The 48,760-nt window shown below is 43.6% G+C and carries 44 protein-coding genes and 1 tRNA gene; 29 read left to right on the top strand and 16 right to left on the bottom strand.

What is annotated here, in order from left to right; genetic code table 11:
* Positions 1 to 344 precede the first annotated feature (344 nt).
* Complete coding sequence (locus MMG82_RS15130) at positions 345 to 2,543, bottom strand: S46 family peptidase (RefSeq protein ID WP_241407041.1); 2,199 nt, start codon at positions 2,541 to 2,543, stop codon at positions 345 to 347.
* Positions 2,544 to 2,665: 122 nt separating this feature from the next.
* Between MMG82_RS15130 and dnaB the strand changes: the two genes are divergently transcribed.
* Together dnaB and alr are read left to right on the top strand one after the other, a co-directional pair.
* The gene (gene dnaB, locus MMG82_RS15125) at positions 2,666 to 4,072 is read left to right on the top strand and encodes a replicative DNA helicase (protein WP_037422109.1); all 1,407 of its coding nucleotides are present in this window, start codon (positions 2,666 to 2,668) and stop codon (positions 4,070 to 4,072) included.
* 76 nt (positions 4,073 to 4,148) lie between these two features.
* On the top strand, positions 4,149 to 5,225 hold the full coding sequence (gene alr, locus MMG82_RS15120; protein WP_037422110.1) for an alanine racemase: 1,077 nt from the start codon (positions 4,149 to 4,151) through the stop codon (positions 5,223 to 5,225).
* A 169-nt stretch (positions 5,226 to 5,394) separates the two neighbouring features.
* On the opposite strand, the gene MMG82_RS15115 is transcribed toward alr, so the two are convergent.
* A complete protein-coding gene (locus MMG82_RS15115; protein WP_037422113.1) occupies positions 5,395 to 5,859 on the bottom strand; it encodes a chemotaxis protein CheX in 465 nt (154 codons plus the stop codon).
* A gap of 556 nt (positions 5,860 to 6,415) precedes the next feature.
* Between MMG82_RS15115 and MMG82_RS15110 the strand changes: the two genes are divergently transcribed.
* The 5 genes from MMG82_RS15110 to MMG82_RS15090 all read left to right on the top strand — a co-directional run bounded on the left by MMG82_RS15110 (position 6,416) and on the right by MMG82_RS15090 (position 11,437).
* Complete coding sequence (locus tag MMG82_RS15110) at positions 6,416 to 8,608, top strand: TonB-dependent siderophore receptor (RefSeq protein ID WP_172591515.1); 2,193 nt, start codon at positions 6,416 to 6,418, stop codon at positions 8,606 to 8,608.
* Positions 8,609 to 8,681: 73 nt separating this feature from the next.
* Positions 8,682 to 9,356 (top strand): Fe2+-dependent dioxygenase, encoded by a 675-nt coding sequence (locus MMG82_RS15105; RefSeq protein ID WP_047539335.1) that lies wholly within the window; start codon positions 8,682 to 8,684, stop codon positions 9,354 to 9,356.
* Between the two features lie 227 nt (positions 9,357 to 9,583).
* Complete coding sequence (gene dusA, locus MMG82_RS15100; RefSeq protein WP_047539336.1) at positions 9,584 to 10,591, top strand: tRNA dihydrouridine(20/20a) synthase DusA; 1,008 nt, start codon at positions 9,584 to 9,586, stop codon at positions 10,589 to 10,591.
* Between the two features lie 207 nt (positions 10,592 to 10,798).
* A complete protein-coding gene (locus MMG82_RS15095) occupies positions 10,799 to 11,092 on the top strand; it encodes a hypothetical protein (RefSeq protein WP_037422125.1) in 294 nt (97 codons plus the stop codon).
* Between the two features lie 144 nt (positions 11,093 to 11,236).
* Entirely contained in the window at positions 11,237 to 11,437 is a 201-nt protein-coding gene (locus MMG82_RS15090) for a PspC domain-containing protein (RefSeq protein ID WP_037422129.1), read from the top strand.
* A 139-nt stretch (positions 11,438 to 11,576) separates the two neighbouring features.
* Here MMG82_RS15090 and MMG82_RS15085 read toward each other — a convergent pair whose 3' ends face one another.
* On the bottom strand, positions 11,577 to 12,314 hold the full coding sequence (locus tag MMG82_RS15085; protein WP_037422131.1) for an enoyl-CoA hydratase-related protein: 738 nt from the start codon (positions 12,312 to 12,314) through the stop codon (positions 11,577 to 11,579).
* A gap of 34 nt (positions 12,315 to 12,348) precedes the next feature.
* Between MMG82_RS15085 and MMG82_RS15080 the strand changes: the two genes are divergently transcribed.
* Genes MMG82_RS15080 through MMG82_RS15070 form a run of 3 tightly spaced genes read left to right on the top strand, consistent with a single transcriptional unit; the run spans position 12,349 to position 14,551 of the window.
* Entirely contained in the window at positions 12,349 to 12,831 is a 483-nt protein-coding gene (locus MMG82_RS15080; protein WP_037428023.1) for a copper chaperone PCu(A)C, read from the top strand.
* Between the two features lie 11 nt (positions 12,832 to 12,842).
* Positions 12,843 to 13,811 carry a DUF2333 family protein gene (locus tag MMG82_RS15075; protein ID WP_037422138.1) on the top strand — a complete coding sequence of 323 codons (969 nt, stop codon included), beginning with the start codon at positions 12,843 to 12,845 and terminating at the stop codon, positions 13,809 to 13,811.
* Between the two features lie 2 nt (positions 13,812 to 13,813).
* On the top strand, positions 13,814 to 14,551 hold the full coding sequence (locus tag MMG82_RS15070) for a TIGR04219 family outer membrane beta-barrel protein (RefSeq protein ID WP_037428021.1): 738 nt from the start codon (positions 13,814 to 13,816) through the stop codon (positions 14,549 to 14,551).
* Between the two features lie 66 nt (positions 14,552 to 14,617).
* On the opposite strand, the gene tolC is transcribed toward MMG82_RS15070, so the two are convergent.
* Positions 14,618 to 15,925 (bottom strand): outer membrane channel protein TolC, encoded by a 1,308-nt coding sequence (gene tolC, locus MMG82_RS15065; RefSeq protein ID WP_037422145.1) that lies wholly within the window; start codon positions 15,923 to 15,925, stop codon positions 14,618 to 14,620.
* Between the two features lie 241 nt (positions 15,926 to 16,166).
* Here tolC and nudF point away from each other — a divergent pair, with 241 nt between their 5' ends.
* From nudF to parC, 7 genes are read left to right on the top strand one after another with little or no spacing between them, the layout of a single operon-like run.
* The gene (gene nudF / locus MMG82_RS15060; protein WP_037422148.1) at positions 16,167 to 16,769 is read left to right on the top strand and encodes an ADP-ribose diphosphatase; all 603 of its coding nucleotides are present in this window, start codon (positions 16,167 to 16,169) and stop codon (positions 16,767 to 16,769) included.
* A 12-nt stretch (positions 16,770 to 16,781) separates the two neighbouring features.
* Positions 16,782 to 17,222: a DUF1249 domain-containing protein gene (locus MMG82_RS15055; RefSeq protein WP_037422150.1), complete on the top strand. Its 441-nt coding sequence runs from the start codon at positions 16,782 to 16,784 to the stop codon at positions 17,220 to 17,222.
* Between the two features lie 15 nt (positions 17,223 to 17,237).
* Complete coding sequence (gene cpdA / locus MMG82_RS15050; RefSeq protein WP_037422153.1) at positions 17,238 to 18,074, top strand: 3',5'-cyclic-AMP phosphodiesterase; 837 nt, start codon at positions 17,238 to 17,240, stop codon at positions 18,072 to 18,074.
* Positions 18,075 to 18,100: 26 nt separating this feature from the next.
* Complete coding sequence (locus tag MMG82_RS15045; protein ID WP_172591514.1) at positions 18,101 to 18,676, top strand: YqiA/YcfP family alpha/beta fold hydrolase; 576 nt, start codon at positions 18,101 to 18,103, stop codon at positions 18,674 to 18,676.
* A gap of 56 nt (positions 18,677 to 18,732) precedes the next feature.
* The gene (gene parE, locus MMG82_RS15040; protein ID WP_037422159.1) at positions 18,733 to 20,619 is read left to right on the top strand and encodes a DNA topoisomerase IV subunit B; all 1,887 of its coding nucleotides are present in this window, start codon (positions 18,733 to 18,735) and stop codon (positions 20,617 to 20,619) included.
* A gap of 52 nt (positions 20,620 to 20,671) precedes the next feature.
* Entirely contained in the window at positions 20,672 to 21,847 is a 1,176-nt protein-coding gene (locus tag MMG82_RS15035) for a PQQ-dependent sugar dehydrogenase (RefSeq protein WP_172587646.1), read from the top strand.
* Positions 21,840 to 24,116: a DNA topoisomerase IV subunit A gene (parC, locus tag MMG82_RS15030; protein WP_037428012.1), complete on the top strand. Its 2,277-nt coding sequence runs from the start codon at positions 21,840 to 21,842 to the stop codon at positions 24,114 to 24,116. Before MMG82_RS15035 ends, parC begins: the two co-directional genes overlap by 8 nt.
* Positions 24,117 to 24,309: 193 nt before the next feature.
* On the opposite strand, the gene MMG82_RS15025 is transcribed toward parC, so the two are convergent.
* A complete protein-coding gene (locus MMG82_RS15025) occupies positions 24,310 to 25,380 on the bottom strand; it encodes a porin (protein WP_037428011.1) in 1,071 nt (356 codons plus the stop codon).
* A gap of 884 nt (positions 25,381 to 26,264) precedes the next feature.
* Here MMG82_RS15025 and tcdA point away from each other — a divergent pair.
* A complete protein-coding gene (gene tcdA, locus MMG82_RS15020) occupies positions 26,265 to 27,068 on the top strand; it encodes a tRNA cyclic N6-threonylcarbamoyladenosine(37) synthase TcdA (protein ID WP_172591513.1) in 804 nt (267 codons plus the stop codon).
* Positions 27,069 to 27,101: 33 nt separating this feature from the next.
* On the opposite strand, the gene MMG82_RS15015 is transcribed toward tcdA, so the two are convergent.
* A complete protein-coding gene (locus tag MMG82_RS15015) occupies positions 27,102 to 28,733 on the bottom strand; it encodes an ATP-binding protein (protein ID WP_047539347.1) in 1,632 nt (543 codons plus the stop codon).
* Positions 28,734 to 28,902: 169 nt separating this feature from the next.
* Here MMG82_RS15015 and MMG82_RS15010 point away from each other — a divergent pair, with 169 nt between their 5' ends.
* Positions 28,903 to 29,514 (top strand): superinfection exclusion B family protein, encoded by a 612-nt coding sequence (locus tag MMG82_RS15010; protein ID WP_047540754.1) that lies wholly within the window; start codon positions 28,903 to 28,905, stop codon positions 29,512 to 29,514.
* 120 nt (positions 29,515 to 29,634) lie between these two features.
* On the opposite strand, the gene MMG82_RS15005 is transcribed toward MMG82_RS15010, so the two are convergent.
* Positions 29,635 to 29,766 (bottom strand): DUF3149 domain-containing protein, encoded by a 132-nt coding sequence (locus MMG82_RS15005; protein ID WP_011715898.1) that lies wholly within the window; start codon positions 29,764 to 29,766, stop codon positions 29,635 to 29,637.
* 306 nt (positions 29,767 to 30,072) lie between these two features.
* Between MMG82_RS15005 and MMG82_RS15000 the strand changes: the two genes are divergently transcribed.
* Both MMG82_RS15000 and MMG82_RS14995 read left to right on the top strand, forming a co-directional pair.
* Positions 30,073 to 31,662 (top strand): bacteriohemerythrin, encoded by a 1,590-nt coding sequence (locus MMG82_RS15000; RefSeq protein WP_047539348.1) that lies wholly within the window; start codon positions 30,073 to 30,075, stop codon positions 31,660 to 31,662.
* A 343-nt stretch (positions 31,663 to 32,005) separates the two neighbouring features.
* Positions 32,006 to 32,092 (top strand) — tRNA-Leu (locus tag MMG82_RS14995).
* Positions 32,093 to 32,222: 130 nt separating this feature from the next.
* Here MMG82_RS14995 and MMG82_RS14990 read toward each other — a convergent pair.
* The 7 genes from MMG82_RS14990 to MMG82_RS14960 all read right to left on the bottom strand — a co-directional run bounded on the left by MMG82_RS14990 (position 32,223) and on the right by MMG82_RS14960 (position 39,826).
* On the bottom strand, positions 32,223 to 32,555 hold the full coding sequence (locus tag MMG82_RS14990; protein ID WP_011073636.1) for a YegP family protein: 333 nt from the start codon (positions 32,553 to 32,555) through the stop codon (positions 32,223 to 32,225).
* Between the two features lie 129 nt (positions 32,556 to 32,684).
* Complete coding sequence (locus MMG82_RS14985; protein WP_241407040.1) at positions 32,685 to 33,089, bottom strand: DUF2787 family protein; 405 nt, start codon at positions 33,087 to 33,089, stop codon at positions 32,685 to 32,687.
* Between the two features lie 81 nt (positions 33,090 to 33,170).
* The gene (locus MMG82_RS14980; RefSeq protein WP_241407039.1) at positions 33,171 to 33,653 is read right to left on the bottom strand and encodes a hypothetical protein; all 483 of its coding nucleotides are present in this window, start codon (positions 33,651 to 33,653) and stop codon (positions 33,171 to 33,173) included.
* A 22-nt stretch (positions 33,654 to 33,675) separates the two neighbouring features.
* Entirely contained in the window at positions 33,676 to 35,718 is a 2,043-nt protein-coding gene (locus MMG82_RS14975; protein WP_241407038.1) for an AAA family ATPase, read from the bottom strand.
* Positions 35,712 to 36,644 (bottom strand): site-specific integrase, encoded by a 933-nt coding sequence (locus tag MMG82_RS14970; protein WP_241407037.1) that lies wholly within the window; start codon positions 36,642 to 36,644, stop codon positions 35,712 to 35,714. The genes MMG82_RS14975 and MMG82_RS14970 overlap by 7 nt, the downstream gene beginning before the upstream one ends.
* Positions 36,645 to 36,780: 136 nt before the next feature.
* Complete coding sequence (locus MMG82_RS14965) at positions 36,781 to 38,064, bottom strand: hypothetical protein (protein ID WP_241407036.1); 1,284 nt, start codon at positions 38,062 to 38,064, stop codon at positions 36,781 to 36,783.
* Between the two features lie 61 nt (positions 38,065 to 38,125).
* Complete coding sequence (locus MMG82_RS14960) at positions 38,126 to 39,826, bottom strand: DUF3987 domain-containing protein (RefSeq protein WP_241407035.1); 1,701 nt, start codon at positions 39,824 to 39,826, stop codon at positions 38,126 to 38,128.
* 290 nt (positions 39,827 to 40,116) lie between these two features.
* Here MMG82_RS14960 and MMG82_RS14955 point away from each other — a divergent pair, with 290 nt between their 5' ends.
* From MMG82_RS14955 to MMG82_RS14920, 8 genes are all read left to right on the top strand, one after another.
* Positions 40,117 to 40,950, top strand: a complete 834-nt coding sequence (locus tag MMG82_RS14955; protein ID WP_172591505.1) for a hypothetical protein — start codon at positions 40,117 to 40,119, stop codon at positions 40,948 to 40,950.
* A 151-nt stretch (positions 40,951 to 41,101) separates the two neighbouring features.
* Positions 41,102 to 41,332 (top strand): hypothetical protein, encoded by a 231-nt coding sequence (locus MMG82_RS14950; protein WP_172591504.1) that lies wholly within the window; start codon positions 41,102 to 41,104, stop codon positions 41,330 to 41,332.
* Between the two features lie 61 nt (positions 41,333 to 41,393).
* Positions 41,394 to 41,813, top strand: coding sequence for a S24 family peptidase (locus MMG82_RS14945; RefSeq protein WP_172591503.1), 420 nt, complete (start codon positions 41,394 to 41,396; stop codon positions 41,811 to 41,813).
* Complete coding sequence (locus MMG82_RS14940; RefSeq protein ID WP_241407034.1) at positions 41,814 to 43,070, top strand: Y-family DNA polymerase; 1,257 nt, start codon at positions 41,814 to 41,816, stop codon at positions 43,068 to 43,070.
* Positions 43,071 to 43,485: 415 nt separating this feature from the next.
* Entirely contained in the window at positions 43,486 to 44,262 is a 777-nt protein-coding gene (locus MMG82_RS14935) for a hypothetical protein (protein ID WP_241407033.1), read from the top strand.
* Positions 44,263 to 44,344: 82 nt separating this feature from the next.
* Positions 44,345 to 45,517, top strand: a complete 1,173-nt coding sequence (locus MMG82_RS14930) for an AAA family ATPase (protein WP_241407032.1) — start codon at positions 44,345 to 44,347, stop codon at positions 45,515 to 45,517.
* The gene (locus MMG82_RS14925) at positions 45,514 to 46,257 is read left to right on the top strand and encodes an HNH endonuclease (RefSeq protein ID WP_241407031.1); all 744 of its coding nucleotides are present in this window, start codon (positions 45,514 to 45,516) and stop codon (positions 46,255 to 46,257) included. The genes MMG82_RS14930 and MMG82_RS14925 overlap by 4 nt, the downstream gene beginning before the upstream one ends.
* Positions 46,258 to 46,698: 441 nt before the next feature.
* Positions 46,699 to 47,088, top strand: coding sequence for an H-NS family nucleoid-associated regulatory protein (locus tag MMG82_RS14920; RefSeq protein ID WP_241407030.1), 390 nt, complete (start codon positions 46,699 to 46,701; stop codon positions 47,086 to 47,088).
* A 134-nt stretch (positions 47,089 to 47,222) separates the two neighbouring features.
* Here MMG82_RS14920 and MMG82_RS14915 read toward each other — a convergent pair whose 3' ends face one another.
* On the bottom strand, positions 47,223 to 47,426 hold the full coding sequence (locus MMG82_RS14915; RefSeq protein ID WP_241407029.1) for a hypothetical protein: 204 nt from the start codon (positions 47,424 to 47,426) through the stop codon (positions 47,223 to 47,225).
* A gap of 281 nt (positions 47,427 to 47,707) precedes the next feature.
* Positions 47,708 to 47,911: a hypothetical protein gene (locus MMG82_RS14910; protein ID WP_241407028.1), complete on the bottom strand. Its 204-nt coding sequence runs from the start codon at positions 47,909 to 47,911 to the stop codon at positions 47,708 to 47,710.
* Positions 47,912 to 48,760: the final 849 nt, after the last annotated feature.

Below are 48,760 nucleotides of genomic sequence, written 5' to 3'. Positions count from 1 at the left end.
GTGTTATTTTTATTTTTGTGTTTGCCTACCACTATTTGTGATGTTTTAAAGGCTTAGATTGAAATTTGTTGGTTAATGTGGCTTTTATCACTGGATTTTATTTTTAGGTTGGACAAATTGTCCATGTGTAGTCTTGCTTTAAATAATACTAATTAAGACGCTTTGATTGAGTTTTTGGTGAATTGATAATGCGGTAGATCACAAATTGATAAATTACATAAAATAAAAACCGTCCAAGGAATATTCCTGGGACGGTTTTGAAAGATGCTTAATTTATATTGATTAAATTAAACGGTTTATATTAGTTAATTCCATTATCATTAATCATGACAGATTAATGATAATTAGTTTCTTACTAAATCCAGTTCTTTAATCAGATTATCGGCATGGTCAACTTCATCCATCATCCATAGGATATAACGAATATCCACGTGCACGGCACGGGTGATGGTGGGATTGAAGAACCAATCCTTAGTAATCGCTTCGTAGGTGGAGTCGAAGTTAAGTCCTACAAGTTCCCCTTTGCCGTTAAATACGGGTGAGCCTGAGTTGCCACCTGTGGTATCTACGCTCGATAAGAAGTTAACTGGTACTGAGTTGAATTCTTCTGGCTTGTCCAAACAAGAGAACAGACGGCAAATCCAGCCACGGGGATCTTGGTAGACAGATTTCACTAAGTGATCGCCAAAACGTTGCTCGTGAATCGCATCGAGCAATTTTTTCGGGGCATTATAGGGCTCAACACCGGTGTGCTTAGCTACTATCCCATCAAGACGTGTAAATGGCTGTTTGTACAGCGCATCGCGGGATTGATAACCATCGACCATACCGTAGCTGATGCGTAGCGTACCGTTAGCATCGGGATACACTGGCCAGTTGTTGGCTTTGTAGTAGTCGATAACGGCGGCCATGTAGGCTGGGCGAGCGGTAGACAATTTACCTGCAAGGATTTTTTCTGCTTTTTCCTGGGCCATATTGGTGTCATACAGCGCGACGGCAAGGCGGATAAACGGATCGCTGCTGGTTTCGAAGGCCTTGGCATCGGCGTCCATCCAGGCCAAACGTTGCGCTTGGTCTGTCAGAGTGGTCAGCGAATACAGGCCATCAAGTTTAGCCTCTAGACTGACGTTTTTATCGTCCAAATTCAGCATATTGTCTAAGGCCGCAACACGGTTTGGCTGCGATAAATAAGCATTTAAATCTTGTAACCAGAGGGTTTTATCGACTTTAACATCAAAACTAGAGTCGATACGTTTTAAGCGCGAGCTGAACATGGCTAAGTCGCGCTCTTGGTAACCGATTTCACGCTCGGCATCACTCTTTTGCTTTTCTTTCGCTAAGCGGTAGAGGTTGTTGGCCGCGGTGAGCAGTGTGCTCGATTGGGCGTTGGTGAAGTAATAATTGGTTTGGGTTTGCAGTTGCTGCTCGGCCAGTAACACTTCTAGTTCGCTGATAAGATTTTGATTAAGGCTAGAGTTTTTCTTTAACCAAGCCAGAAAGTCATCTTCACGCTGCTGCTTAATGCCGATGATATCCGTGGCTTTAAAGCCCGCCAGCAGACCGTTGAGCTTTTTCATCCGGTTCGCCATAGACGCCATATTGCCCGCATATTTAATCGCGATGTCGGCATCTTCCTGACCCATGGCTTCGATAGTATCAATCTGTAATTGATAGCGTTTTGCCTGAGTTGGATACAACCAATCACTGGCAAATTTAAGCTCGCTAGTGAGATTGTAACGGTTGGTCGTGCCAGGATAGCCTGCCACAAACACGCCATCGCCAGCTTTCACGCCATCGGCGTTCACTTTTAAATAGCTTTTGGGCGTATAAGGAATGTTATCTTCGCTGAAAGCCGCAGGTTTTCCGTCTTTACCCACATAAGCCCGTAGGAAGGCAAAATCACCCGAGTGGCGTGGATACTCGTAGTTATCAATATCACCACCGTAACCACCAACACTTTCAGGTGGTGCATACACTAGGCGCACATCGCGGATCATCAATTGCTTGATGAGGTAATATTCCAAGCCATTGTGGAAGCTGCGAACGTTACAGCGGTAGTTATCATCGGCTTCACAGCTTTTGATTAAGGCTTTACTGTGATTCTCAATCTCTTCGTAGCGTTTGAGTGGATCTTGACTTAGGTTTTTGGTGACCTCAGCGGTGACATTGGTCACGGCTTCGGTGATGTATAAACGCTCATTGGGACCGGCCGACGGTTCTTTATCCATTGACGTGGCTAAAAAGCCTTGTTCGAGATAGTTATGCTCTTTCTTAGTGTTATATTGTATCGCCTTGTAGGCACAATGATGGTTTGTCACAACTAGCCCTTGGGGCGAGACAAAACTGGCGGTACAATAGCCCAGCCCGACAACGGCGTTCATTGGATAACTGGTGAGATCGGCCAGCTTATCTGCGGGAATATCGATTCCACGCGCGCTGAGTTTGTCTGCAATAGAAGGCATTTGATAAGGTTGCCATTGCCCTTCATCGGCTGTTGCAATGCCAGAGGTCAGTACTAAGGCTGCAACCAATGCAATACGCATGTTCTTTCCTTATTTTTAGTTTGAGTATCCGTTGGGTGAGATAACAGGCCTGTGAAACCACCTGTTTGCTTGACGGGGTTTTATATCATATTTTGTTAAGTTGTTGGAAATCGGGAGTGTTAATGTCACAACAAGGTGCTTTTAAGCCTAAGAGTAAGCCAAGGGATTTGCAGGTCGATAGCCTCAAGCTACCGCCGCATTCAATTGAGGCTGAACAATCGGTATTAGGCGGCCTCATGTTAGACGCCGACGCTTGGGATAAAGTGGCTGAAACCGTAGTGAAGGAGGATTTTTATTCTCGCTCGCACCGGATGATTTTCGCCGCCATGCACCGTTTAGTCGAAACAGGCCAACCTATCGACTTAATTACGGTTTCTGAACAGCTTGAGCTTGAAAACCAACTTGAAGAAGCGGGCGGCTTTGCCTACTTGGGCGAGATTGCCAAAAACACCCCGAGTGCGGGCAACATTGTTTCCTATGCTGAAATTGTCCGTGAGCGCGCAGTCGTACGCGAGATGATCCGCGTTGCCCATGAGATTGCCGATGCGGGTTATAACCCTGAAGGCCGCGATTCCAGCGCTCTACTCGATTTAGCTGAGAGCAAAGTCTTTAAAATTGCTGAGCAGCGCACCAATGCTAACGAAGGCCCTGAAGGCATCAAAACCATTCTGGAAAAAACCGTTGATAAGATTGAGCAGCTCTACAACAATCCACACAATGGTGTAACCGGGGTATCGAGTGGCTTTACTGATCTCGATAAAATGACAGCAGGCTTTCAATCCGGCGACTTGATCATCGTGGCGGCGCGTCCGTCGATGGGGAAAACGACCTTTGCGATGAACCTGTGCGAACAGGCGGCGATGAATGAAGACAAGCCCGTGCTTATTTTCAGCCTCGAGATGCCCTCAGAACAGATCATGATGCGTATGTTGGCCTCTTTAGGGCGCGTTGATCAAACCAAAATCCGTACCGGACAACTCGATGATGAGGATTGGGCGCGGGTATCCTCGACCATGGGCATTATGCTTGAGCAAGGTAAGATGTATATCGATGATGGTTCAGGCTTAACGCCGACCGAAGTGCGCAGCCGTGCCCGCCGTATTGCCCGCGAGCATGGCGGATTATCGATGATCATGGTCGACTACTTGCAGCTGATGCAAGTGCCGGCATTATCGGACAATCGTACCCTTGAAATTGCTGAAATCTCTCGTTCTCTTAAGGCATTAGCTAAAGAATTAGAAATCCCCGTTATCGCACTTTCCCAGCTTAACCGCTCGCTCGAACAACGTGCCGATAAACGCCCTGTGAACTCGGACTTACGTGAATCAGGTTCTATTGAGCAGGATGCGGATCTCATCATGTTTATTTACCGTGATGAGGTGTATAACAACGACTCTCCCGATAAGGGCACGGCGGAAATCATTATCGGTAAACAGCGTAACGGCCCAATTGGACGTGTGCGCTTGACCTTCCAAGGCCAGTTTTCCCGTTTTGATAACTATGCAGGTCCTCAGTTTGAAGAAGATTAATTCCCGGTGTTAGAAGATAAGCAAAGCTTATGTATTCTTTTTATTTCCAGACTTTTCCAAATAGACAAGGCAAATTTTGAAACCTTTTCCTCGAGCAGAAATTAGCAGTACTGCACTGCAAAACAACCTCGCCGTTTTACGCCAGCAGGCGAGCAGCAGCCAAGTGATGGCGGTGGTGAAAGCCAATGGTTATGGTCATGGATTATTAAATGTCGCTCATTGTTTACATACTGCCGATGGCTTCGGCTTAGCCCGTTTGGAAGAGGCATTAGAACTGCGCGAAGGTGGTATTAAGGCGCGTTTATTATTGCTGGAGGGCTTTTTTCGCAGCACCGACTTACCTTTGTTGGTGGAGCACGATATCGATACTGTGGTGCACCACGAATCGCAAATCGAGATGTTAGAACAGGCAAACTTAACGAAGCCTGTCACCGTGTGGCTAAAAGTCGATTCGGGGATGCATCGTTTAGGGGTCACGCCTGAACAATTCACTGCGGTTTATGCGCGTTTGGCCGCCTGCGAAAATGTTGCCAAACCTGTTCATTTGATGACCCACTTTGCCTGTGCCGATGAGCCGGATAATCATTACACTCAAGTACAAATGCAAACCTTTAACCAGTTAACTGCGGATTTACCTGGGTTTAGAACCTTAGCCAACTCGGCGGGTGCGCTTTATTGGCCTAAAAGCCAAGGGGATTGGATCCGCCCAGGCATTGCGCTCTATGGCGTATCTCCTGTCACAGGAGATTGCGGTGCGAACCATGGTTTGATCCCCGCGATGAACTTAGTCTCACGTTTGATTGCTGTGCGCGATCATAAAGCGGGTCAACCCGTAGGTTATGGTTGTTATTGGACAGCCAAGCAAGATACTCGCCTTGGGGTTGTCGCTATTGGCTATGGTGATGGCTATCCGCGGAATGCGCCGGAAGGTACGCCTGTATGGATAAATGGCCGCAGAGTGCCGATTGTTGGCCGGGTATCTATGGATATGTTAACCGTAGATTTAGGCCAAGATGCGGCGGATCAAGTCGGTGATGATGTGCTACTTTGGGGGCAGGCTTTACCCGTAGAGGAGGTGGCCGAACACATTGGTACCATCGCCTATGAATTAGTGACTAAACTGACTCCAAGAGTAGCTGTTTGCTTAGCATAGTTTGCTCAAATTAGAATGACAAAACGGCGCAAATGCGCCGTTTTTCTTTATCTAGCATACAGTTAATCGATTTACTGATTTGGCTATCAGGTTCGCTCTTGTGGAGCAAAGCGTACCCGTTACAGCCAACCAAACATCCAATATTTTCCTACAAACTTATGATATTTAATTAATTTTCGAAGCAAACTTCGATAAATGCAGTTCCGTAAGAACTGGTAAATGGCATGATAATTTTGGTGCCGTTGGCTTTATGGGAAATTGTATGCCCTTGACCTGAAACGACCATTGGTGTTGCCATTTCGAATTCGTAACCCTTTTGTCCTAAAAGATTTTTTGCGCCCCCCGTAACCATATTAGTGATTTCACCCACCAGATCGGTTACTTCTTCATTTATTTTGCCGGGGTTTTCGCCCAGCATATTTTGCATGATTTGCAGTACCAGTTTTTGCTCAAACGTAATTGAAAGTGAGCCTTTGGTTTGTGGCCCAACCATACCAATCAAACCTGATACATCGCCTTTGGCTAAGTTGTCAGTTTTGATTTGGGGTTTACCTGGCGTGAGCTCTAGGCTGGCCATGGTCGAAATAACATTGAGCAGCGACTGCAAAAAAGGATTAATAAAATTGACGTTCATGCTTCAGTGTGTCCTCTTATGAACTTAAGCCTTATGGTCACCACGTAATTAAGGGTAGTCGAAAAGTGGCTTGACCACAGCAATCTTAATCACACTCTATCAGCTTAGATGACACAAATGGAAATGTGAGGTTAATTTCACGATTTTCTTGTTATTTATCGTAAAAGTCTTTTTACCAAAAGCCACGCTACAAGCGGTAAAAGAGTCGCGTATTCTGCATGCCCCCTCAATGAGTCCAAAGGCACGTTTCCACCGAAAGGTTGATGATTCGAATGAGCATGCCGTTAGGCTATAGTGCGATAGCTTGAATGTATGCGAAAGATTTTTGAAGGAAATTTTCATTTCTATCATAGGCGTATCTTTAACCCTACCAATGTAGCTACAGTCGTTTTGCTGTGCCTAACAACTATAAACGGCTTAAACTGTGATTTACATTAAATTATAATGTAAATGATAATAATTATTGATCACAAAAATAATTTTACATATATTAGCGGGCGATTAACAGGTGGGGGACATCTGTTACAGGGTTTAGTCCGCAACAGGAATGCTTTAAATGAAATTTGCAAAACGTCGCAATGGTCGAGTCACGCTTGGTGCCCATGTTTTAGGTTCGTTAACCATAGGGATGGCGGTTTCTGCTATCCCTGCTATGGCCGCGGAGCAGGCACAAGTCGCAGATAAAAAAGTTGAACATATTGAGGTCAATGGTGAGTACTTGGGTTATAACACCCGCAAAGTACAATCGGGTAAATTTACCGAAGACCTGCTCAATACTGCGAAAACTGTAACAGTCATCAATCAAGATCTGATCAAAGATATGGGCGCGCAGAGTTTTACTGATGCGCTACGAGCGACGCCTGGTATTACCTTGGGTACTGGCGAAGGGGGGAACCCCTACGGTGATAGGCCGTTTATTCGTGGATACGATGCTCAATCCTCTACTTTTATCAATGGTATGCGTAATGTGGGTTCACAAAGCCGTGAAACCTTTAACATTGAACAAATTGAAGTCCTGAAAGGCCCAAGCTCTGTCTATAACGGCCGTGGCGCGGTTGGCGGTAGCATTAACATTGTGACCAAAAAAGCTCAGGCTGAAGATTTTATTAACGCTGATGTTGCCGTGGGGACTGATGCCCTCAAACGTGCCAATGTTGATATTAACCATGTGATTACCGATGAAGCTGCGGTTCGTGTCAACATGATGGCTCACGATGCTGACACTCCTGGGCGTGATGAGGTCACAGGTAATCGTTGGGGCGTTGCACCGTCAGTTACCTTTGGGTTAACGACGCCAACTAAAGTGACCCTTGAATATTATCATTTTGAAAACCATGATATTCCTGATTATGGTATTCCCTACGATCAGGCGACAGGCAAACCTGCCAATGTCGATCCCGACAATTTCTATGGCTTATTATCGCGGGATTTTCGCGATACGATGGACGATACAGCTTCGGTGTTGATCAGCCATGATTTTAACAACGACATGCAGTTCACTTCGACGTCTATCTATAGCCGTAACAGCAATTACTATATTGTGACTAACCCAGACGACACCACTGGCAACGTGGCTAATGGTTATGTTTGGCGAAACACTAAGTCGCGCCATTCGGTGACAAAGACCCTAGCGACTCAATTGCAACTCTCGGGTGAAGCAAAACTTGCAGGAATGACTAACCGTTTTGCAGTCGGGACTGAACTCAGTAACGAACGTACTAGCAATTTGAGTTACACCGTCGATACGGGCAATGGTCGCAACGCGGGTTGTAATCAGGCAATGCTGGATAACTACAACTGTACGTTGCTGGATAATCCGAATCCCCACGATCCTTGGGTTGGTACGATTACACTCGGTACCGATGCGACAGTGACTGAAACTGATACTCGCTCTATCTATGCCTTTAATACGATTGAGTTAACTGAAGCATGGATGGTTAACGCAGGTATCCGCTGGGATGACTATAACACCAGTGCTGAGAACTCAACCTCTCGATTCAGCAATGATGCTGATTTCTTCAACTACCAATTGTCGGTGCTATATAAGCCCGCAGAAAATGGCAGTATCTACGCTGCGTGGGGCACTTCCTCTAATCCACCTGGCACGTCTAACGGAGATGGGGCAGATCGTCTTGGCAGCACTAACGCCGATTTAGAACCAGAAGATACCGAAAGCTACGAGTTAGGCACTAAATGGGATCTTTGGGAGGGTCGTTTATCTCTGAATGGCTCTGTATTCCAAATCGAGAAAAACAATGCCCGCGTTGCAACCTCTGGCGATCGTAATGCGCCACAGGAAAACGTCGGCGAGCAAAAAGTCAAAGGCTTTGAAATCGGCTTTTCCGGTGACTTTACTAAAGATTGGCATGGTTTTGGTGGTTATACGTATTTGGACGCTACCCTCGAAAGCAATGGTTACAACGCTGCGCTTAATGGTAATCGCTTCCCTAATACAGCCAAAAATAGTCTTAGCTTATTCACAACTTACGATATTACCGAGCAGTTAACGGTCGGCACGGGTGCCTATTATATGGACAAAGTGTATGGCAATACGGCTAATACGCTGTCAATTCCGTCTTACTGGCGTTTTGATTTGACCTCATCCTATAAGATGAGCGAATTCTTGACCTTACGCCTGAACGTTCAAAATCTAACGGATGAGCGTTATTACGATAAAGCGTACACCGCGCACTTTGCCAATATGGCGCCTGGACGTTTGGTGATGTTAAGTGCCGATATGCACTTTTAATATCAGTGAATGACGATTTGAATGGCAGCCCTAGGGCTGCCTTTGATGTTTATGCTTTCCTTAAGGTTTGAAGATGCTTATTGAAATTCCTCATGTTTTTTCTAAACAAGAAGTCAATCAGTTACGTGAACAACTCGATGCTCGCACTTGGATTGATGGCAATCAAACCTCAGGCGTGATGGCGAGTACCCGTAAGCGCAATCAGCAGTTGGATAAAGACGATCCTGTTGCGATTGGCATCGGTGAATTGATTATGGAGCGCTTGTTAGCTCATCCTTTATTTGTCTCGGCAGCACTTCCATTACAGTTTTATCCGCCCTTGTTTAATCGTTATCAAGGTGGAGAAACCTTTGGCTATCATATCGATAATGCAATTCGCTCGACGAGTGACGGTATGGTGCGTACCGATCTGTCAGCCACCTTATTTTTAAGCGAACCAGACACTTATCAGGGTGGTGAGTTGGTCATCCAAGATACCTATGGCCAGCAAAGCATTAAGCTGGCGGCGGGATCTTTGGTGTTATACCCGTCAACGAGTTTACATCAGGTTACGCCTGTCACATCAGGTGAGCGAACCGCCGCCTTTATGTGGCTACAGAGCATGGTGCGCGATGAGGGGCAGCGCCGCTTGTTATTTCAACTCGATCAATCGATTCAATCTTTGACGTCGCAGGCCGCGCCTGAACAAGAGCTGTTTAATCTAACGGGTGTTTATCATAACTTGCTCAGGCGTTGGAGTGAGTTGTAGTGATATCGAGCTAGGCTTCTCTCCCTGCTTAATCTCCACAAAGCAGGCGGTTTAGGGTATAATCCCGCTTGCTCTGAGGGGCAATAAAACAGTAAACGTTAACTCGTTTACTGTTTTTCCATTTTTAAGCTTAAGGCTTATTGGCAATCTGCGACTCAAATTAGGACTCTTTGCTCCTCTGAGTGGCAACTTATTCGCAAATTTTAATTACTTGAGTCGATAGTCACGTGTTGAAAAATAATCTTAATGATGGTCTACAGCTCGACCGCACCTTTTCCATTGCACCGATGCTCGATTGGACGGATCGTCATTACCGTTATTTTGCGCGTTTAATGTCGGCCAATGCCTTACTGTATACCGAGATGGTGACCACCGGCGCGATTTTGCATGGCCGTGGCGATTATCTTGCCTATAACCAAGAGGAACATCCTCTGGCATTGCAGTTGGGTGGCTCGAATCCTGCTGAACTTGCTCGCTGCGCCAAACTTGCCGCCGAGCGCGGTTATGATGAAGTGAACCTCAATGTGGGCTGTCCTTCGGATCGGGTGCAAAATGGTCGCTTTGGTGCCTGTTTGATGGCTGAACCTGAGCTGGTGGCTGAATGTGTCGATGCCATGAAGCAAGTGGTTGATATTCCTGTGACGGTAAAAACGCGCATCGGGATCGATGAGCAGGATAGCTATGAGTTTTTGACTCACTTTATTGATACTGTCATGGCTAAGGGCTGTGGTGAGTTTATTATCCATGCGCGTAAGGCTTGGCTGCAAGGCTTAAGCCCGAAAGAGAATCGTGAGATCCCGCCCTTAGACTACGAACGTGTGTATCAGCTCAAACGTGATTATCCGACGCTTAATATCAGCATTAACGGTGGCATCACTAGCCTTGAACAGGCCCAAACCCACTTGCAGCACTTAGATGGTGTGATGGTTGGACGTGAGGCTTACCAGAATCCTTATATGTTGTCGCAGGTTGACCAACTGCTCTGCGGCAGCCAAAAGGCGGTGATTAGCCGTGAGGCTGTGATTGAGGCGATGGTGCCCTATATTGAGGCTCACTTGCAGGCGGGCGGACGCCTAAATCATATCACTCGCCATATGATTGGCTTATTCCAAGGTTTGCCTGGTGCCCGTGCGTGGCGTCGTTATTTAAGCGAAAACGCCCATAAAAACGGTGCGGGCATAGAGGTGGTAAAGCAGGCTTATTTGAGTATTCAAACAGAAATAATTGCTCAATAATCATTCGATTTAAAAAGTGGTGAGATTCACTAAACGTTGTAGTATTTTTCACCACTTTACCTTTCCTAAATATCTCGCTTATCTCGTTCTAGCTTAAAATAAATTTTTAAATATAATTAAATTAGTATGTTAGGGTTTGTTTGATAAGTTGGCACGCCCTTTGTAATAGTCCCTATGTCAAGTTAATCAATCGAAAGGGACGACATCATGTTTACTTCAAATGTTAAAAAATCAGTTCAAGCAAGTGTGTTATTCGGTGCATTAATGGCGAGTGTTACAGCACATGCTGAAGCGGCTCCTGTATCTGATGTTATGAGCGCCATTGAGCAAACTCTTAGCACCCAAGCGCAGGAGTTGTTAGTGAATACAAAGCGTGAATTGGTGTTATCGCTACAAACGCAACTGGCTGAAAGTATCTATGACTTTAATAGTCAACTAACACTGAGCGCGGATACCCAAACTGATTCGGCAACCACAGGTGAATTGAGCGCGAATAAGTAAGGATCTGCCTATGTGGTTTGTAGCACCTCTAATGACTTTGCTACTGCTACCAGTGATTAGCCTCGCGTTGTTTTCAGGCATTATCTGCTGGTTTCAGTGGCATAGTGTCAGCGATAAGTAACTCATAAAATTTTGGAGTTCAAAATGAAACGAGCGCAAATACGAATGAACAATTCACAACGTTTGGTCTGTGGTGTTGCATCAGGTATGGCGTGGCAATTTGGTTGGTCCTGTTTTTGGACGCGAGTGGTATGGGCGGGGGCAATTCTGTTTATGCCAGGCGTGAGTCTACTGGTGTATTTTGTGTTGGCTTTGCTTGTAGAACAATGGAAAAGACCGATTTAAGCCAAGTTTTTGTACTCTAGATTGTGGGACATTAATGGGACAGCCTATACACGTTTATGGCCACAATCGTTAGCGAGATGCTATCAACAAGAGGGCACATTGACCCTCATGCCAATAATGAGCACTTGCTAAGTGAGTATCACTTTTTAAGAAAAGCCTGGAATCTGGCTTTTGCTTCATCACTTTTAAGTCTTGCACTAAATTGTTCTAATTCTTGATGCATTTGGTGTTGCACACGGTTTTTATGTGGTCGCATCAACTGACGGGTAATTTGCAGCGCCTGCGGTGGTTGATTGGCTAGTTTTTTCGCTTGGTTAAAGGCATAAACCAATAACTCTTCTTGGGCGATCACATCGTTAATGATGTTCAGTCTGTGGGCGGTATCAGCATCAAAACTTTCTCCGAGCAGCAATAATTCAGCTGCTTTTTGATAACCCACTAATTCGGGTAGGAGTAAACTCGCGCCCGCTTCAGGGACCAAGGCTAAATTAACAAAGGGCAGTTGAAACTTAGCTGTATTGTCTGCGTAAACTAAATCGCAATGCAGTAGCACAGTGGTACCAATACCAACAGCCGCACCAGAAACGGCAGCGACCAGTGGTTTTTTGAGCTCTAATAAACAAAATAAGAAGCGTACCGCAGGATGGTTTGGCCCTAAGTCACTATTTTTCAAAAAGTCTGCAACATCATTGCCCGAGGTGAAACAATTATCTTCACCATGGAGCATAAAGGCACGAATGTCGTTGTCTGCTTCACCTTCGATCAGGTATTCTGTCAGTTGTTTATACATATTAAGATCAAGTGCATTGCGTTTATCTGGGCGATTAAAGCTGATAACACGAACGCCCTGATCATCCCGAACCTGTATATGACTCATGGGTTGTTTTCCTTTACGACGACATTGGGTAGACATGGAGTTTAAGACATTGAAACCGATATTCAAACAGATGTTTAATTGTGTTGCCTTATCCTGTGCTTCATTTTCTGTTTTCGCCAACGTAGTGATGACTGAAGGTCATGTACGTGCAATGCCTGATACCGTTCCAAATACTGCCGCTTACTTTACGCTCGAAAATCACAACGATAAAGCCGTACGCTTGATTGGCGTGACAACCGACGTAGCGAACGAAGCGCAATTGCATACCATTATTGAAGAGCAAGGTATGGTAAAAATGCGCCATGTTGAAGGCTTTGATATTCCATCCCATGGAAAATTAACCCTGATGCCATCGGGGGAGCATGTCATGCTAATTGGGCTTAAGGCTCCATTAGTGTTAGATCAGCAAGTTAAGCTGCAATTAGAGTTTAACGATGGCGAAAAAATGACGATTACATTGCCTGTCGCTAAGCAGGCCGAGAATGCTGCTGAACCCGAGCATCATCACCATCATTAAGGAGTCGCTTGATGCAAATCACATGGAAGAAGGTTACTGGAGTTAGTTTATGCGTTGTTTTAATTGGTTATGTTGTGAGTGTCTGGTGGAGTATCGAGCCTGATCCGCTGACGCCACAACAGCTTACTGCCACAGAAAAGAATGTTGTTGGTTATGCGACCACAACCTCTTTGATTATGACCGTTGAAACGCTGCTGGATAAGCAAGGTGGTTGGCTATCGAATGATGTTATGCCACCCTCAATCTTTATGGATAACATGCCCGCCTTTGAGTATGGCGCTTTAGAGCAAGCGCGTGATTTGGCGCTGATTATGCGTAAAGAGTTTAGCCGTTCACAGTCGCAATCTACCGCTGATAAAGATTTGAGTGAAGCGCAGGCTAAGTTAAACATCGACCATACCAGTTGGTTAGTGCCGAGTGCTGAAAGCGAATACCGCGATGGTATTAAGCTACTTAAGTTGTACCGGGCGCGAATGATGGACCCGAATAATCAAGATGCACAGTTTTATGCCCGCGCAGATAACCTTAATGAGTGGCTCAAAGAAGTGCAAAAACGTTTAGGCAGTATGTCGCAACGGTTATCTGCAAGTGTAGGTCAAGAACGTCTTAACACCGATTTAGCGGGGGATAATGCTGCGCGTCAATCAACCCCTAATTTAGCCAGCCATCAGGTGAAAACCAGCTGGTGGAAAATTGATGATGTGTTTTATGAGAGCCGTGGCGCCTCATGGGCATTACTGAATTTTATGCGTGCAGTTGAAGTCGATTTTGCTGACGTGCTGAAAAAGAAAAATGCTGAAGTGAGCCTAAAACAGATCATTCGTGAACTAGAGGCAACTCAGCAAACGGTTTGGAGCCCTGTTGTGCTTAATGGCAGTGGTTTCGGTCTAGTCGCTAATCATTCATTGGTTATGGCTAACTATGTATCCCGTGCAAATGCCGCGGTGATTGATTTAACGAACTTGCTATCTCAAGGTTAATTATGAAAAAAATACTCCTGGCCAGTGCAGTATTAGGCTGCATAATGGCTACATCAGCTCACGCGGCCACTGTGGTTGGTTTTAAAATAGGTGGCGATTATTGGCGCGCCGATACTAGCGGTACTTTTTCCGATAAAGGTCAGCCACAACAAGGTTTTGACTACAGCTCATCAGCGCAGGGTAGCTATTGGTTTGCCGTTGAACACCCACTGCCTTTTGTGCCAAATCTGAAAATTCGTGAAAACAGTCTTGATCAAAAAGGTAGCTTGGCGAACGCTGATTTCAGCTTTAATGGTCATGATTTTAAAGGTAATGTGACCAGTTATACCGATCTGAGCAACACCGATTTTGTGTTGTATTACGAACTGCTGGATAACGATATTTTATCTTTTGATTTGGGCGCAGCTTATAAGTTGATGAATGGCTCTCTGCGTGTCCAAGATGCAGGTCATCCAGAAGAGAAAGACGTAGATAGCGGAATTGTTATGGGGTACGCCAGTACCCATGTGAGCATGCCGGGTTTAGGCTTATTTGGCTTTGCAGATTTAATGCTTGGGGTGAATGAGTCGAATGTACATGATTATGCGGTCGGTTTAGGCTGGCAGTTTGATGGTGTTGCGGTGGATACCCGTGTGCGCGTTGGCTATCGTGAGTTTGCCTTTGATGTGAATAATTTCTCTGGCATTAGTGCTGACTCAAAGTTTGATGGCTATTTCGCTGGCGTCGAAATTGACTTCTAAGTCGTAATTCTGACAATAAAAAACCGCCAATCTTGGCGGTTTTTTTATTGGACAATATTGCTTAACTTATTCAGCTTTTAGGCCGTTGTTAATAGCAATAACATCATCTTCGTTTAATGTACCCGCTGCTTGTTTCAGTGCAACAATCGAGTTGATGTAGCTGTAACGCGCATCTGATAATTTACGTTTTGAGTCGTACAGATCGCGTGTACGGTTCAATACGTCAACAATAGTACGAGTACCAACTTCGAAGCCTGCTTGCGTAGCCTTTAATGCACTTTCAGATGAAATTACAGACTGTTCGTAAGCACGGATAGAGCTGATTGACGCCCCCACGTTGTTGTAGTTATTACGAACGTTTTTCACTACGCTACGGTAGGTTTGTTCCAACTTCTCGCTTGCCTCAACATATTGGAACTGCGCTTCTTTGACTTGTGATGAGACTTTAAAGCCTTCAAAAATCGGAATACTTAAGTTAATGCCTGCGCTCATGTTGTCAAAATCAGGTTCATTCGAATTACCTAATTTTTGCTCTAAACCTTTGCTATAACCAGCATTTAAGCTTAGTGATGGCATATGGCCTGCTTTATAGAGGCTAATGGTCTCTTGAGCGATATCTTTGCCAATACGTTGAGTCATTAGATCGACGCTATTGGTCTCGGCAATTTTTAACCAATCACTAGATGAACTCGGTGCTGGTGTGACTGCAGAGAAGCGGTTAGTGTCGAGTACGTTTAAGGCTTTGTGATCGATACCCGTGATTTCGCGCAGTGCTTCATAACTATTGGCAAGGGTATTTTCTGCCAAAATTTCAGAGGCTGAGGCTAAGTCATATTGTGCTTGAGCTTCATGAACGTCAGTAATCGCAGTTAAACCAACGGCAAAACGTTGTTTAGTTTGCTCAAGTTGACGCTCAATCGCGCGTTTTTCTGCACCTTGGAACTCGTAGTTATCTTTGGCTGTTAATACATCAAAGTAGGCTTTAGTCACGCGAGTGATCAAATTTTGCAGTGCCGATGCATAGGTTGAGTCAGCTTGAGAAGCGGCTTTCTCCGCAAGGCTTAAACCTACCCAAGCACTATGGTCATAAATGACTTGATTGAGCTTTAGGTTGCCAGTCAGGCCGCTGCTATCATCTCGAGGATCATTCCATGCCTTGTCATAGCCCACGTTTGCACTGATAGTCGGTAACAGTGGCGCACGATTTTGTTCAATCTTTTCAAACAAAGCGTTACGTTGCGCTTGCGCTTGCAACACGAGTGGGTCACTTGTCAGTGCCTGTTGATAAATTTGCAGTAAATCATCTGCTTGAACCGCAGGAGCGGAAGCGGCTAGAGTTAATGCTACGCATAGAGAACGGATCTTAAATTTCATTTGCTGTCCTTATTAGACAAAATCTCCAAAAGGAGAAATATATAACTTCGTTTAGACTAAGTAATGCCTTTACCAAGGCGGTTTGCGCTTCCCGACGCTTCCCGATACAGCTAAAACTTAATGACGTAGAGTCTAAAAACTCCCACACGTTCAAGTCAACTGCGAAGTGTAACAGATTTTATTTAAAAATGAGCCAAATTGCCTTGATAATAGGCGAAAATTTAACTGTTAAGGATAAGATATGAAGCCTCAGGTTTTTTCGCAAACAGATATTGAAATCCTCGAAAAAAAATCGCTATATCAAGGCTTTTTTGCCTTAGAGCAATTTACCTTCAAACATAAGCTATTTGCTGGAGGCTGGAGTCAGCCAGTCACCCGTGAGGTCTTTGAACGTGGCCATGCAGTCGTTGTGCTGCCCTATGATCCTAAGTGCGATAAGGTTGTGTTGATTGAGCAAGTTAGGTTTCCTGCATTAGCAACCACTAAATCTCCTTGGCTTATGGAGTTAGTCGCGGGTATGATTGCGCCCGACGAAACGCCAGAGGATGTCGCGCACCGCGAGTTGTTAGAAGAAACTGGTTTGACCGCTCGCCACATCCATTTTGTGAGCAGTTATCTTGCAAGCCCTGGTGGCAGTACTGAACGTTTCTATTTTTATTGGGCTGAGGTGGATTCATCACAAGCCCAAGGTTTGCATGGATTAGCTGACGAACACGAAGATATTCGATTGCATGTTGTAGACCGTGAGGTTGCCTATCACGGTGTCGTTAATGGCGAAATAGACAATGCATCGACCGTTATTGGATTGCAGTGGTTGCAATTAAACTATCAGCAACTGGTTTAGGTTGGAAAAGGTTTGGCGCATTCAACATCACATCAAAAACCGCGTTATCAACCCAACGTGAGCGACTTTTTAGCGCTATGCGGGCGTAACTATGGCTACATGCAAAAGTGGTTGCCACTGGATATTGCTGTGGGTCAATCTTGGCAACTTGAAGGTGAATTTGGTGTATTAGTTATCCGTATTTTAGAAAATACCAAATATACTCAATTAGTTGAAATCTCACGCCCACTACAAATAGTGGAGTTTGTTAATATTCCCAAGGTGTTAGTGAGAATTTATCATGATGCTAAATTAGCAGAAGTGTTAACTGGTCAACAGATTTACCAACTGCGCCCAGTGTATGATTATCCCAATTTACGTATGTATCATAGTGATGAGAAGTACCAGGTAAATGCATTCCTGGGAGAATTATTGAAGATTGGTGGCCAACAACGTTTGGTTTGCCAGTCTTAGAATTGGGTATTCAATGTGCTGAAAGAGGCTATCTCTTACTCTGTAGCTGATGAAAGTGTGCGCATAGTGCAAGTCACTGACCCGCACCTCTTTGCCGATCCTGAAGCTCAGCTACTTGGTGTTAATACCAGCAAAAGTTTGGCCGCGGTACTCAATACCATCCGCGCCGTTAATTACCCTGCGCATCTTATGCTTGCCACAGGTGATTTAAGTCAAGATTATTCCCCTGAGTCTTATCGCCAATTTGTGTCAGCGGTCGCCCCGCTCAATTTACCTTGCCATTATCTTCCGGGTAATCATGATGATCCGCGGATCATGTTTTTGCATATGCAGGGCGAGCGGATTTTTGGCCAGCAACGTATTTTAGTTGGTAAATGGCAAATTTTGATGCTGGATTCCACCGTGAGAGGAAAACCTGGTGGTCATATGGCCGCGAGTCAATTCGAACTCATTGAACAGGCTATAGCCGCACATCCAGACCGCCATACTTTACTGGTGATGCATCATAATCCTATTTTGGTTAATTGTGCTTGGTTAGACCAACACTGCATGGATAATGGGACGGAATTTTTAAAGCGTGTCGCTCAATACCCGCAGGTCAAAGCTTTGCTTTGGGGTCATGTGCATCAACAATTGGATAGCCTTTACGATGGTCCCCATGGTGCGTTGCAATTAATGGCGACACCTTCTACTTGTATCCAGTTTAAACCGCAATCGCCTTATTTTGCCCTCGATGGACTGCAACCCGGTTATCGTTTGCTGGAGCTCAAGGCCGATGGTAGCATCAGCACTAATGTGTATCGCGTACCGGGAAATCTGTTTTCCCCCGATAAAGATTCCAGCGGTTATTAACGCGAGTGACCGCAGCTTGAGGAACTATGCTGCTCTATATTCACGGATTCAACAGTTCTCCTTTCTCTGATAAAGCGGTGATGACGGCACAATATATGGCCGAGCATCACCCGTCCGTCACTTTTCATCAGCCACAGTTACCCAATACACCCAAAGCAGCGATGGCCTTACTACAGCGCTATGTTGAGGAGGCTTTGCAAGCGGGTGAGCCGCTTAACTATATTGGCTCGTCCTTAGGTGGTTATTTTGCCAGTTACTTGGCTGAGTATTATGGTGGCCGAGCCGTGTTGGTTAATCCGGCAGTAAAACCCTTTGAACTGTTTGATGAATTTATGGGGCCGCAATTTAACCCTTATACCGAAGAGCATTATCAGGTATTACCAGAGCATAAGCAGGAAGTGGCTGAATTTAATACGGCTGTTATCCGCAATCCCGATCGTTTTTTGGTACTATTGCAAACGGGCGATGAAGTGCTGGATTATCGCGAAGCGCTACATAAATATCATCATTGCCAATTACGGATTGAATCCGGTGGTGATCACAGTTTTGTGGGTTATGAGCGATATCTGCAAACTGTAAGCCAATTTTTACACTTACCTTGACAAATCGTCATCCACAGCCGCAACATGGCCGGATATAACAACCTATAGCGTACACTATGACTAATCAATACACCTCTGACGCCATTGAAGTTCTTAACGGACTTGACCCAGTTAAACGCCGTCCAGGTATGTATACCGATACCAGCCGACCTAACCATTTAGGCCAAGAGGTCATAGATAACAGTGTCGATGAAGCCTTAGCTGGCCATGCCACTAAAATCGAAGTTGTGCTCCACACAGATAACTCGCTGGAAGTCACTGACGATGGTCGTGGTATGCCAGTGGATATTCATCCCGAAGAAGGTATTCCAGGGGTCGAGCTGATCCTGACTAAACTGCATGCCGGCGGTAAATTTTCAAATAAAAATTATCAATTCTCTGGTGGTTTGCATGGTGTAGGGATTTCAGTGGTTAACGCCCTGTCTCGCAGAGTTGAAGTCACTGTGCGCCGAGATGGCCAAGTGTATGATATGGCTTTCGAAAATGGTTTTAAAGTCGAAGAACTACGAGTCAGTGGTACCTGCGGTCGGCGCAATACCGGTACTCGAGTACATTTTTGGCCTGATGCGAGTTATTTTGATTCGGCGAATTTCTCCAATTCCAAACTTATTTATTTACTGCGTGCCAAAGCAGTATTGTGCCCCGGTCTTAGAATTAAATTCACTAATAAGCACACTAACGAAGTGCATGAGTGGTACTACGAGAGTGGCTTAACCGATTATCTTAAGACGGCGGTAGGCGATAATATCATGCTGCCGGAAGAGCCTTTTATCGGTAGTTTTAAGGGGCAAATTGAGGCGGCAGATTGGGCTATTACCTGGTTGCCAGAGGGCGGGGAGTCGATCAACGAAAGTTATGTGAACTTAATCCCAACGCCATTGGGTGGCACCCATGTGAATGGCTTTCGCCAAGGTTTGCTAGAGTCGATGCGTGAGTTTTGTGAGTTTCGTAATCTCATCCCCCGCGGGATTAAGCTCTCTCCTGAGGATATTTGGGATCGCGCAGCCTTCATTCTGTCAGTGAAAATGCAAGACCCGCAGTTTGCGGGACAGACAAAAGAGAAGCTTTCGAGCCGTCAAAGCTCAGCCTTTGTTTCAGGTATCGTGCGTGATGCATTTTCGCTTTGGTTAAATTCGAATACCGAATTAGCCGAGTCATTGGCTGAAATGTGTATTAATAACGCGCAAAAACGCTTAAAAGCAGCCAAAAAAGTCGCCCGTAAAAAAGTCACATCAGGTCCCGCATTACCGGGTAAATTGACCGATTGTAGTGGCCAAGATCCAATGCGCGGCGAACTCTTCCTTGTGGAAGGGGATTCTGCGGGAGGCAGTGCTAAACAGGCTAGAGACCGTGAGTTTCAAGCTATTATGCCGCTACGTGGTAAAATCTTAAATACGTGGGAAGTGGATGCATCTCAGGTATTAGCGTCGCAGGAAGTACATGATATTTCGGTGGCAATTGGTTGTGATCCCGATAGCAATGATATTTCTGAGTTAAGGTATGGCAAAATCTGCATCCTCGCCGACGCCGATTCCGATGGATTGCATATTGCGACTTTACTCTGTGCACTGTTTCTGAAACATTACCGAGTGTTGGTTGAGCAGGGGCATGTTTATATCGCCATGCCGCCACTGTTCCGTATCGATATAGGTAAAGATGTTTATTACGCTTTAGATGAGGCTGAAAAAGAAGGTATTCTCGATCGTATCAGCGCTGAGAATAAAAAAGGTAAAGTTCAAGTAACACGCTTTAAAGGTCTGGGTGAAATGAATCCACTACAATTGCGTGAAACGACAATGGACCCTAATACTCGCCGTTTAGTGCAGTTAACTATTGATGATGCGGAAGAAACTGATTCTCTTATGGATATGCTGTTAGCTAAGAAGCGTTCACCCGATCGTAAAAACTGGCTCGAAGATAAGGGTGACATGGCGGTACTTTAATGTTGTGCACTATTGCCGATAACAATAACACTTAGGCATAAAGAAAATTACCATGTTGTATATTAAAACGAATAATTATAAATGTTTAAAGGTGTTCTCTGCCTATTGGACCCTACTGGTGAGTATGGCTTTGTTACCGATCCAGACGGCGATTGCAGGGTCTCAGTCGATCATGATTACCGTCTCAAAGGGATTTGGTTTATCGCTCTATGCTTCCGATCTTGGGGATGCCAAACAGATTGCGATGGGGGCAAATGGCACCTTATTTGTCGGCTCCAATAAGAGTGGCACAGTGCATGCACTTGTTGATAGTAACCAAGATGGTCGTGTAGACAAGCGTTATGTCATCGCCAAGGGGTTAGAGTCTCCCGATGCGATTGCGTTCCATAATGGTGATCTGTTTGTGGCAACTGAAAACCGAATTGTCCGCTTTATTGATATCGAGCAGCGCTTACGCCGTCCAAGTCGTCCTAAAGAGATTTATAGCGATTTACCAGAGTCAGATAAGAAAAGTGCACGAGCGATGAATTTTGGTCCTGATGGCAGGCTCTATGTCTCTATCGGTGCACCTTGTAACGTGTGTGAAGCTAGCGCGCCCTATAGCAGTATTATTGCGATTAATGTGGATACCGGCGCCAGTGAGCAAATTGCGTCAGGAATTCGCGATGTGACAGGTTTTGACTGGTCTCCTCAAGACGGCAAATTGTGGTTTGCCGATCAAGGACGTGATTGGATGGGCGATAACTTACCCCCCGATGAGATTAACCGCATCGATGTGGCGGGCAGCCATTATGGCTTTCCGTATTTACACGCATCATCCGTGGTCGAACCTGCCTATGAAAAGCCAAAAAATTTAAAAATTTCTGTACCGATATACGAACTTCCAGCACACGTTGCGCCAACGGGACTGGCATTTTACCGTGGTAAGCAATTCCCAGAAATCTATCATAACCAATTGTTTGTTGCTGAAAATGGTTCTTGGAACCGTTCAAGCAAAGTCGGTTATCAAATCGTCATGTTGAAGCTTGAGAATCAACAGGTGGTCAGCCGCGAAACCGTAGTGAGTTTTCTCGACGGTGAGTTTCCTGTCGCCCGCCCCTATGGATTATTGTCCGGTGAAGATGGGGCCATGTACATTTCGGATGATTTGAAAGGTAACCTGTATCGACTGTTCTATAGGGATGGCGATAATACTGAAGAACCACAGGAACTAGAAGAAAATGAGTGACGCAATCAAGTTAAGCTTGGATGGCGTAGAGCAGATGCCATTGCGGCGCTTTACCGAAGAAGCTTATCTGAATTATTCCATGTACGTCATTATGGACCGAGCCTTACCCCATATTGGTGATGGCCTTAAACCCGTACAACGACGGATTATTTATGCTATGAGCGAGCTTGGTTTATCGGCTCAATCAAAGCATAAAAAATCAGCTCGTACAGTGGGTGACGTATTAGGTAAGTACCATCCCCATGGCGATAGTGCCTGCTATGAGGCGATGGTGCTGATGGCGCAGCCATTTTCCTATCGTTATCCATTGGTAGATGGTCAAGGAAACTGGGGGGCACCAGACGATCCTAAGTCATTTGCAGCAATGCGTTATACCGAGGCGCGCCTGTCGAAGTTTTCTGAGCTGTTATTATCTGAGCTGGGACAAGGTACGGTTGACTGGGGGGCAAACTTCGATGGCACGTTAAAAGAGCCCAAAGTGCTGCCTGCACGTTTACCCCATATTTTGCTCAACGGGATCACTGGTATTGCGGTGGGCATGGCGACAGATATACCGCCACATAATGCCAGAGAGTTAGTGAATGCCTGCGTTGCGCTTTTGGACGATCCCAAACTCGACCTTGCGCAGTTGATGGCCTATGTGCCAGGGCCTGATTATCCTACAGAAGCTGAGATCATCACCCCGTCTGCCGATATTGCCAAAATCTATGAAACTGGGCGTGGCTCCTTAAAAGCCCGTGCGGTTTATACTGTCGAAGCCGGTGAAATAGTGATCACCGCGCTACCACATCAGGCGGGTAGTGGTAAGATTTTAGAGCAGATTGCTGCTCAAATGCAGGCGAAAAAATTGCCTATGGTTGCTGACTTGCGTGATGAGTCTGACCATGAAAATCCCGTTCGCTTAGTGATTGTACCGCGCTCAAATCGCGTCGATTGCGATCAACTGATGGCGCACTTGTTTGCGACTACCGATCTTGAGAAAAGTTTTAGGGTAAACCTTAACGTACTGGGCCTTGATGGTCGTCCAAGAGTTAAGGGCCTAAAAGACTTACTCACCGAATGGCTTGAGTTTCGTGTCGATACCGTAAGACGTCGCCTAGAATATCGTTTAGATAAAGTGTTGGCGCGTTTACATATCCTTGAAGCGTTAATGATCGCTTTTCTCAATATTGATGAAGTCATTGAGATCATTCGTTTTCATGATGAGCCCAAAGCGGAGTTGATGGCGCGTTTTAACCTGACAGACAAGCAGGCTGAGGCCATCCTCGAGTTAAAATTACGCCATTTAGCTAAGTTAGAAGAATTTAAGATCAAAGCTGAGCAGGACGAACTGGAAGCTGAACGTGAAAAGTTAGAGCAATTATTAGGTTCTGAACGCCGCTTAAAAACCTTAATAAAGAAAGAATTAATCCAAGATGGTGAGACCTATGGCGATGATCGCCGCTCTCCTATTGTAGAACGCCATGAGTCCCGCGCCTTAACAGAGCAAGAGCTTACCCCGAGTGAACCTGTGACTGTGGTGTTATCAGAGAAAGGTTGGGTGCGTTGTGCTAAGGGCCATGATATTGATGCCGAGTCTTTATCCTATAAGGCGGGCGATCAATATCTCTGTAGTGCTATCGGGCGCAGTAATCAGGTGGCAGTGTTTATTGATTCATCCGGTCGCGCCTTTGCCACCGATAGTCATAGTCTGCCATCGGCTCGTACCCAAGGTGAGCCCATTACTACGCGCTTTAATATGGCATCTGGTGAGACCATGCAGCATGTTATTTTGGGGGAAGACGAGCAATGCTTCCTCTTAGCAACCGATGCGGGTTATGGGTTTATATGTACTTTCAATGACATGGTGTCTCGTAATAAGGCGGGTAAAGCGCTATTGAGCTTACCGACGAATGCCAAGTCTTTACCACCCAAACCGATTGATCGTAATCGAGAGATGTCTATCCTTGCCATCACCAATGAAGGTCGTATGCTACTGTTTTCATTGGAAGCATTGCCGCAATTATCCAAGGGTAAAGGTAATAAGATTATCGGTATTCCAAGCGAGCGCGCTAAAAACCGTGAAGAGTTAATGACACATTTACAACTTGTGCCAGCAGATACTCCAGTTACCTTGTGGGCGGGTAAGCGCAAACTCACACTTAAACCAAGTGATTTAGAGCATTATCGCGGTGAGCGCGGACGTCGTGGGGCAAAATTACCACGTGGATTACAGCGTGTTGATAGTGTGGAATTAGGCGAAGGTGCTGAGGTCTTGCCTAGCATTTAACTGTTAATTTGAGGCTGCGTAAGAGGTAGCCAGCTCAAGTTATCAAAACCGTTAATCAAAGCCACTCAAGTTTCACTGGAGTGGCTTTTTTATTCTCAGAGTTATGCGCTACAGAGTCACTTTTCTTAAATACAAGACATAAAAAAACCTACCGCTTGCGGTAGGTTTTTATTAGCGAATATCCGTAAGGATATTAGAAGTCGTAACGTACGCCTACAGAGAATACGTTGTCGTCTTGTAGGTCTACTTTGTTACCTGCTACGACATGGTCACCACGGTACATTGCGTATTGACCGTATACCATAGTTGATTTAGAGAAACGGTAGTCAGCACCCACGTTGAAGTTTTGTACGCTGATGTCTGCGCCTTTTAACAGGTTTGTACCAGTGGTAACGTTTTTGTAGTAGTTACCAAAGCCCGTTTCATCAAAGCCGTATTCGGCTTTCAGGTTAACACCGTTTAAAGTGTAAACAACGTTAACAAAGTAAGTGTTACCATCTACTGAGCTATCAGTTACGCTTTCAGAGTTTTGGAATAAACCACCCACTTTGAAATCGCCAAATTTAACTTGTGCTACACCACGGTATGCATCAACACCCGCAATACCTTTGTTATAGGCAACTGCTAAATAGTAGTTTTGATCTTTGAACTTGCTATCACCCAGCGTTGCACTCAGAGCGTATAAGCTTTCGGTGGTTTTTGCAGTAGTGTCATTATCATCGAACAGGTAAGTGGCGTTTAAGGTCACTAAATCAGCGATTTTTGGTGAGTAGTACCATACACCATCTGCGCTACGAGTTTGTGCGCTGACTAAACGGTCGATATCGGCGTTGGTGTTACCAAATACGTCTACGTTACCTTCTGCTTGTTTGAATACAGTGTCATTACGACCCACTAATACAGTACCTGCATTAGTTTTTAAACCTAAGAAAGTGTTACGAGCTTTGAACACATCACCTGAGCCAGAAGTGTTTTCAACTTGGAATTCCATTTGATAAACAACATCATAGCCATCAGCGATTTTCTCAGTACCTTTAACACCTAACAGTGAGAAGTTGTTTTCTAAATAGGTACCAGCATTGTTTTCATCAGCATAGTTTTTAGTATCAACACCATTGGTGCCTGATTGTAGAGTTGCACCTGTTTCAGTATTAGTTAATGCAAGCTCTAAACGACCATAGAAGCTTGGGCCTTCGGCTAGCGCACCGAATGAAGCCAGCGCTAATACTGATGCAACTGATGCAGAGATGAATGTCTTTTTCATGTTTTGTGCTCCCTCGAACCTAAGTTCTTATCCATTTTTCATGGTTTTTGTGTGGTTTAACACGTTTGTTACAGAAATAAGTAACAAAGTTGCCGCCGATTTTTACAGTTTTATGCCTTGCAGGCTGTGTCATAGATCAAGTTTTTAGCTCTCCTTGTCTGTATTCGGGGTTTTTTAGGACATTTCCCTATCACTTGACCGAAAATCGGCGTGTAAGAGATAAAACTGTATTTTTGGCATACTACTAAAGAGGTATGCGAAGTGCCGTAGCATATACAGACCGGCGGGCCTAACTGTAGCATATACTAATGTTGTCGCAAGTTTGTCATATACGCGTGAGTTGGTGTTATTGGGTACCGAGTACAATAAAAAAAACAAGTAAAGTTACTTTTTAGCAACAAAATACCTGAGAAGATGTTGTTAAATGTGTTTAAAATCAAAAGTTTAATTGTTGTTGATGATCTATTATTTAGATATTGTATTAACTCAGCTAGCATAAGCATTAGTTCAATGCGATAGCCATCATCCTAGACCATAGTATTAGGGCGTATTGACGTTTTGAGTGTGAATTTTATTCGTTATGGCAAGCTCGTGCTTGCGAAACGAGGAATGATTATTGACGAGTAAAGCCGTCAATCAACGTGGATTTAGCGCTTACACTCGCATTCGCGCAAACATGTCTGCTCTGTGCCTTAGGAAAGCCGAGTGGTTTAATTTAATATCTAGCTGCATCTTTTAGCTCATGGGTTGAGTTTGATTTCGGTTTTTGGCTTAAATCGTTTAGAATCTTCGGCGCATTTTTCATGCATTATGCTGCGTTGGTAAGTGTTTCTCCTCCTTCTCGTTGCGGCCGGGTTCGCTAGATATAAATAAGGTAAGTATTGATGACTGAAGCCTATCAAAATCGCTTTGGTGGCATAGGCCGCTTGTACGGGCAAAAAGCGCTTGCGAAATTTGCAGCATCTCATGTCGTGGTAATTGGTATTGGTGGTGTGGGCACTTGGGCGGCTGAGGCATTGGCAAGGAGTGGTATTGGTCAAATTACCTTAATTGATTTAGATGATATCTGCGTGACCAATACTAACCGTCAAATTCATGCGCTTACCTCAACTATTGGCGATTCTAAGGTTGCAGTTATGGCCAAACGGATCCGCGAGATTAATCCTGATTGCCAAGTCAATGAAGTAGAAGATTTTATTACGGTCGACAATCTGGGTGACTATTTACTAGGTTCTCAGTCAGGCTGCAATATTGATTATGTTGTTGATTGTATTGATGCGGTTAAACAAAAAGCAGCGCTTATTGCTTGGTGCAAACGTCAAAAAATCAAGATAGTGACCGTAGGTGGTGCTGGTGGGCAAGTTGATCCAACACAGATCCAACTGACTGATTTGGCTAAGACCTATCAAGATCCGTTGCTTGCAAAAGTGCGTAATATTCTCCGCCGTGAATATAACTTCTCCAAAAATGTACAACGTCGTTTTGCTGTGGATGCCGTTTTTTCTAGTGAACAGCTCGTTTACCCTCAAGCTGATGGCTCGGTTTGTAGTACTAAAGCCACCGCCGATGGTAGCATGCGGATGGATTGTGCTTCGGGGTTTGGTGCTGTGACTATGGTCACTGGTACTTTTGGATTTGTAGCGGCGAGCCGTGTCCTTTCTCGATTGGCACAATTAGCTAACGAATAATCCAATTTGTATGTTTTATTGTTCTAAATATTTTCAAATAGTGAACTCGTGGTGAGTGGTTATCTTAGGCGCATCGCATTGGTTAAGAGGAATGCGAATGTTAAATTGCGCGCCGCCAAGTGAAGAGTCTGCTTGATAGCTCATTGAACCTTTTAACAAGGTGACCGCATTAAAGGCGGCGGATAAACCTAATCCTGTGCCGCCTTTACTTCTATTGGTGGTAAAGAAAGGCTCGAACATATGTTCAGCGACTTCGGGGGGGATTGCGACGCCATTATTTTGGATGCTGATATTCACAAAACCCTGCTCAATACTGGCGGAGATTTGTATCTGATTATCTTCTCGGTCTTGAAATGCATGGGTATAAGCGTTGGACAATATATTACTGACGATTTGGTTTAATAGACTCACATTAGTTTGAATATTTAAGTTGGGATCGACTTGTAGGTCGGTTTTTGCGTTGAGTTTAGGATGCATTATCAAGCTAGACGCTAAAATCTCTTTAAGCTGCCTTTGCAGATTGATGCACTGATGCTCTTCGTGGCTGCGGTCGATAGCAATAGTCTTGAATTTTTGAATTAGGCTGCTGGCTTTGGTGATATTACGAACTATAAGCTCACAGCTTTGTTGATACTCGTCCAAAATCGCATTGATTTCGTCGAGTGTCGCGTGCTCACTATGGATAAGCTCTATGAGTTCTTCTATATGGTTTAATTGCGCGCTGGCCGCCGTTAAGCAAATACCAATGGGGGTATTAATTTCGTGCGCCACACCAGACACTAACCCTCCTAAGGCGGCCATTTTTTCCTGTTCAACTAACACCTGTTGTGCGCGCTTTAGAGCGGCTAAGGATTGCTCTAACTCTTGGGTTCGCTCTTTAACTTGTCTTGCTAGTTCTTCCTTATAACTACGTTCGAGTTTCAGTAAACGCTCTCTATCTTCTAATGCTGTTTGTAACTCGGCTTTAGAACTTTTCAGTGCTTCAAATGAGCTGCGAAGTTGCCCTTGCATGCTGTTAATCGCATCAGCAACTTGTTTAAACTCATCGATTTTCTCCTTACGTTCAAATTGAAGGGGTTCGAAGTCCGCGTCTAAGTTAATCCGTTTGCAGTATTTACTGAGTTTATCGAGATGTTTAGTGATGTTGTACCAGACTAAAAATAGAATAAATCCAGCGACTAAGAAGGTTTTTATGCCATTGGAGAGTAAAATAAGGATGGCTTTATCGTAAAGGCGGTCATAAATGGCATCCATGTCTACTTGTACTTCTAAAGTACCAACGTTGATATTGTCGGTCGGTGATTTATACACCAGAGGAAAGATTTTATTTAAAGTATGAGTTGGTTTTGGGGTTCCTCCGTTCCACGACTGGCCACTATCATCTTTGATTGAAATGTAGTTAATATCAGGTAGTTGGATGAGACCATTCAGTTGGGTGTTAATCAGTCTTTCATCTATTACCCAAATACTTGCAGCTAATACATCGAGGTTAGCTTTCTCGATATTAGAAAATACCCGATCAATCCGACTAACATCGCCCCGATAATCGCTAATGAGTTGGTAGGCTGTCGTCATTAGCGTGATTAAGGAGCTGAATAGCACAATTGACAAGGTGAGGTGCCTACCAATCGGGCTTTTTATAAATTGACTGAAGAATGTCAGCATCTTAAATAATCTTTATCTGATAGCAAGTTGGATGCTTATAAGCATAGACTCAAGCTTAAAAAATTTCGCATGTTATCCCAGTGAAAAATCCCTCAATATTGAACAAAGCAATGGCATCAAACTTGCTTGGTCTTGGCTAAGTTCAATTTTTTGTCACTGGGATAACACTATGATTAAACTCAAATTCGATTCAGTGAAGTTGTTTAACCCTAAGAAGGTAATGTTTCGGGTTATGCTGTGGCTAATGGTGAGTTGTGCGGTTTTATTGGCGATGCCGTCAAATATTCTTACTTTGCTGGCACTGGATAAGTTTGTACCCGAGCACGCACATTTTGTCGGGCTTGGACTTATTATCTCGATCGCGTATTTTTTAACTCAGTTATTGAACTTGGGATTAGATGAGTCGATTCGTCATTTAAGTGATAAGCGCATCACCGAGACCATTGAAGCAAAAGTTAATTTGCTGGATCGTGCAGAGCGAGCATTATTACGAGAATTCTTTTTGCAAGGAGCCACTATTTTGACATTGCCGCAAAACGAACCCGCGGTAAAAAGTTTGCTCAGTGCGTGTATCCTCGAATGTTTAGGTAATGAACGTCATTACGCAATCCAAGGGCCCACAGCAGACTATAAAATTTCGATGAAAGCACGTATCTACTTAAATCGGGGCGTTTTACGTTTACCAGCAGGGGAACCAAGTGAAGAAGAAATGCAACATCTGATTAAAGCGCGCCCGCAGTTTCTCAATGGCTTAGTTCAAAACCGTAAACACGCAGCTTAAGTGTAGCGTTGGCTCTAACGCGAAATTACAGGCATAAAAAATGGGGGTTAATGGAACCCCCATAACAACGTGCAATTTTTACAAGCTACAATGAACAGAATAACAATTTGGAAGCAAAAACTACGATTGTTGCGCTGACTTCACGATAAACATCCAAGTGATATAAGAAATTATCCCTATAGTGCTAAAGATAACGATCATTGAAAGTAAACCAATTGGGTTACCGAACATTAAATCTAACCAAAATGCCATGATTGAAATCCTCTTTCTTGTGAAGTCATCCATACACTAGCGCTCTTACTGTCAGCAAATACTGATCCTGATCAATAAAAAATCGACGTCCTAAAACAATCTTGTAACCAAAGATTAACCCTGTGATCTACTTCAAATTTAGCGGGTGATGAAATTTTATCAAACTCAATCTTTTGGGCTTTGTTTCTTACTTCATTCGGGACTAGTCTTAAGAGTAGTAACTATTAAGTGATACCAAGAACAAGGTATTTGCTAATCCGTTTTAGCATTGATTGAAGTTAGACTGCATTTTTGAAGGAGCCAAAAATGGCTAGCACCACTGTTAAAAAGGGCACTATGGGATATGGTATTATTTTCGCTCCTATGGTCTTACTTTTATATCCCCTTTATTGTTTGCTTAGTAGCGCGCATTGGGTTGCAACCTTATGTTTAATCGCACTTGCCCTTATTCTATTTTTTAACATTAACAAACTTATCCGTAATCTGAGGCACCTCGAGCGTGCGGCTCATCACTTGGGTGACGGTGATTTGAGTTACCAGCTTGATGAGAAAGATGCGGGAGTGTTTCACACTGTCGTTCACAGCATCAATCGCATGGGCGAAGATGTGAGTCGTACTATTCTATCTCTAGTTGATACCAGCGAATGGATGAAGAAGGTCGCCACCGACATAAAGACGATTAGTGAGCAGGCAAAACAAGGCGTTTTGGAGCAAGAACGTCAAACCGAGCTTGCGGCAACGGCGATGACCCAGATGGTTTCAACCGTACAAGAAGTGTCACACAATGCGGCTAATACCGCGCAAGCCGCTGATATTGCGCAGACTTCAGCTAAACATGGTGATGAAGTCATGGGCGCTATTGTCAATAAAATCAGCGATATGACTTCGCAAATTCACCAAACAAAAGCAGTGATTGAACACCTTGCCGCCGATACGAATAGCATTAGCAGCATTATTGAGACTATCTCGCAAGTGGCCGAACAAACCAACTTATTGGCTCTTAATGCGGCGATTGAGAGTGCCCGAGCGGGTGAGCATGGCCGTGGATTTGCGGTTGTTGCCGATGAAGTCCGTAATTTGGCAAAACGTACCTCAGAGGCGACCGCCGAAATTCAACAGCAGATAACCGCATTACAAAAGGGCGCTCAACAAGGGGTTGAAGTGATGTTAAAAAACGTCACTATCGCCGATGAAACCGCCTTGATGGTAGAGAAAGCGCATCAATCTTTGGGTGAAATTGTCACTCACGTTGAAAGCATTACGGATATGTCTCATCAAATTGCCACTGCATCGGAAGAGCAGCATGCAGTTGCAGAGGAAATTAACAAAAATATCAACGCGATGACTGAATTAGCGTTGAAAAATGCACATCATACTAATCTAACCAATCTATCTAGTCTTAAGGTTTATAATATGTCTCAGGAGATTGGTTCACTGCTACATCGTTTCCATGTGGATAAGCAGCTATTTACCTCTAATCAAGCCCAAAGCCAACTATTTGTAAAATGGGGGCCAGAACTTGATATCGGTATGCCGGAGATTAACCGCCAGCATCAACGCTTAGTCTCTCTTGTTAACGAATTGCACCGTACCTTAAGCGAAGCCTATGGCCTCGAAGCGATTAAACGGATTGTTCAAGGACTTGTGGATTACACCGCGAATCATTTTTCCTATGAAGAAGAGTTGTTTGCTCGTTTTGGATACCCACAAACTATTGCCCATAAGGAGAAACATGCGCAGCTTGTTGGTCAAGTGCTTGATTTTCAAAAGCGGGTTGGTAGAGGTGAAGATGTGGCTGACGAGTTAATGGCATTCTTAAAATCTTGGTTGGTTAACCATATTCAAAAAAGTGACAAGGAATATACGCAGTTTTTACTTTCCCATGGCGCTGAGTAGATTAAGATGCTGTTTTAAGAGTCATCGAGCAATATGCAAGGTAAAATTAATAGACGCCGGATTTTTGAGCGGTTAAAACTAATTTGCCAACAAGGTCTTTAAAAGGGCTTGCCATTGTCTTTGGCAAAGGTATAATTCCCAGCACTAAAGCCAGCTAGTTGTTTTTATTAGCTCTAAGTATTGATAATGCCAGAGTGGTGAAATCGGTAGACACAGCGGATTCAAAATTCACTGTGTTACAATATCAAATTCACTAAGCTGTTGATTAAAAATGTTAATTGAAAATGATTAACACGCAAAGACGATGCAAAGATTTGCAAAGTTTTTGAAGCTCCAAAGTTGTGCCAGAGTGGTGAAATCGGTAGACACAGTGGATTCAAAATCCACCGCCCTTAAAAGCGTGACGGTTCGAGTCCGTCCTCTGGTACCATACAAATAGCCGACATTAAGTCGGTTTTTTTGTATCTAAAATTCAGCATTGTTAGATACTTACCGCTTTATGTCCAGCTTTTTGTTGGTACACACATGCCCTTCAAGATCCACCACTCCGCACATACCGATTAGGTTAGATCTTTAATCGTCGTAGTTTTCCCATTTTCCATTACCGACTTGATCCCGTTGTCCCTTGCTGCGGTACTCGAATACATTTGGCTAGTGCCAATGATCTGATGGTTCGCGGCTTTTAGGTTGAAGTACGGCTTATCGTTTTTCGCCACTTCTTTGGCATATCGGGCTTCGATAGGGGAGTTGGTTTGAACGGATTCGATACCATTCATGGCACCACTCTTACCCGTGTAGAGTTCGCTGGTGAGGATGACTTCTCCGTTACCAGCCTTAAGCACAAACTTAAATTGATCGTTACTGCTTTTGCTTAATTCATACCATCCTGACATGGGGTTGCTCCTTCTTCTTTAAGGTATTGCATAGCGCAAGCAAGGAAACCATTTCCTGCTCGTGCCTCAGTCTAGTCGACTTTATCTGGTTTGATATGTGCCGATGCCACATTTTGAGTGTTTTGAGGGTTAGTCTGTCGAAATACTGACATTAAAAGCATCCATTTCCTGCCAGTAACACAAGAAGTTTTGCTCCCAAATGGGGTAAAGCTCTGCTGCCGCTTCAATGACTAATAGTCCGCTAATGGACTGAAACACGCCGCAGCTAAAATCAAAGTCCAACTCCTTCACTAATTCCCATTGCCCCGCATAGCCGACATAGCAAAAGTCGGTGATGTAACATAACTGCCATTGGTCTGCACCTTTCTCTAGCCTGATTTCCACAGGATGAAAGCCGCCCGTTTGTGGACTGTAATCGGGGTCGCGAAAGTTAATTGTGACAGCGTTGCTATCAATATTTTTCACGAGTTCTGCCAGTGCTTTGGCAAAGACAGGTGACACGGGTAATGGTAGGTCGGTATTCATGGTTTTCATTATTTAACCCTCAAAAGTGGCAAAACAAAGGGGGCATCGTGTCCCCCTGTTGTTGGTATGGAATGTGGGTGATGTGAGTTGTCACTTACTGGCTTTCGTGCTGGCTTTATCGGTGGTGGGCTTATCGGTGCTGGCCTTCTTACCTATCTTGGGTGCGGGGGCGAGTAACTGCTCGTCTAACTCGCCTTTCTCCACGGCATCAATGACCACCTTAATCACTGCTGGCAAGTTGGCCTTTGCACCCACATCAATAGCGGGGCAGCCTTTTTCCAGTTCGATGGGTTTGTTACTAATCCGCACTTCAAAGTAGTAGTGCTCGTTGCTGTCATAGAACCAAGGTCGGACGATGTAACGGCGGCGAATTTTCTTACGCTCACCAGTCTCTGGGTCTTTAACCGAGCGCTCTTTGTAGGCTTCAAATTCACGGCCTTCAATCATGCATTCGGCTAACGACAATTGCTGGTCTAGCTTATCGAGTAGCTTCATTCGTTTGCCGAGCACAGGTGGCTTAGGGGCAATTTCAGGGCGAGCGATTACCTTGAGAGAACTCAATACTGTGGTCATGGTGTGTTTCCTTTAGTGGGTGTTAGCGGATAAATCCGATACGGGGTTGCCCTTGTTTGCGGTTGTTCTCGGTGGTGAGTAGCGCTAGGGCGGTTGCGCGGTGGTCGCGCTTGGGTTCAAAACGTTGGCGTCTTGCTAGGATGGCAAAGTCGCCGGGCGTTAATTGGTTTAGGGTGTTTAGGGTTGAGACTTCTTCATGGGTCAGGCGCTTAATGCCAAGGACTTGCCGATACAGCGCTTGGCGTTGGTCACTCGTTAAATAGTCACATGCCAACTTGAAATCAAAGCGGCGCATGACCGCACTATCAATACTAGCAAGGGCATTGGTTGCAGCGAACACGGGCAGAGTGTTGCACTCAAGCTGTGATAGCAGTTCGTTAACGAGCTGCACTTCATGCAGCGCTTGAGCACTATCGCGTTTGCTGAGCAAGCTGTCGACTTCATCGATGAGCATCAGCTTTTGCTGTTTGTGCGCTTCTCTGAAGAGCCTTGCGATGTTCTGCTCGCTGTCCCCGACATACTTACTGAGTACGTCAGAGCATTTGATGTGCATCAGCTCAAAGCCGTGGGTGTCAGCTAAGTGATGTACCCATGCTGTCTTGCCTGTACCAGGGGGACCACTTAGCATCACCCTAATCGGCATGGCCTGCTTAACGGCATGGTTAATCGAGGCCAGTGTTTCTACGGTAGTCATACTTGCCGCATCATCACCGCCTTTGAAGTTGACCATGTTGCTATCGAACGCCAGTTCCCCTTGATACTTTGGCGGCGGCGCTTCTTCACCACAGGCTTCTAAGGTGGCATCAATCACTTCATCAATAAGGACTTCTGCCTTGGCACCTTTGAGCTTGAGTGTCATCGCCACATGGGCTGCATTACCAACCATTGCGGGGGTGACATTAGGCTTTTCTGCCAGTAGCAGGTGATAGTCCTGTGACACTTTAAGCGGTGTTAGTAAGTGCTCATTGATGGCATAGGCAAAGGGTTCATCGGGTACAGGGACTTCCATCACCAACTTAAAACGGCGAATAAAGCTGGGTTCTAACAAGCCAACATGGTTGGTGATCCAAATGGCAGGGACAGGGTTTTGCTCTAACGCCTGCATCAACTGTTCTTTGGAATACTGTTCATCGGCTTGCACGAACAACGCTTCACACTCATCGACCAGTAACAAGCTGTCATTGCTGTGAGCCAGTAGACCTTGTAACAAGTTCAGGTGAGCAAGGCGTATGCTGGTTGCCTTTGCGATATTGTCATTTCGGTATTGGCTCTCGATTAACTGCTGACTTTGGACTTCCAGTAGATTGCGCTTAATCGTCTTTGCCAATGTCCGAGCCAGCTCAGTTTTACCTGTACCCGCTTTACCATAGAGCAGGATATTGACGCCTACCGAGGGCTTTTGAGTAATGGCAGCAAGGTAGTTAGCCAGTAAGTCAGTGTTCACATGCCCAAATTGCGACAGACTAAATTGTGCCTCGGGGCTTTTACTTAGCATAGGGGCTAAGAAGTCGACCGCGCTCGTTAACTTCTGCGACACTAAAATGGATACCAGTACGCTTGGGAACAGCAATCGGTAAGGTGCATCCAAGGTCGCCTCTGCAATCAGTTGATAGCGCTCGAACACCGCTAACTGCGACAGGATGACCTCTAAATCAAGGGTTGTCTTAGCCTGTAGCATTCGTTCAAGTACATCAAAGTCATCATCAATCAGGAATTCGGTTAACTCCCTGAGTCCGGCATTGGCATTGATGACAATCAAGAATTCTACTACAGGTTGCATCTGCGGCATTAAGCCAAACAACTGACCAAGAAACTGCGCATTATGCTTAACCGTTGCCGTGTTGAGCGGTGCGCGGTCTTTGCTTGGTAGTTTGAGTGATGCATCTTCTAGGCTCAGGCGAAGAAACGGCTCCATCTGCTCGCCTGTGATTGCGCCCAGTATTGAGGATGGCACTTCCTTATCGACGGTAATGAGGGCAAAAATCAATGCTTCACTAAACTGTGAGGCGAGGTAGTGGCAATGATTGGCGCGCCATTTACGGGGGGATTTTGCACGCTTTAGCATTTTGTTTTCCCGCCCCGTTCATTCGGTGCTGACACATAGTTCAGGGTGGCAGCGGCTTCACGCATAAAGGCATCACCGCGCTTGTCATAAATGGTGGTGGTGCTGATATCCGCATGGCCTGCCATTTGGCGCACGGTGTTGATATCAACGTTTTGCTCTAGTAGCCGAGTAATAAAGGTGCGGCGCAAATCATGGGGGGATGCACCCATTACGCCGATATCCCCTAGCTTGTCTTTGACCAACCGATAGAGCGCATCCCGACTCACGGGGCGGTAATGGACCATAATGCCAGTCGTGCGGCAGTGGCAAATGAGTGGTCCTGAGTGCATCTTGCGCACGTTGAGCCAAGCGATGACATGCTGTTCAACCCAATCGGGTAAGAACAGAATGCGGCTCTTGTTGCCTTTACCTGCAACCACCTTAATCGTTGACGTTACACTGTCATAATCGGCAAGTGTCAGTGCCGCGAGTTCACTACGACGTAACCCAGTTCCGAGGAACAGCGCAAAGATAGCTAATGTACGAAGTCCATACGTGTCTTGGCGTTTGGAAAGTAAGGCGAGTAGCTTAGTGACTTGCTCAGCACTCAGGGGATTACCCTGATGGGCACCGTGTTTCATGTTAGCGATGCTATTGATATGCGCGACTTGCTGCATATCGGCTTCACCCATTAAGGCCGCGACTTTGACAATACTCTTAATCGCAGTCATCGCACGGTTAATCGAGCGCGCCGACCACTGCTCGTGGATTAGCAATGCGCGTATCTGCATCGCTTGTTGATAGTTAATGCTGCTGAGTTGCTTGCCTATCGCTTCGTCAGGCCAGTCCATTAGCTGTGCAATGCTGCGCATCTGCGAAGCAATCGAGCGCTGACTGTTGGGCGCAAGACGGCTCAAATAGAGCGCATAAGCAGTCGCTGTAGTCATAGATAACTCCAGTAAGAATAGATTGATATGTTGCTAGGGGATTGAAACAGAAGGGAATAGTGATACCACACTGTAAGAGTATGGTATCACAAGAGCGGCTATTTTTCAGCCGCTGTTTTTGACACGGTTAGCTTGGCTAAGCTTTGGGCGATATGATGCACTTTCGTAACTTACGCAGCACTTTCTCTTGCATCGATTTAAATTGTTTACGATTAATAAACATTGCATGGCGTTGAAGCATTTCACTTCGTGCCATAAAGGCGGTTTCATCGTACTCATTTTTCAAATAAACCATTAGACCATCTCTAAGTGCTAATTTGCGTTCTGCCTCATTTAAATTGCTGAGTATGTCAGGGTTATAGATTTCGACAGATTTAAACAAGTGACTCATTTTATGTAGGTCTTGCAGCAACAAAGTGCTTCCAGACTGCTGGGGGCGGTAGACGTTTTCATATCGTGAGATGGATAAGGGGTTACCGTCTTCATTAATGAGCATCGATAGCCTATTCTTGGCCTGTTTATGCGACTTCTCTAACAACTTTTCTGACTTACTATAAACAACGATGTGGCTATCACCTTGCTTGCAGATGTACATCGTTTGAACAAAGCGCATTTCCTTATGCTCATGCTGACTGTGGTTACTAAAATGTTTAACCTTTGGCTTATCTACAATCACTAAGGGAGTTGAAATACAAAACAAATCTATGGCGACATCACAACGAGTGACCTTAGCGTTTTGCATCTTGGCCTTATAGTCCTTAATGCACTTAGAGTGCTTAAGTTGATAGAAAAACTCACTAATCTGTTTAGGCGTAAACCTCGCCGGAATAAGCTCAAATCTTAGCTTATTGTGCTTGGTGGCACGACTTTTAGCGTTATCACCAAAGAAAATGCGTATCTGTGCAGTCTTATCAGTCTTTAATGAGAATGTCAGTAAATCACTATAGAATTGGCCATTCTGGCGCTTAGTTTTTTTCTTAGAGCACTTGAATTGAGTGCTTTCATAGATAGACGGAAATTGACGGTATAGCTCATTCATCTCATCTTCAGCCACATCCACAGTAATATGCAGTTTATCGATGATGGGATAACACGCCCATGCCTGCGGATTGGCTAATTGAGATGCAAGCAAAATACTCTGAAGGTGCAGGCCTTTCGCGCTATCAGAGACATAACCTACAGTGGCATGTTGCAATGCGTATTTCAGCGCTTTTGTGTCCATCACGTTTAGCGCTGTATGCTCGGCTAGACGTAGGTGCATAGACTTAGAGACAAACGCGTTATGGCTAACACGATACTCAGGGATGGCTTCTAGATAGTTATCTGGTGTAATGTGAATATCATTGTTAGTGTGGTCTAAGTACTTAGAACTATTAGACATAGTACTATTAATGATTGATTTAGATGATTTGTGTTTCATTAGAATTCTCTCTGTAAACTGTTAAATAGAGGGGAGGGATGCCTCCCCATCACAAACCGAATTAATCAACGATATTGACAATTACCTGCCATTTTTCAGAGGGACGTCCGGTCTTCTTGTTGGTATTTACAGATTTAATAACCCCTTCATTGACCAGCACTTCCAGTGCCTTTTTGGCTTTGTCGTTGTCATTTTTGATCCCAGCCCAATTGCGTTGAGTGATATCACGAGTCGTGAAGCACTTATTTTCATCCACTAGTTGATTGATGTGTTGAAGGATTTTCAGTGCGTTTGTCATCATTGGAGATTCAACGTTCCAAAGTTTTTTCTGGTGACTGAAGTAATGCATTGCCAACTTCCAAGCCATGTCTAGATCTTGCCCAATAAGTGTCTTGAGTGTGAAAAGGGAGTTAGGATCTGCTTCATATTGACGAAGTACAGCTATGATAAGTGCCAGACTTAATATCATGTCGGGGTACTTTGATAGCTTGTTCTTGATGCTGGTTGGAATTGCGTTTGATTGCTGTGCTTTGATGATTTTTTCTTTATATGTCTTGAAGTTACTTTTGGCATCATCATCCAGTGTGACGTTGACAAAATCGGTACTGCCACTTGTGTGAAGATAGAAATCAGAAAGTAGTTTTTCAAATGTTTCAAGACAGTTGTCAGTATCCGAATCTAAACTCAAGTTAGCTTTTCTAGGGCCAACCACTTCCTGCTCGCTCGGAAATGCAATGAGTTGAATGCGGTCAAGATAACCATCATCAGGCCATTTCCCTGACTCAATGTTGTTGATCGATTTTGCAATGGTCGAAGGTTGTGTCGTTCCAAGTAGGCTAATGATTGGTGGATGCTTTGTGCGTGTATTGTTAAATGCAGTGACATTCGTGTATTGGTTCTTACCGTCCATTCCTTCTATCACAAAACGTCGCAATTCCGCATGTTTGCTAGAGTACATATCTGTCAGCAATGGTGTCATTTCATCTCTGTAGATCAAAATTGGCTCGGTTTGGCTTTCCGCAAGCCCAATACATCCTTTCATCGTTACTGTTTGTAAACAGAAGGTTTTTTCCAATGGACGCTTTGGGAGAGGGAGAAGACTATTGACCAATGCATCAATCTGCTGCCTTAGATGTTCGATTTGAAGAACGTCTATATCCTCTGATTGGCTATTTAGGTTGACAAGTTGCGCATTCAACTTTTGGACTGTATTTTCAACAGCTTTATTGTGTGATTTTGCCTTCAATTGTTCTATTTTGAACTGTTCACAATCAAGTTCATACTTTTCGTTAGCATGTTGCTGTACAAGGTTAAGGATACTGACAATTGCAGATACCGGCGCAGACTTTCGATTACCAGGATTGGCTATCACAATGCCAGACAAGTTAGGTGTTATGACGTGAAGTTCATTATCTACGTCAGGTTGAATTTTAAAGCGATTAGCAATAGCTGCACTCAAAACTACTAAAAGAGGCACGACCGAAAACTCAATACGCGATTCGGTTTTAGCTGCTATTGATTGAGCAATTGCTTGTCCAAGCTTTGGCAACACAAGGTGTGTCTTTAACGGTTTTGTTTGAGAGAGAACACGTTTTTTGAAATCAGTTAGAAAGAATAGCTTTGGTTTCTCCACTGTCGTCTGTTTAGTGGCCTTAGTCTTTTCTGCTTTTTTCTTAGCTTCCAATTTGGTTAATGGATTACCAGACTTATGAACTTTGGATTTTACGTTTTCGGGTTTGCGTTTAATTTTGGAGATTGACATAGAAAACCTCTTTAACTTGTTTATGGAAATCTGCTTTGTGAAGTCCCATAGCAGATATGCCTAGTTTATAGAGGTGTATTTGGCGCAATCGGTGTTGTGGTTTTTAGGGGGGCTAACGAAATGCGGTTATGTTGCCAGAGCGAGCCCCATCTGAGGGAAATATCAGTAATTCTTTAAAAAATACCATTAGAATTTTATGTAAATCATTGTAACTAATTGTAACTAATTGCAATTAATTTCGGAAAGATGTTATTTTTAATAATTATGTATTTGTATACGGATAGATGTCAATGACACAAGACAGAGCTGAGTGGATTGGGGATTATGAAGAACATGAAGACTACGGTTTTTACCGTGTTAAAGGCGTTGATGTAGATGTGCTAGGTTCGAATGACAAGCGCCGTCGCCTACTTACTCCTAAGCTTTTGAATGGCTTCGTATCATATATTTCGAGAAAAAAAGTAGTTAAAAAGCAAGTTAAATCAGTGGAATTGTTTATTGAAATTCACTCAAAATTCAAGAAAGAGTTCGGTCAAAGAAAAAGGAGAGATGAATACATTTATTTGTGGATGTGTCTATATGAGCAATTGGAATCAATTAAATCAATATTTAAGGACTATTTGAATTGTGAACGCTCTAATGCTAGTTACGAAAGAACGAGAAAAGAGCGAAAGTTAAAGAAGAAAAATCTAAAGAGAGATTGTTTAAATGGCGAACCTCTAAAGCTGGAAAAACTAAAAGAAAGGTATTCCATCGGTGCTTATACAATTGAAGTTGATTTTGAGAGCAAACAGTCAATACTGCTACCTAATAGTGTGAATCGTTTACCTATAGATTTTGATACCATTTTGGAGTTAAATCTGTACGTCAAGGTTGCTAGAAGTAAAGAAGCTGAGTTTTCCACATTTAGAAAGAAAATTGAATCAGCGGTTGTTGGCATATCTTCTTTAAACAATGGAAGATTTTCATCTAAAAAACATGTGCAGTTTTGGCAAGAGTTTACTGGTGGGTTAAGCAAATGTACTAAGCACATTACAAAGTTTAGAGATTGGAGAAGAAAGCAAAAGGCCGCTGATTTGGTGGTACGTCGCTTGATTGACTATGTTCTTCCTTGGAAGAGTTAGTTCTAGAGACTATACTTTTAGTTCTCATAAGGGGAAATCCTTCTAGAGATCAGTGGCATTCATGCAAAAGCCCTACTTGCGCTAAGCCAAATCTATACTATCGTCATGTTGATAAATGGTATTTTGATTCTGCGCTAAGGATGGCTAGTCTATGGTTTTCAGACCTATACGTGTTCTTGTCGCGACAGCTGCGTTAACCACTTTCGGTTATGCTGCCATGTTTTTATACTCCCTAACTCAGCCTCAATGTATTGATGACTTGTCGGAGGTTTCCGATGTTGCGTTGCTCAGAGCTAAGCAGGGCGACACTTCACCAATGCACATCAGTGCTACATTCGATAAAGAAAAGAACCAATGGTGTTATGTCGAGGTCGTTCAATAGATCTTGCTAGCTGCTATTCTGCGACTATAATTACTGTATATATTAACAGTGGTTCATTGCTATGCGTGTTATCCCTATTCCTGCCCGTGCTGGCATTACAGGTTTTGAGTCGCCTGCGGCTGAATACACTCAGCTAGGTCTAAGTTTGGATGAGCTATTGGTCGACCACCCTAGCTCAACTTTTATGGCTTATGCCCTAGGGGACTCGATGCAAGATGTCGGCATCTTTGATGGTGATATTCTCATTGTTGACCGCCACGAGACGGTGCGAAATGGCGATGTCATTGTAGCCAATTTAAATAGGGAGTTTGTCTGTAAAATCATTGATATCCCCCGCCGTTTACTGCTTTCCTCTAATCAGCAACACCTGCCTGTCATTATTCATGAATACGACGAGTTTAGTATTGAAGGCGTAATCACTCGTTCTATTCGTTGCCACCGTAAAAGTCCTGTATTGAGTAAAAAATTGGGTAAAAAGTAGATGTTTGCGCTAGTCGATGCCAATAGCTTTTACTGTAGTGCGGAACAAGTATTCCGACCTGATTGGCGTGGTAAGCCTGTTGTTGTGCTCAGTAACAATGATGGGATGATTGTTGCCGCCAATAGGCAGGCAAAAGAGGCGGGTATTCAGAAGTTTGTACCTTACTTTCAAGTCAAAGCACAGTGTGCGGAGCGTGGTGTGATTGCGTGTTCATCTAATTATGAACTGTATGCTGACTTGTCTAGCAAGATGATGGATATCATTGGCCGCTTTGCGCCTGAGCAGCATGTCTATAGCATCGATGAAACGTTCTTGTCGTTTAAGAACTGCTATCCAGCGATAAAATGTCTTCATACTCAGGGTCAATTGATAAGGCGGGCAGTTTGGAAAGAAGCTCGCTTACCTGTTTGCGTGGGGATAGCGGAAACTCTGACCTTAGCAAAACTGGCTAATCATGCTGCTAAGAAGATTGAGGGTTATAAAGGGGTTTGTGTTATCGACAATGACCAAGACCGAACCGCTATTCTAAAGCAGCTAGCAATACGTGATGTTTGGGGAATTGGGCGCAGGCTTAGTGCAAAGCTTGAACTGATGAATATCCGTACTGCATTTGACCTAGCGAACATGCCAGCAGGATTAGCCCGTAAACAGTTCAGCATTGAAGTCGAGCGCACAGTACGAGAGCTTAACGGCCAAGTATGCAAGGTGTGGGATGAAGCGAGGGCTGATAAGAAGCAGATATTCTCGACAAGAAGCATGGGTGAGCGTATCACTGATTTTGAATCGTTACTGCAAGCGCTGAGCAAGCATGTGGGGATTGCAGCAGCTAAATCACGCAAGCAAGGCTCGGTTTGCAAGACGATGCTGCTATTTGCGAGTAACTCACCCCATGATGAGCGCCCTGTTAGCTATAAAACCGTGGTGCACTTTCCTTGTCCGACGAACTGTACGATAGAGTTGACGAAAGCAGTGTGTGAAGCCGCCCCCAAGCTATTTCGTGAAGGTGTACGCTATTACAAGATAGGCGTAGGTTTGATTGATTTAGCGAGCGAGAAACACAGCCAATTAGACTTGTTCAATCCACCGACAGCAAAGCCAGCACTGATGCTTACACTCGATCACATTAACCAACGCTATGGCAGTGATACTCTGTTTATCGCAGCTCAAGGCATAGAGCAAAAATGGGCAATGCGGAGGGATTTGTTAACGCCCCAATACACTACTAAATGGCGAAGTATGCCGATCGTTAAGTGCTAACGAAGTTATGCCCCAAAACGAGTTGACTCGTTGTCTGTGGCGCAGTCAAACGCAGACTTTCTCGCCTAGAAATTCTCATCCAATTCACTCAAATTTTGCAATTCTTTGAAATGCCTAAAAGCTGGACAGGCATACAGTCATATTGAAATTATGACGATTTTTATCCCAACTTCGTGCGCGTATTCACATTCCAATATAAATAAATATGATTAAAATCATGCAATTATAAAACCTATAGGTTAGATAATAGGTTTGGGAAACGCGCATGCGCATTTTTCCAGATGGTATATTTAACAGAATGCTGATAAGTTCTTTGCATACAGATAGTTAACTGTGCACGTTTTCACTGGTCCAACGAGGTAAACGCGCATGCGCACTAATAAAATGTTATATCAATAAGTGAGTTGAGAGTTATATGGCGAGAAAGAAAATATCTGATGCGATACTAACGGAATTATTTACCTTGAGTGCTCGTAGGTGTGCATTGTGTTTCTGTCTCGAAGCTGATTTTAAAGAGAAAAGCGGACAGGTTGCTCATTTAGATCAAGATAATTCAAATGACAGTTTAAATAATCTGGTATGGTTATGCCTTGAGCATCACGACAAATATGACTCTAAAACCAGCCAAACGAAAAACTATACAAAAAATGAACTTATAAGCTATCGAGCTAGGCTGTACGAAAAGGTCAAAAATTTTAACGCCAGGAATTCTGTCCCGTCAGAAAATAGCGATCATCAAGTGATCGAAAGGGCTTTAAGCTCTCTGTTTGAATATATTCCATATTCGCGATTACTAATATTTCTCGACGGATTTCCTGAATTTTTTACACTAGATTTGATTGGCTCTCTGGAAACATGGGATCTATTTAAAAAATCAAATCCGCATATCTATCCATTTTCAGATTCTTCTCTAAATGAAAAATTGGATAAGTTCTTCCATTCCCAAGGGCGTTTAGAATGGCTTTCAGGTGCTAGTTATGAAAAAATTAATCTCTTCGTTTCTAGGCTAGACCTCCGTGGGACAAATCATAATCTTGCATTGAACCCTGAGCTTCCTATCGATGTTAGTAATAAGGTGATAGCTGAAGCTAACATAATCAAAAACGAATATGAAATATGCTACAAGGATCTTACTTCTTATATAAGAAGTAAGTATAAAAATGTATCTTTAAATTCTTGGAAGAAAAATTGATATAACAAGGTTTTCCAAGTGACGCCTACGGCGCACTTGAAAACAGCGTTAAGCGATAAATGCTCCGACTATTGGAAATAATATGAAGATAAAGTCGATAGATATTGAAGGAATTGGTGGTATAAAAGGTCTACATATAGATTTTGATGACCATATGAATTTTATCTGTGGCCCAAATGGAATTGGAAAAACTACAGTACTTGAATGTGTAGCGCATTCGTTTTCCGCCAACTCAACAAATATTCTAAAGAGAAATGTTTCGACCGAACACGGTAACTTTAGAGCGACTGTTGAGATAGATAACTGCATTCTGAATTCAAACGTCACCATTGGAGATTTTGATCCAGACAAACCTTCAAGTATTAGTGGCCTGCATCGTTATGCAGGAAAATTACTTTCGCTAAAAGTTACTAGAACATTTCAATACCAGCAGCTGCATGCGGTTTCAAAAGATGCTGATAAAAGTACCAGTACATCATTTGAAGAGGCAAAATTTGGTGTCAATATTCATGAGGTTAAGAATTGGTTTGTAAATCGCTATCTTTATTCAGTGCATAAAGGTGCACTAACGGATGAACAGCTACACAATTTAGAAATAGCAAAAAAAGCTTTTTCATTACTTAATGAAGGTTTTAGCTTCAAAAAAGTTCTTGCTTCTTCCAATGAGATAATGATCGATTCGCCAAGTGGCGAAATTTATTACGAGTATTTGTCATCTGGATTTAAGTCATGCTTGTCAATCATCTTCGGCATAATTAAGGATATAGAGCTTCGCTTTAAATCCCCTTGTATTAAAGCTGATGAGTTTGATGGGATTATTCTGATTGATGAACTTGAGCTTCATTTGCACCCTGAGTGGCAATCAAAAATAGCTAGTATATTGGTCGATGTTTTCCCAAAGATTCAGTTTATTGCATCAACCCATAGCCCCCATATTATACAAAATGCAAAACCAAATGAAATTATTGCTTTAGCCCTAAATGGAGGTGATGTGTATAGAAGGCAGTTAAATGGTGGCTCTTATGGCTTTCAGGGGTGGACTGTAGAGGAAGTTCTTACAGACGTAATGGGGATGTCTGACACTCGGACTGAAACTTACTATCAATTGATGTCAAAGTTCGAAGCAGCAATCGATTCAGATAACTACAACATAGCTAAAATAGTATACCAAGAATTAGAATTATTACTTCATCCTGAAAACCACTTAAGGAAGCTATTAAAATTTCAACTGGCTTCGGTAAAAGGTGAGGCATGATTAAGTTAGATAGATTTCCAAAGCCTAGCTTCCTTACCGATCAAAAAGTTAGTGAACTTGTAGATGAATTTAAGAAAAGTGGATCTTCAGTATGGAATGTAGATCAAATAAAGATACCTTTGCTTCACTCCAGCTTTGGTAAATGCTCGTATTGTGAGTGTGATCTAACTGAAGAGAGCAAATATATGGAAGTTGAACATTACGAAGACAAAAAACATAACCCAGATAAGGTTGTGACATGGGAAAACCTACTGCCTTCATGCAAAAGGTGTAATGGCTCGAAGAGTACTCATGACGTGATTTCCGAGCCCATATTGAATCCTTACGTCCAAGATCCTAGAGACCATTTGGCTATGAGGTTTTATCGGATGCGAGGCCTAACACCGCTAGGAAGAAATAGTATTGACGTAGTCGGTCTGAACAACCAAGAACGACTTGTATTGAAAAGATTTGAAATCGGGAGTCAGATAGCTGACTTCATTGATATGGCTTGGGAGCGGTATTCCATTTACAAAAAAAACGGCAGAACTCAATCAAAAAACAGGTTGATTAACCTTGTTGAGGGTATTCTTTCGGAGTGCCAGCCAAAAGCAATCTATGCAGCTACCACATCAACTTTAGTGCTCAGTGACACAAGCTTCAATGAGCTTGTTCATGAGATGAAAAGAGATGACCTGTGGAATGATACTTTAGATACGCTTTTGGAAAACTCAAAGGATCTAGTTCTTAAATGCGTTTAACAATTCAAAGCACACGGACGCAGCGAAGCTGCGCCGGTGTTTGAGGCGTTAGCCCATAGAAATTTTTATGCGAAATGCACCTGATACACCAACGACCTAAAACGTTTTTGTCCCAAAGTGAGCTTGTGAGTCAGTCTCTCACAGACAGATTCACGCATAAAGCCCAGAGATCTCGTGTTCGTTGTGTGCTGACATGCTTCTGAACGCCTAAGCTAGTTAGAAGTCAGATATGAGTCAAAATCTGACTATTTATGCAGTTCTGTATGCATAATCGAAGTCTATCGATAAAATCGAGCAATTCGCTTCGAAAACAGCTTAAATCTGCTCGAAAACACACGGTTTCTGCATGTTAAGCTTTATTAAAATTGAAACTCTTTATTTATTCATTACAAACTGAAAATCAGCTATATTGCTGTAATACAAATTTATTGGGGAAATACAATGTCTGAATTTTTAGAGATCTTAACTCATGCTCGTCGATTAAAAGCTTCGGTTAAAGAGCTATCTGTTGCTGAACTAAAAGATGTATACGAAAAATTAGGTAAGATCATTGCTGAAAGAGAAGAAGAAGCGAATGCTGAAGCTGAAGCAAATGCTGAGCGTATCGCGAAAATTGCAGAACTTCAGAAGATGATTGAGTCCGCTGGTTTGTCACTTGATGATCTTGGTGGTGTTACTGCTAAAGTAAAAAGCACAAGAGCACCACGTCCAGCTAAATATTCAATCGTAGTTGAAGGTGAAACTGTCACTTGGACAGGGCAAGGTAGAATGCCAACTGTTTTCAAACAACAAATTGAAAATGGCCGTTCAATCGAAGACTTTTTGATCTAAATTCCCCGCCTATAGCAGAACAGACTAATGAAAGTTTCTTCTGCCTCATTCAGCGTTGCAGAACTGGTTTAAGTACGCGATAGCAGCCCGCGTAATCTACCATAAATTGCCTATGTTACAATATTTGCCAATGGTTAATTAAGAATGTCTACTGTAACCCAAGGGAAATGTTTACGGAGGATAAATCTTTCACTATCAAGTATTTCTTCGTCAACTTTGATTTCGAATTGACCTGCTTCCTTGACGTAAAATTCATCATGCCAAGTGTTAATGTAATCGAGCAAAGCATCCATACAGACAGGCGCTTCCTGCGGACAGATAATCGATAGCGTCTTCATAACGTATCTCCATCGCAGAGTTGAGAGAACGATCCTTATGATTTAAATGTAATGCGTTTGTAAATTCAGCGCAACATAAGAAAGCTTTTGTCGGCTAAAATATCTCTTTTGGAGTAGCTGCAAATATTAGAAAATACGGCAAGCTAATCTCCTCGCTGCCCTCGACTAGCTTTTGCCCCTAAACAATTTAGGAATTTAACTCGCAAAATTTCAGTGCGACTAAATTGGCTTAGAATTTCTAATCAATATAGAGTTTAACCTTACAGACGCAACTAAATGAACTACGAGTGCTCTTCAATAGCCTTAATTACATCGCTTACGTCTTCATAAGGGATTTGAACATAAGCAGGTATTGGGAAAGTACGCATACGAATCTTACTACCAGATAAAATCTTGCGTCTAAACTTTTGAGGCCTCATGGTGCACTCTAAACCACTAGCAGGATCATAAATAATCACAGCATCTTCTTTCAAAGTAATTTCCATATTTTGCACCTTTCGACGATTTTTATCTCTAACATTATAAATGCAAAATCACAAATGTATGGTTTCAAATCACAGTTACTTGATTGTATCTTTCCAGCTGCTGCCATTAGCTGGGTAAACAACTGACATTTATGATCTTGCCAAGAGTAATTTGTGTACTAACGGGGTTGAGGCTGGCTGATTTTTGCCCCATTACGCGTTAGTAAAATGACATCTAGCTAACACAATATCAGAACATTGATCCAAATTTAGTAATGCTACAGAGTGTCTACAATTTCTGTCACGATTTAAAAACGCTAAAAACCGTTCACTATCAGACGACCTTAGTTGTGATACATATAAAGTTTCACTGTCGTGCATTACAATACAATCATCTATGATTGCGTTGAAATTGGGCGTCAAGGTAGGGGGAGGCTATGAGTTTCAGGTATAAATTGTTAAAAGTGATTCCGATTATTGTTACATGGTCTTTTTATAGCCGGTATCAAGATTTCACTTGATAGATTAGTCTATGTTTTCATAGTGCTCGCAACGTTTACTGCAATGTCAAACTCTGGCCAGTCAGATGAGAATGAAGATGAATTTATTAGTAAATACTCCAGTTGTGTTGGCAGTGTCAAAATTGACAATAAAAGCTATAGCGAGAACCAAGCGCGATCTGACTACCAAAGTGGCAAGTATTGGGATAAATAACCACTTATTTTAACTAGGTAGCTAACGTATGGGGAGCACCTACTAATCTTTTGGCAGCTTAAATATTGGTGTTTATATGGGGGCATTATTGCCAGAGAGTAATAAATTCTTTATTAATTAAAAGTATCACACTGATTATACGGTTTTAACTGAATG

The organism is Shewanella sp. MM_2022_3, from assembly GCF_022557375.1.
Classification (GTDB): Bacteria; Pseudomonadota; Gammaproteobacteria; order Enterobacterales; family Shewanellaceae; genus Shewanella; species Shewanella xiamenensis.
Note: the sequence above shows the minus strand (reverse complement) of the source record. Positions and strands in the feature narration are given on the sequence as shown.

Coding starts and splice junctions, on each gene's coding strand:
- MMG82_RS15130 (WP_241407041.1), bottom strand. CDS start 2,543: ATGCGTATTGCATTGGTTGCAGCCTTAGTACTGACCTCTGGCATTGCA.
- dnaB (WP_037422109.1), top strand. CDS start 2,666: ATGTCACAACAAGGTGCTTTTAAGCCTAAGAGTAAGCCAAGGGATTTG.
- MMG82_RS15115 (WP_037422113.1), bottom strand. CDS start 5,859: ATGAACGTCAATTTTATTAATCCTTTTTTGCAGTCGCTGCTCAATGTT.
- MMG82_RS15110 (WP_172591515.1), top strand. CDS start 6,416: ATGAAATTTGCAAAACGTCGCAATGGTCGAGTCACGCTTGGTGCCCAT.
- MMG82_RS15105 (WP_047539335.1), top strand. CDS start 8,682: ATGCTTATTGAAATTCCTCATGTTTTTTCTAAACAAGAAGTCAATCAG.
- MMG82_RS15095 (WP_037422125.1), top strand. CDS start 10,799: ATGTTTACTTCAAATGTTAAAAAATCAGTTCAAGCAAGTGTGTTATTC.
- MMG82_RS15090 (WP_037422129.1), top strand. CDS start 11,237: ATGAAACGAGCGCAAATACGAATGAACAATTCACAACGTTTGGTCTGT.
- MMG82_RS15085 (WP_037422131.1), bottom strand. CDS start 12,314: ATGAGTCATATACAGGTTCGGGATGATCAGGGCGTTCGTGTTATCAGC.
- MMG82_RS15080 (WP_037428023.1), top strand. CDS start 12,349: ATGGAGTTTAAGACATTGAAACCGATATTCAAACAGATGTTTAATTGT.
- MMG82_RS15075 (WP_037422138.1), top strand. CDS start 12,843: ATGCAAATCACATGGAAGAAGGTTACTGGAGTTAGTTTATGCGTTGTT.
- MMG82_RS15070 (WP_037428021.1), top strand. CDS start 13,814: ATGAAAAAAATACTCCTGGCCAGTGCAGTATTAGGCTGCATAATGGCT.
- tolC (WP_037422145.1), bottom strand. CDS start 15,925: ATGAAATTTAAGATCCGTTCTCTATGCGTAGCATTAACTCTAGCCGCT.
- nudF (WP_037422148.1), top strand. CDS start 16,167: ATGAAGCCTCAGGTTTTTTCGCAAACAGATATTGAAATCCTCGAAAAA.
- MMG82_RS15045 (WP_172591514.1), top strand. CDS start 18,101: ATGCTGCTCTATATTCACGGATTCAACAGTTCTCCTTTCTCTGATAAA.
- parE (WP_037422159.1), top strand. CDS start 18,733: ATGACTAATCAATACACCTCTGACGCCATTGAAGTTCTTAACGGACTT.
- MMG82_RS15035 (WP_172587646.1), top strand. CDS start 20,672: ATGTTGTATATTAAAACGAATAATTATAAATGTTTAAAGGTGTTCTCT.
- parC (WP_037428012.1), top strand. CDS start 21,840: ATGAGTGACGCAATCAAGTTAAGCTTGGATGGCGTAGAGCAGATGCCA.
- MMG82_RS15025 (WP_037428011.1), bottom strand. CDS start 25,380: ATGAAAAAGACATTCATCTCTGCATCAGTTGCATCAGTATTAGCGCTG.
- tcdA (WP_172591513.1), top strand. CDS start 26,265: ATGACTGAAGCCTATCAAAATCGCTTTGGTGGCATAGGCCGCTTGTAC.
- MMG82_RS15015 (WP_047539347.1), bottom strand. CDS start 28,733: ATGCTGACATTCTTCAGTCAATTTATAAAAAGCCCGATTGGTAGGCAC.
- MMG82_RS15010 (WP_047540754.1), top strand. CDS start 28,903: ATGATTAAACTCAAATTCGATTCAGTGAAGTTGTTTAACCCTAAGAAG.
- MMG82_RS15005 (WP_011715898.1), bottom strand. CDS start 29,766: ATGGCATTTTGGTTAGATTTAATGTTCGGTAACCCAATTGGTTTACTT.
- MMG82_RS15000 (WP_047539348.1), top strand. CDS start 30,073: ATGGCTAGCACCACTGTTAAAAAGGGCACTATGGGATATGGTATTATT.
- MMG82_RS14990 (WP_011073636.1), bottom strand. CDS start 32,555: ATGTCAGGATGGTATGAATTAAGCAAAAGCAGTAACGATCAATTTAAG.
- MMG82_RS14985 (WP_241407040.1), bottom strand. CDS start 33,089: ATGAAAACCATGAATACCGACCTACCATTACCCGTGTCACCTGTCTTT.
- MMG82_RS14980 (WP_241407039.1), bottom strand. CDS start 33,653: ATGACCACAGTATTGAGTTCTCTCAAGGTAATCGCTCGCCCTGAAATT.
- MMG82_RS14975 (WP_241407038.1), bottom strand. CDS start 35,718: ATGCTAAAGCGTGCAAAATCCCCCCGTAAATGGCGCGCCAATCATTGC.
- MMG82_RS14970 (WP_241407037.1), bottom strand. CDS start 36,644: ATGACTACAGCGACTGCTTATGCGCTCTATTTGAGCCGTCTTGCGCCC.
- MMG82_RS14965 (WP_241407036.1), bottom strand. CDS start 38,064: ATGAAACACAAATCATCTAAATCAATCATTAATAGTACTATGTCTAAT.
- MMG82_RS14960 (WP_241407035.1), bottom strand. CDS start 39,826: ATGTCAATCTCCAAAATTAAACGCAAACCCGAAAACGTAAAATCCAAA.
- MMG82_RS14955 (WP_172591505.1), top strand. CDS start 40,117: ATGACACAAGACAGAGCTGAGTGGATTGGGGATTATGAAGAACATGAA.
- MMG82_RS14950 (WP_172591504.1), top strand. CDS start 41,102: ATGGTTTTCAGACCTATACGTGTTCTTGTCGCGACAGCTGCGTTAACC.
- MMG82_RS14945 (WP_172591503.1), top strand. CDS start 41,394: ATGCGTGTTATCCCTATTCCTGCCCGTGCTGGCATTACAGGTTTTGAG.
- MMG82_RS14940 (WP_241407034.1), top strand. CDS start 41,814: ATGTTTGCGCTAGTCGATGCCAATAGCTTTTACTGTAGTGCGGAACAA.
- MMG82_RS14935 (WP_241407033.1), top strand. CDS start 43,486: ATGGCGAGAAAGAAAATATCTGATGCGATACTAACGGAATTATTTACC.
- MMG82_RS14930 (WP_241407032.1), top strand. CDS start 44,345: ATGAAGATAAAGTCGATAGATATTGAAGGAATTGGTGGTATAAAAGGT.
- MMG82_RS14925 (WP_241407031.1), top strand. CDS start 45,514: ATGATTAAGTTAGATAGATTTCCAAAGCCTAGCTTCCTTACCGATCAA.
- MMG82_RS14920 (WP_241407030.1), top strand. CDS start 46,699: ATGTCTGAATTTTTAGAGATCTTAACTCATGCTCGTCGATTAAAAGCT.
- MMG82_RS14915 (WP_241407029.1), bottom strand. CDS start 47,426: ATGAAGACGCTATCGATTATCTGTCCGCAGGAAGCGCCTGTCTGTATG.
- MMG82_RS14910 (WP_241407028.1), bottom strand. CDS start 47,911: ATGGAAATTACTTTGAAAGAAGATGCTGTGATTATTTATGATCCTGCT.